The organism is Pontivivens nitratireducens (genome assembly GCF_011290545.1).
GTDB classification, from domain to species: Bacteria; Pseudomonadota; Alphaproteobacteria; order Rhodobacterales; family Rhodobacteraceae; genus Pontivivens; species Pontivivens nitratireducens.
Genome location: NZ_CP049811.1, coordinates 2,079,870 through 2,136,467 on the forward strand (window position 1 = coordinate 2,079,870; position 56,598 = coordinate 2,136,467).

53 protein-coding genes (2 of these 53 running past the window's edge) are annotated in these 56,598 nt (G+C 62.3%); 30 read left to right on the forward strand and 23 right to left on the reverse strand.

The genetic code is table 11. The annotated features are described in order from the left end of the window. Positions 1–829, reverse strand: the 5' portion of a protein-coding gene (gene eno / locus G8E03_RS10325; RefSeq protein WP_166191326.1) for a phosphopyruvate hydratase. 449 nt of this gene lie to the left of the window's left edge; only the first 829 of its 1,278 coding nucleotides appear in the window; its start codon is at positions 827–829; its stop codon lies off the left edge, out of view. 162 nt (positions 830–991) lie between these two features. Here eno and G8E03_RS10330 point away from each other — a divergent pair, with 162 nt between their 5' ends. Beyond that, complete coding sequence (locus tag G8E03_RS10330; RefSeq protein WP_166191328.1) at positions 992–1,234, forward strand: hypothetical protein; 243 nt, start codon at positions 992–994, stop codon at positions 1,232–1,234. A 458-nt stretch (positions 1,235–1,692) separates the two neighbouring features. Here the strand turns inward: G8E03_RS10330 and mazG are convergent, their stop codons facing one another. Next, a complete protein-coding gene (mazG, locus tag G8E03_RS10335; protein ID WP_166191330.1) occupies positions 1,693–2,538 on the reverse strand; it encodes a nucleoside triphosphate pyrophosphohydrolase in 846 nt (281 codons plus the stop codon). A gap of 97 nt (positions 2,539–2,635) precedes the next feature. On the opposite strand from mazG, the gene G8E03_RS10340 reads away from it, so the two are divergent. Together G8E03_RS10340 and G8E03_RS10345 are read left to right on the forward strand one after the other, a co-directional pair. Beyond that, positions 2,636–3,802 (forward strand): M20 aminoacylase family protein, encoded by a 1,167-nt coding sequence (locus tag G8E03_RS10340; protein ID WP_166191332.1) that lies wholly within the window; start codon positions 2,636–2,638, stop codon positions 3,800–3,802. Positions 3,803–3,851: 49 nt separating this feature from the next. Next, positions 3,852–4,871, forward strand: a complete 1,020-nt coding sequence (locus G8E03_RS10345; RefSeq protein WP_166191334.1) for a sensor histidine kinase — start codon at positions 3,852–3,854, stop codon at positions 4,869–4,871. 56 nt (positions 4,872–4,927) lie between these two features. Here the strand turns inward: G8E03_RS10345 and G8E03_RS10350 are convergent, their stop codons facing one another. Then, entirely contained in the window at positions 4,928–5,581 is a 654-nt protein-coding gene (locus tag G8E03_RS10350) for an alpha/beta hydrolase (RefSeq protein ID WP_166191336.1), read from the reverse strand. Between the two features lie 181 nt (positions 5,582–5,762). On the opposite strand from G8E03_RS10350, the gene G8E03_RS10355 reads away from it, so the two are divergent. The 10 genes from G8E03_RS10355 to G8E03_RS10400 all read left to right on the forward strand — a co-directional run bounded on the left by G8E03_RS10355 (position 5,763) and on the right by G8E03_RS10400 (position 14,429). Further along, positions 5,763–6,221, forward strand: coding sequence for an Rrf2 family transcriptional regulator (locus G8E03_RS10355; protein ID WP_166191338.1), 459 nt, complete (start codon positions 5,763–5,765; stop codon positions 6,219–6,221). After that, entirely contained in the window at positions 6,218–7,261 is a 1,044-nt protein-coding gene (locus G8E03_RS10360; RefSeq protein WP_166191340.1) for a cysteine desulfurase family protein, read from the forward strand. The genes G8E03_RS10355 and G8E03_RS10360 overlap by 4 nt, the downstream gene beginning before the upstream one ends. 64 nt (positions 7,262–7,325) lie before the next feature. Then, on the forward strand, positions 7,326–8,852 hold the full coding sequence (gene sufB / locus G8E03_RS10365) for a Fe-S cluster assembly protein SufB (protein ID WP_166191342.1): 1,527 nt from the start codon (positions 7,326–7,328) through the stop codon (positions 8,850–8,852). Between the two features lie 21 nt (positions 8,853–8,873). Further along, a complete protein-coding gene (locus G8E03_RS10370) occupies positions 8,874–9,131 on the forward strand; it encodes a hypothetical protein (protein ID WP_166191344.1) in 258 nt (85 codons plus the stop codon). Further along, positions 9,124–9,879 carry a Fe-S cluster assembly ATPase SufC gene (sufC, locus tag G8E03_RS10375; protein WP_166191346.1) on the forward strand — a complete coding sequence of 252 codons (756 nt, stop codon included), beginning with the start codon at positions 9,124–9,126 and terminating at the stop codon, positions 9,877–9,879. Before G8E03_RS10370 ends, sufC begins: the two co-directional genes overlap by 8 nt. A 41-nt stretch (positions 9,880–9,920) precedes the next feature. Next, positions 9,921–11,174 (forward strand): SufB/SufD family protein, encoded by a 1,254-nt coding sequence (locus tag G8E03_RS10380; RefSeq protein ID WP_166194111.1) that lies wholly within the window; start codon positions 9,921–9,923, stop codon positions 11,172–11,174. A 6-nt stretch (positions 11,175–11,180) separates the two neighbouring features. Further along, entirely contained in the window at positions 11,181–11,780 is a 600-nt protein-coding gene (locus G8E03_RS10385; RefSeq protein ID WP_166191348.1) for a YIP1 family protein, read from the forward strand. Positions 11,781–11,849: 69 nt separating this feature from the next. Further along, entirely contained in the window at positions 11,850–12,488 is a 639-nt protein-coding gene (locus tag G8E03_RS10390; RefSeq protein ID WP_166191350.1) for a hypothetical protein, read from the forward strand. 72 nt (positions 12,489–12,560) lie between these two features. Next, complete coding sequence (locus G8E03_RS10395; protein WP_166191352.1) at positions 12,561–13,781, forward strand: cysteine desulfurase; 1,221 nt, start codon at positions 12,561–12,563, stop codon at positions 13,779–13,781. A gap of 114 nt (positions 13,782–13,895) precedes the next feature. Further along, complete coding sequence (locus G8E03_RS10400) at positions 13,896–14,429, forward strand: ATP-dependent Clp protease proteolytic subunit (protein WP_240910329.1); 534 nt, start codon at positions 13,896–13,898, stop codon at positions 14,427–14,429. 56 nt (positions 14,430–14,485) lie between these two features. Here the strand turns inward: G8E03_RS10400 and G8E03_RS10405 are convergent, their stop codons facing one another. Next, the gene (locus G8E03_RS10405; protein WP_166191356.1) at positions 14,486–16,948 is read right to left on the reverse strand and encodes a penicillin acylase family protein; all 2,463 of its coding nucleotides are present in this window, start codon (positions 16,946–16,948) and stop codon (positions 14,486–14,488) included. Between the two features lie 114 nt (positions 16,949–17,062). On the opposite strand from G8E03_RS10405, the gene G8E03_RS10410 reads away from it, so the two are divergent. The 3 genes from G8E03_RS10410 to G8E03_RS10420 all read left to right on the forward strand — a co-directional run bounded on the left by G8E03_RS10410 (position 17,063) and on the right by G8E03_RS10420 (position 19,087). Further along, positions 17,063–17,941, forward strand: a complete 879-nt coding sequence (locus G8E03_RS10410; RefSeq protein ID WP_166191358.1) for an NAD(P)-dependent oxidoreductase — start codon at positions 17,063–17,065, stop codon at positions 17,939–17,941. Positions 17,942–18,014: 73 nt separating this feature from the next. Next, positions 18,015–18,716 carry a ribulose-phosphate 3-epimerase gene (gene rpe, locus G8E03_RS10415; RefSeq protein WP_166191360.1) on the forward strand — a complete coding sequence of 234 codons (702 nt, stop codon included), beginning with the start codon at positions 18,015–18,017 and terminating at the stop codon, positions 18,714–18,716. Further along, a complete protein-coding gene (locus G8E03_RS10420) occupies positions 18,716–19,087 on the forward strand; it encodes a DUF2237 family protein (protein WP_166191362.1) in 372 nt (123 codons plus the stop codon). Before rpe ends, G8E03_RS10420 begins: the two co-directional genes overlap by 1 nt. Positions 19,088–19,107: 20 nt before the next feature. Here the strand turns inward: G8E03_RS10420 and hemB are convergent, their stop codons facing one another. Further along, positions 19,108–20,115, reverse strand: coding sequence for a porphobilinogen synthase (gene hemB, locus G8E03_RS10425; RefSeq protein WP_166191364.1), 1,008 nt, complete (start codon positions 20,113–20,115; stop codon positions 19,108–19,110). 148 nt (positions 20,116–20,263) lie between these two features. Here hemB and G8E03_RS10430 point away from each other — a divergent pair, with 148 nt between their 5' ends. From G8E03_RS10430 to G8E03_RS10440, 3 genes are all read left to right on the forward strand, one after another. Beyond that, entirely contained in the window at positions 20,264–20,788 is a 525-nt protein-coding gene (locus tag G8E03_RS10430) for a hypothetical protein (protein WP_166191366.1), read from the forward strand. Between the two features lie 45 nt (positions 20,789–20,833). Beyond that, positions 20,834–24,286 carry a transcription-repair coupling factor gene (gene mfd, locus G8E03_RS10435; protein WP_166191368.1) on the forward strand — a complete coding sequence of 1,151 codons (3,453 nt, stop codon included), beginning with the start codon at positions 20,834–20,836 and terminating at the stop codon, positions 24,284–24,286. Positions 24,287–24,370: 84 nt separating this feature from the next. After that, positions 24,371–24,607: a hypothetical protein gene (locus tag G8E03_RS10440; protein WP_166191370.1), complete on the forward strand. Its 237-nt coding sequence runs from the start codon at positions 24,371–24,373 to the stop codon at positions 24,605–24,607. Positions 24,608–24,697: 90 nt separating this feature from the next. Here G8E03_RS10440 and G8E03_RS10445 read toward each other — a convergent pair whose 3' ends face one another. The 4 genes from G8E03_RS10445 to G8E03_RS10460 form a co-directional block, all read right to left on the reverse strand. After that, the gene (locus tag G8E03_RS10445; protein ID WP_166191372.1) at positions 24,698–25,339 is read right to left on the reverse strand and encodes a DsbA family oxidoreductase; all 642 of its coding nucleotides are present in this window, start codon (positions 25,337–25,339) and stop codon (positions 24,698–24,700) included. Then, the gene (locus tag G8E03_RS10450; RefSeq protein WP_166191374.1) at positions 25,336–26,838 is read right to left on the reverse strand and encodes a class I adenylate-forming enzyme family protein; all 1,503 of its coding nucleotides are present in this window, start codon (positions 26,836–26,838) and stop codon (positions 25,336–25,338) included. The genes G8E03_RS10445 and G8E03_RS10450 overlap by 4 nt, the downstream gene beginning before the upstream one ends. 88 nt (positions 26,839–26,926) lie before the next feature. Then, positions 26,927–27,949, reverse strand: coding sequence for a patatin-like phospholipase family protein (locus tag G8E03_RS10455; protein ID WP_166191376.1), 1,023 nt, complete (start codon positions 27,947–27,949; stop codon positions 26,927–26,929). A 69-nt stretch (positions 27,950–28,018) separates the two neighbouring features. Continuing rightward, a complete protein-coding gene (locus tag G8E03_RS10460) occupies positions 28,019–28,804 on the reverse strand; it encodes a 3-hydroxybutyrate dehydrogenase (RefSeq protein WP_166191379.1) in 786 nt (261 codons plus the stop codon). A 379-nt stretch (positions 28,805–29,183) separates the two neighbouring features. Between G8E03_RS10460 and G8E03_RS10465 the strand changes: the two genes are divergently transcribed. Further along, on the forward strand, positions 29,184–30,935 hold the full coding sequence (locus G8E03_RS10465; RefSeq protein WP_347340495.1) for an extracellular solute-binding protein: 1,752 nt from the start codon (positions 29,184–29,186) through the stop codon (positions 30,933–30,935). Positions 30,936–30,952: 17 nt separating this feature from the next. Here the strand turns inward: G8E03_RS10465 and G8E03_RS10470 are convergent, their stop codons facing one another. Then, positions 30,953–31,681, reverse strand: a complete 729-nt coding sequence (locus G8E03_RS10470; protein WP_430693108.1) for a DUF502 domain-containing protein — start codon at positions 31,679–31,681, stop codon at positions 30,953–30,955. A gap of 121 nt (positions 31,682–31,802) precedes the next feature. Between G8E03_RS10470 and G8E03_RS10475 the strand changes: the two genes are divergently transcribed. Next, a complete protein-coding gene (locus G8E03_RS10475) occupies positions 31,803–32,810 on the forward strand; it encodes an App1 family protein phosphatidate phosphatase (protein WP_166191385.1) in 1,008 nt (335 codons plus the stop codon). A gap of 87 nt (positions 32,811–32,897) precedes the next feature. On the opposite strand, the gene hflX is transcribed toward G8E03_RS10475, so the two are convergent. The 9 genes from hflX to dusB all read right to left on the reverse strand — a co-directional run bounded on the left by hflX (position 32,898) and on the right by dusB (position 44,783). Next, a complete protein-coding gene (gene hflX, locus G8E03_RS10480; protein ID WP_166191389.1) occupies positions 32,898–34,184 on the reverse strand; it encodes a GTPase HflX in 1,287 nt (428 codons plus the stop codon). Between the two features lie 3 nt (positions 34,185–34,187). Then, on the reverse strand, positions 34,188–34,424 hold the full coding sequence (hfq, locus tag G8E03_RS10485) for an RNA chaperone Hfq (RefSeq protein WP_166191392.1): 237 nt from the start codon (positions 34,422–34,424) through the stop codon (positions 34,188–34,190). A gap of 139 nt (positions 34,425–34,563) precedes the next feature. Beyond that, positions 34,564–36,075, reverse strand: coding sequence for a potassium transporter TrkG (locus G8E03_RS10490; protein ID WP_166191395.1), 1,512 nt, complete (start codon positions 36,073–36,075; stop codon positions 34,564–34,566). Positions 36,076–36,087: 12 nt separating this feature from the next. Further along, positions 36,088–37,467: a Trk system potassium transporter TrkA gene (gene trkA / locus G8E03_RS10495; protein ID WP_166191398.1), complete on the reverse strand. Its 1,380-nt coding sequence runs from the start codon at positions 37,465–37,467 to the stop codon at positions 36,088–36,090. 78 nt (positions 37,468–37,545) lie between these two features. Beyond that, complete coding sequence (ntrX, locus tag G8E03_RS10500) at positions 37,546–38,967, reverse strand: nitrogen assimilation response regulator NtrX (RefSeq protein WP_166191401.1); 1,422 nt, start codon at positions 38,965–38,967, stop codon at positions 37,546–37,548. Continuing rightward, positions 38,960–41,230, reverse strand: a complete 2,271-nt coding sequence (locus G8E03_RS10505) for a sensor histidine kinase NtrY-like (RefSeq protein ID WP_166191404.1) — start codon at positions 41,228–41,230, stop codon at positions 38,960–38,962. The genes ntrX and G8E03_RS10505 overlap by 8 nt, the downstream gene beginning before the upstream one ends. Positions 41,231–41,287: 57 nt before the next feature. Next, positions 41,288–42,736, reverse strand: coding sequence for a nitrogen regulation protein NR(I) (ntrC, locus tag G8E03_RS10510; RefSeq protein ID WP_240910330.1), 1,449 nt, complete (start codon positions 42,734–42,736; stop codon positions 41,288–41,290). Continuing rightward, positions 42,736–43,803 (reverse strand): two-component system sensor histidine kinase NtrB, encoded by a 1,068-nt coding sequence (locus tag G8E03_RS10515; RefSeq protein ID WP_166191407.1) that lies wholly within the window; start codon positions 43,801–43,803, stop codon positions 42,736–42,738. The genes ntrC and G8E03_RS10515 overlap by 1 nt, the downstream gene beginning before the upstream one ends. Further along, positions 43,800–44,783, reverse strand: a complete 984-nt coding sequence (gene dusB / locus G8E03_RS10520; RefSeq protein ID WP_166191410.1) for a tRNA dihydrouridine synthase DusB — start codon at positions 44,781–44,783, stop codon at positions 43,800–43,802. The genes G8E03_RS10515 and dusB overlap by 4 nt, the downstream gene beginning before the upstream one ends. A 123-nt stretch (positions 44,784–44,906) precedes the next feature. On the opposite strand from dusB, the gene G8E03_RS10525 reads away from it, so the two are divergent. The 3 genes from G8E03_RS10525 to G8E03_RS10535 are packed head-to-tail and all read left to right on the forward strand — an operon-like array spanning position 44,907 to position 46,992. Continuing rightward, positions 44,907–46,028, forward strand: a complete 1,122-nt coding sequence (locus tag G8E03_RS10525; RefSeq protein ID WP_166191413.1) for a bifunctional 2-C-methyl-D-erythritol 4-phosphate cytidylyltransferase/2-C-methyl-D-erythritol 2,4-cyclodiphosphate synthase — start codon at positions 44,907–44,909, stop codon at positions 46,026–46,028. Further along, positions 46,025–46,519 (forward strand): phosphatidylglycerophosphatase A family protein, encoded by a 495-nt coding sequence (locus tag G8E03_RS10530; RefSeq protein ID WP_166191416.1) that lies wholly within the window; start codon positions 46,025–46,027, stop codon positions 46,517–46,519. Before G8E03_RS10525 ends, G8E03_RS10530 begins: the two co-directional genes overlap by 4 nt. Next, on the forward strand, positions 46,516–46,992 hold the full coding sequence (locus G8E03_RS10535) for a CinA family protein (protein ID WP_166191419.1): 477 nt from the start codon (positions 46,516–46,518) through the stop codon (positions 46,990–46,992). The genes G8E03_RS10530 and G8E03_RS10535 overlap by 4 nt, the downstream gene beginning before the upstream one ends. Here the strand turns inward: G8E03_RS10535 and G8E03_RS17325 are convergent. After that, the gene (locus tag G8E03_RS17325) at positions 46,970–47,956 is read right to left on the reverse strand and encodes a DNA topoisomerase IB (protein ID WP_205793063.1); all 987 of its coding nucleotides are present in this window, start codon (positions 47,954–47,956) and stop codon (positions 46,970–46,972) included. The two genes, G8E03_RS10535 and G8E03_RS17325, sit on opposite strands and share 23 nt — an antisense overlap. A gap of 66 nt (positions 47,957–48,022) precedes the next feature. On the opposite strand from G8E03_RS17325, the gene G8E03_RS10540 reads away from it, so the two are divergent. Beyond that, entirely contained in the window at positions 48,023–48,571 is a 549-nt protein-coding gene (locus G8E03_RS10540; RefSeq protein ID WP_240910331.1) for an Isoquinoline 1-oxidoreductase subunit, read from the forward strand. 78 nt (positions 48,572–48,649) lie between these two features. Here the strand turns inward: G8E03_RS10540 and ndk are convergent, their stop codons facing one another. After that, the gene (ndk, locus tag G8E03_RS10545; RefSeq protein WP_166191421.1) at positions 48,650–49,072 is read right to left on the reverse strand and encodes a nucleoside-diphosphate kinase; all 423 of its coding nucleotides are present in this window, start codon (positions 49,070–49,072) and stop codon (positions 48,650–48,652) included. A 180-nt stretch (positions 49,073–49,252) separates the two neighbouring features. Between ndk and G8E03_RS10550 the strand changes: the two genes are divergently transcribed. From G8E03_RS10550 to G8E03_RS10560, 3 genes are read left to right on the forward strand one after another with little or no spacing between them, the layout of a single operon-like run. Next, positions 49,253–51,103, forward strand: a complete 1,851-nt coding sequence (locus tag G8E03_RS10550) for an ABC-F family ATP-binding cassette domain-containing protein (RefSeq protein WP_166191424.1) — start codon at positions 49,253–49,255, stop codon at positions 51,101–51,103. Further along, entirely contained in the window at positions 51,100–51,723 is a 624-nt protein-coding gene (locus tag G8E03_RS10555) for a MarC family protein (protein WP_166191427.1), read from the forward strand. Before G8E03_RS10550 ends, G8E03_RS10555 begins: the two co-directional genes overlap by 4 nt. Before the next feature lie 2 nt (positions 51,724–51,725). Then, entirely contained in the window at positions 51,726–52,307 is a 582-nt protein-coding gene (locus G8E03_RS10560) for a retropepsin-like aspartic protease family protein (protein ID WP_166191430.1), read from the forward strand. Here G8E03_RS10560 and G8E03_RS10565 read toward each other — a convergent pair. Both G8E03_RS10565 and G8E03_RS10570 read right to left on the reverse strand, forming a co-directional pair. Beyond that, on the reverse strand, positions 52,304–52,762 hold the full coding sequence (locus G8E03_RS10565) for a DNA polymerase III subunit chi (RefSeq protein ID WP_166191433.1): 459 nt from the start codon (positions 52,760–52,762) through the stop codon (positions 52,304–52,306). The two genes, G8E03_RS10560 and G8E03_RS10565, sit on opposite strands and share 4 nt — an antisense overlap. Next, complete coding sequence (locus tag G8E03_RS10570) at positions 52,763–54,271, reverse strand: leucyl aminopeptidase (RefSeq protein WP_166191436.1); 1,509 nt, start codon at positions 54,269–54,271, stop codon at positions 52,763–52,765. It lies immediately after the preceding gene. Positions 54,272–54,448: 177 nt separating this feature from the next. On the opposite strand from G8E03_RS10570, the gene lptF reads away from it, so the two are divergent. Together lptF and lptG are read left to right on the forward strand one after the other, a co-directional pair. Then, positions 54,449–55,564: an LPS export ABC transporter permease LptF gene (gene lptF, locus G8E03_RS10575; protein ID WP_166191439.1), complete on the forward strand. Its 1,116-nt coding sequence runs from the start codon at positions 54,449–54,451 to the stop codon at positions 55,562–55,564. After that, on the forward strand, positions 55,561–56,598 hold the 5' portion of the coding sequence (lptG, locus tag G8E03_RS10580) for an LPS export ABC transporter permease LptG (protein ID WP_166191441.1). 69 nt of this gene lie beyond the right edge of the window; 1,038 of the gene's 1,107 nt are visible here — the first part of the coding sequence; the start codon lies at positions 55,561–55,563; its stop codon lies off the right edge, out of view. The genes lptF and lptG overlap by 4 nt, the downstream gene beginning before the upstream one ends.

Below are 56,598 nucleotides of genomic sequence, written 5' to 3' on the forward strand. Positions count from 1 at the left end.
CCGCCAGATCGGAAAGGTATTGGGCGTTTTCCTGCGATGTCAGGGATTTGCCTTCGCCCTTCATCTCGTACTTGCCGCCCTCGTAATACTCGGTCGAGGCGCAGTCGAGCGCGAGATAGACATCCTCGCCCGCCTTGTAACCGGCCTTGTCGATGGAGGTCATGATGAAGTCGAGCGCCTCGCGGGTGGATGACAGGGCAGGGGCAAAGCCGCCCTCATCCCCGATGCCGGTATTGTGACCCGCCGCGCTCAGCTCCTTCTTGAGCGTATGGAAGATCTCGGAGCCGATCCGCACGGCATCGGCCAGATTTTCCGCACCCACCGGCATGATCATGAATTCCTGAATGTCGATCGGGTTGTCCGCATGTTCACCGCCATTGATGATGTTCATCATCGGCACGGGCAGAACGCGGGCCGAAGTGCCGCCAACGTAACGGTAGAGCGGCAGGCCGACGCTTTCCGCCGCCGCCTTGGCCACGGCCAGCGAAACGCCCAGGATCGCGTTCGCACCGATGCGCGATTTGTTTTCGGTCCCATCCAGTTGGCACAGCATGTCGTCGATCATCACCTGCTCGGTCGCATCGACGCCCAGCAGTTCCTGACAGATCTCGGTGTTAACGGCCTCCACAGCCTTGCGCACGCCCTTGCCCATATAGCGGGCCTTGTCGCCATCGCGCAGTTCGACGGCCTCATGCGCGCCGGTAGATGCGCCCGAGGGAACAGCCGCGCGCCCCATCGCACCGTCTTCCAGATAGACATCGACCTCGACGGTCGGATTTCCACGACTGTCGAGGATCTCGCGTGCGGTAATGTCGATGATGATGCTCATTTAAGCTCTCCTGAAGGAATTGGCCCGGTCGCGCTCTCCTACAACACGTCGCGCCTTGCGCAAAGCCTGTAAAGTCGCGGCTGAATTCATGCCTGATACACGCAAAGGTTGCATTGTGAAGACCTAGATGTATCATCGGATGTATTGAGGGAGGCTTTCACGATGGATCCGACCACTTTTGCATTGGCGTTCGCCACCCGACACCTTGATGCCGTGAGCACCTATTTCGGGCTGTCCAACGCCGATGTTCGTTTCGTTGCAACCACCATCGGAGCCCTGAGCCTGTGCGTCGCTTTCCTGCGTCTGCTTTCGGGACGTCATAAGCGGCAGGAAACGATTGCGGACCCATCAGCAAACGAGTCCTTGCGAAGCATCAGGCGCCAGAGAATGCCGCGCGATATATAGTAATTTTCTGAGCATTACTTTTCTCCTTTAAGTAGAGGATTTGAGAGAATTTAGGAAAACCCCCGAATACGTGCTAAGATAGCGCCCCATAGCGTTCTCGGAGAACGAAATGGCGGGTCGCGAAGATATCGAAACAGTTCGGATCAAGATCCCCACCACCGGCGACAGGAGCGGAACGGAAGTGTTCGGTTTCTCGCAGGATATGCACGGCTTCGGCTTTCTCGCACCCCTGCAAGAACTCAATATAACAGCTTCGGCTCTTCTGGTGTGTTCTCTCTTGGCGATACTTGCAGTCGTCTTTCTTTCTTTGCACATGCGTGCTCGAAAGGCTGGAACGCAAAAGGTCTTCACGACTTTTCAGGCGACTGGGCGCCGCAAAGTGGTTCGCAAGAACGACAGAGCGCGGACGGACTTTCGTGCCCTGCGCAAGAGCAGACGTGAGGTTTGCCGCCCCGATGCTACGATGGAGATTTACGTTCCTCAGCCTTCGCCAGGTTCCACAACGCATCCATCTGAGCCAGATCCGACTGGTTCACATGACTCCCTTCAGCCGCCAGAGCGTCCTCTATCCATCTGAAACGCCGCTCGAATTTGGCGTTCGCGCCGCGCAATGCCGCTTCGGGGTCGATCTTGAGGTGGCGGGCCAGATTGGCCATGACGAACATCAGGTCTCCGAACTCCTCAACCTGATCGTCATGGGTCAGGGTGTCACGCGCCTCTACCAGTTCGGCGCTTTCTTCTTGTAGTTTGTCGAGGACGTCACCGACCTCGGGCCAGTCGAATCCGACACGCGCGGCCCGGTTTTGCAATTTCACCGCGCGGGTCAGGGCGGGCAATCCCAGTGCCACGCCGTCCAGTGTGCGACGCTCCCCCTTATCCGAGGCGGCGCGCTCCTCGGCCTTGATCCGCTCCCAATCCACGGTCTGTTCGGTGGCATCGCGGCCCGGCGCGTCGGCAAAGACATGCGGGTGTCGCCGGACCATCTTGTCACAAATCGCGCGGATCACGTCGGGCAGGGCAAAGTGGCCTGATTCGTCTGCCATCTGCGCGTGGTAGACAACCTGAAGGAGAAGGTCCCCAAGTTCATCGCGCAAATCCGGCATGTCGTTTCGCGCAATGGCGTCGGCCACCTCTGCGGCTTCCTCCATCGTGTAGGGGGCGATCGAGGCGAAATCCTGTTCCCGATCCCACGGGCAGCCATCGGGCGCTCGGAGCCGGGCCATGATCTCGGTCAGACGTTCCATCCGGGCGTCGCCGTTCAGGACCAAAGTGTCGGAGGCGGTTCTGTCGTCGAGTGGTTTCATGGGTCAAAGGTCGCGCGCCGAGGCGGGCAGTGCAAGGCGCATCTTGACCCTGCCGCCACGCGCGACGAACGTACATGACAGCAAAAGGAGTCCCATCATGGCTGTCATCAATCGTATCGCGGAATTCCACGAGGACATGAAGGAATGGCGCCAGCACATCCACGCCAACCCCGAGCTTGGCTATGACTGCCATGAAACCGCCGCCTACGTTGTCGAGAAGCTCAAGAGCTTCGGCATCGAGCAGATCGAGACCGGCATCGCGCAGAGCGGCGTCGTTGCCCTGATCCACGGTCAGGGGGGCGACGGCCCGACGATCGGTTTGCGCGCCGATATGGACGCCCTGCCGATACAGGAAGTGCGCGATCTGCCCTATAAATCCACAAAGCAGGGAAAGATGCACGCTTGCGGCCACGACGGCCACACCACGATGCTGCTGGGTGCGGCCCGCTATCTGGCGGAAACCCGGAATTTCAAGGGCACCGTCGCGTTGATCTTCCAACCGGCGGAGGAAGGCGGCGGCGGCGGCCTGGCAATGTGTGAGGAAGGGGTGATGGATACCTACGACATCGCCCAAGTCTATGGCCTGCATAACCAACCGAGCGAAGCCTTCGGTACGTTTCTGACCCGTCCCGGACCCCTGATGGCCGCGGCGGATACGTTCAGCATCGACGTGGTGGGCGTGGGTGCCCATGCCGCCATGCCGCATCAGGGTATCGACAGCGTGCAGATCGCCTGCCAGATCGCGCAGGGGCTTCAGATGATCGCCGCGCGCAACACGGATCCGTTGAAAAGCTGTGTGCTGTCGATCACGACAATTCATGCAGGCTCCGCCGACAATGTCCTGCCCGCGACGGCGCAGATGGGCGGCACGGTCCGCACGCTGGACGAGGACGTGCGCGAGATGGTGATCGCGCGAATGCAGCAGGTGGCCGTCAATATCGCCGCCGCACATGGCGGGACCGCCAGCGTCACCTACAATCGCGGCTACCCCGTGACGGTCAACCACCCCGCACAAACGGAGCTGGCCGCAAGTGTCGCCCGGGCGGTCATGGGGGACGACAAGGTCACCACCGAAATGATCCCGATGATGGGCGCCGAGGACTTTTCCTACATGCTGGAACGTCGCCCCGGTGCCTATCTTTTCCTGGGAAGTAGCGGAGGTGCGGGGCTTCATCATCCTGAATTTGATTTTAACGATGAGATCAGCCCGATCGGGGCATCCTGGTTCGTTAAGATGGTGGAAACCGCTCAACCCGCAGGGTAGGAAACAACCTCACGCGATTTGCGTGGATACCTTGTGAAAGTTCAATAAAATGGCGGAATGGGAACTCCTTTCCACGCTTCAGGCCGAGGCGTGGAACCAACTTGGTGAGGGCATGATCATCACCGATCCCCAGGGTGTAATCCGGTTCGTCAATCGCGCGGCATCCGAAATGCACGGCGTCACCGAGTTGGGGGTTGAGACGGAAGGCTATTCCGAGGTCTATAACCTGCTGCGCACCGATGGCTCGCAATATCCGTCCTGCGAATTGCCTCTGGCCCGTGCCGTGCGCGACGGTGAGGTGGTCGAAAACGAAATGTGGCTGATCGACCGCCCCGACGGCACCCGCGTCTATGCTGAGGGGTCGGCACGTCGGGTCCATGATGAGCAGGGGAAGGTTCTGGGCGCGGTTCTGACGTTGCGCGACAGGACGATCCGCGAAAACGATATCATGCAGTTGCGACAGTCGCTGGAAACCCAACGGATGCTACTGGATGAGGTCAACCACCGGGTGGCAAACAATCTGGGCCTGCTGATTTCCCTCGTGCGCTATCAACGTCGGCAAACCACCTCGGACGAGGCGTTGGCCGTGCTGGACAAGGTTCAGGTCCGCTTGCAGGTTATGGCCTCGATCCACAGCGCGCTCTACCGCTCGGATGAGGCCGCATCGGTCGATGTCGGCAGCTATTTCGTGCAGATGATGCAGGACGTCGCGCAGGCCCTCGGCGGCGAAACGCCGGTGTCGGTGGAGTGCATGGCGCCCGAGGAAATGGCCCTGCCGGTCAATCAGGTGATTCCGCTGGCGCTGGCAATCAACGAGTTGATGACCAATTCCCTGAAATATGCGTTCATCGGCCGCGATAGCGGTGAGATCAGCCTGTTGATAGAAAGGGTCGATACCAAGCGGATCTTGACCTATCGCGACAATGGCGTCGGCTTGCCTGCCGGTTTCGATCTGGATGCGGCTGGCGGGTTGGGGATGACGATCATTCAGACCCTCGCCCGGCAATTGGCGGCTGAGATCAAGATCGTGCGCGATGCGCCGGGCACCTGCTTCGTGATTGCATTCTAGCGCGGACGTGTTCGCGTGCGGGGGGCCGTTCAGGCCGCCCGCCTTTTTTTAACCGCTTAACGGATACCCGGCTCACCCTGACGGCGGGTGACGTAGGATTTCACGTTGCCGATCATCTCATCCATACCGCTCTCGAAAAAGTGACCAGCGCCGGGAACGGTCTGGTGGGTGACGGTGATGCCCTTTTGCTGTTGCAGCTTTTCTGCCAGCGATGTCACGTCGGCGGGGGGCACCACGCGGTCCGCGTCGCCGTTTATAATCAGGCCCGAGGACGGGCAGGGCGCGAGGAACGTGAAGTCGTACATGTTCGCTGGTGGCGCCACGCTAATAAAGCCTGCCACCTCGGGCCGGCGCATCAGCAACTGCATTCCGATCCACGCCCCGAATGAAAAGCCCGCGACCCAGCACTGGCGCGAATTGGGTGCCTGCGCTTGCAGGTAATCCAGCGCCGATGCTGCGTCGGACAGCTCCCCGATACCTTGATCGTATTCGCCTTGCGAACGGCCCACGCCGCGGAAATTGAACCGCAGGACGGTGAAGCCCATTTCGTGAAAGGCATAATGCAGATTGTAGGTAACCTTGTTGTTCATCGTGCCGCCGAACTTGGGGTGCGGATGCAGGATGATCGCGATGGGGGCGTCCTTGGCCTTCTGTGGGTGATAGCGTCCTTCCAAACGTCCCTCGGGACCGGGGAAAATCACCTCTGGCATATGCCGTAACCTCTTCGTATGTCTGGCCGACGGGAAAGCTTGACTAACCCGGTCGGAAAACCTAGAACTATTCTAAATCGGTCTGCGAATGCAGCCCGTTGACTTGTCGCAGGTAAAGCCTGCTCGTGCGTGCGTCAATAGCCGGGTCCATGTCGGATGATCGGCGGCTGGGAGATAGTGTATGAAACTCAGCACCAAGGGGCGCTATGCCATGATCGCTTTGGCCGATCTCGCCGCCCAACCTGCCGATGACCTGATTACGCTGTCCGAGATTTCGGTGCGTCAGGATATCAGCCTCGCCTATCTGGAACAGCTGTTCGTAAAGCTGCGCCGTGCCGGTCTGGTCGAAAGCGTGCGCGGGCCGGGCGGCGGGTATCGCCTCGCCCTGGATGCGGAGAAGATCCGCGTCAGCGAGATTCTGGCCGCCGTGGATGAAACGATGAGCGCCCTGTCGCGCGGCGCGGGTGTTTCCGGCGCATCCGGCGACACACAGGCGCAAATCCTGACCGACAAGTTGTGGGAGCAGCTGTCCGCTCACGTCTATGTCTTCCTGCATCAGACCAGGTTGAGCGATATTACCTCCGACCAGATGGCACCGTGCCCCGCGGTGCCTGCCATTCTGCAATTGGTGGACGAATGAGCCGCGCCTATCTGGACTGGAACGCCACGGCCCCCCTGCGGGCTGAGGCCCGCGCCACGATGATCGCGGCGATGGATGCGGTGGGTAATCCGTCCTCCGTCCATGCGGAGGGGCGCGCGGCGAAGATGATTGTGGAAACCGCGCGCGCTCAGGTGGCGGCTGCGGTGGGGGCGATGGATGCCGACATCGTGTTCACCTCCGGCGCGACGGAGGCTGCGGCCCTGGCCCTGGCCGGGCGCGATCTGTCCGGCGCAGCGGTGGAGCATGATTGCGTCGGCGTTTGGACACGCGGCGATCTGCCGGTGGACGCCGAGGGTCGTGTTAGCACTCCCGATCCTGCAAGCAGTGCGATTCAGACGGCGAATTCCGAAACTGGCGTGATACAATCGCTGCCCGATGGCCTTGCCTTTACCGATGCGGTTCAGGCGGTCGGCAAGGTGCCATTCGCCTTTTCGTGGAGTGGGGCGCAGATGGCCGCGATCTCGGGCCACAAGTTCGGCGGGCCTAAGGGTGTGGGCGCGCTGATCCTGCGGCAAGGCCTCGATCTGCCCGCGCAGATGCGTGGCGGCGGGCAGGAAATGGGCCGCAGGGCAGGAACCGAGAATGTCATAGCTATCGCCGGAATGGGCGCGGCCATTACCGCCGCTCAGGCCGATCTGGATACAGGCGCGATGGACCGTGTTTCCGAGCTTAGAAATATCCTGGAAGGTGAGTTGAGGGCGGCGTGCCCCGACCTTATCTTGATGGGTGAGGGTGCCCCCCGCCTGCCCAACACAATGTGCATCGCGGTTCCGGGATGGCGCGGCGAAACGCAGGTGATGCAGATGGATCTGGCCGGCTACGCGATTTCCGCCGGGTCCGCATGTTCCAGCGGCAAGGTAAAGGCGTCGAAGGTGATCGGGGCCATGGGCCATGATGACCAGACCGCCTCCAGCACGATCCGCGTCTCGCTTGGGGCCGCCACCACCGAAGCTGAGATCATGGGCTTCGCCGCTGCATGGTCCCGCCAATATGAGAAATTTCGCGCCCGCGCGGCGTGACCCGAAACCACCGGCCCGGCATCGAGAGTGCTGGCCGATAGTACCGAGAATGAGGAAGACCGACATGACCGCATTGGATGAAGTCCAGCTGACCGCGAAAGAAGGCGTCGAGGAAGAGACCGTCGCCGCTGTCCAGTCCCTCGCCGGTAAGTACAAGTACGGCTGGGAAACCGATATCGAGATGGAATACGCCCCCAAGGGCCTGACCGAGGATATCGTCCGCCTGATCTCGGAAAAGAACAATGAGCCGGATTGGATGCTGGAATGGCGGCTGGACGCCTATCGCCGCTGGATCAAGCTGGAGGAGCCGGAATGGGCAATGGTCGATTACCCCAAGATCGACTTTCAGGACCAGTATTACTACGCCCGTCCCAAGAGCATGGCCGAAAAGCCCAAGAGCCTGGATGAGGTGGACCCCAAGCTTCTGGAAACCTACAAGAAACTGGGCATCCCGCTGAAGGAGCAGATGATCCTCGCCGGTGTCGAAGGGGCGGAGAACGTGGACACCGACCGCAAGGTCGCGGTGGACGCCGTGTTCGATTCCGTGTCCGTCGGCACGACCTTCAAGGATGAACTGGCCAAGGCCGGCGTGATCTTCTGCTCGATCTCCGAGGCCATTCGGGACCATCCCGAACTGGTGAAGAAATACCTCGGCTCGGTCATTCCTGCGTCGGACAACTACTATGCCACCCTGAACGCCGCCGTGTTTTCCGACGGATCGTTCGTCTACGTGCCCGAGGGGACCAAGTGCCCGATGGAGCTGTCCACATACTTCCGCATCAACGCGGAAAACACCGGCCAGTTCGAGCGGACGCTGATCATCGCGGAGAAGGACAGCTATGTCTCCTACCTCGAAGGCTGCACCGCGCCCCAGCGCGACATCGCGCAATTGCACGCGGCCTGCGTCGAGCTGGTGCTGCTTGAGGACGCGGAGATCAAGTATTCCACCGTTCAGAACTGGTTCCCCGGGGATGAGGACGGCAAGGGCGGCATCTACAATTTCGTGACCAAGCGCGCCGATTGCCGGGGCGATCGGTCCAAGGTGATGTGGACCCAGGTCGAAACCGGCTCCGCCGTCACGTGGAAATACCCGTCCTGCATCCTGCGCGGCGACGACAGCCAGGGTGAGTTCTACTCCATCGCCATCGCCAACAACTACCAGCAGGCCGATACCGGCACCAAGATGGTGCATCTGGGAAAGCGCACCAAGTCGCGCATCGTGTCCAAGGGCATCTCCGCCGGTCAGGCGCAGAACACCTATCGCGGGCTGGTGTCGATGCACCCCCGCGCCAAGGAATCGCGCAACTATACCCAGTGCGACAGCCTGCTGATTGGCGACAAGTGCGGCGCCCACACGGTGCCTTATATCGAGGTGAAGAACAATTCGAGCCGGGTGGAGCATGAGGCAACCACCTCCAAGGTGGACGACGACCAACTGTTCTACTGCCGTCAGCGCGGCATGGATGAGGAGGAGGCGGTGGCCCTCGTCGTCAACGGATTCTGCAAGGAGGTGCTCCAGGCACTGCCAATGGAATTCGCGATGGAAGCACAGGCGCTGGTTGCAATCTCGCTTGAGGGGTCGGTGGGCTAACGCCTCCGAAAGGGTTCGAACATGAAACATTACATCCCCGCCACGATCATCGCGGCGCTCGTCTATTTCTGCATGAGCTTCTTCTCGGACCTGTGGTTCGAGGAGACGATGCGCACGACGCTGGCTCTGGTCCTCTGGTCGCTGCTTAAGACGGCGATCTTCGCGGGCCTTTTCCACGTCATTCACGGCTTTCTGGGCAAGCTGTTCGGGTTCTACGATTACGACCCGGAGCTGGACGCCCCACGCAATACGACTTCTGAGGATAAGAATAATGCTTGAGATCAAGAACCTGCACGTCAAACTTGAAGAAGAGGACAAGGTAATCCTCAAAGGCGTGGACCTGACCGTCGAGGCGGGCAAGGTGCACGCGATCATGGGGCCGAACGGTTCGGGCAAATCGACGCTCAGCTACGTTCTGGCAGGCCGCGACGGCTATGAAGTCACGGACGGATCGGCCAGCCTGCTGGGGGCGGATATCCTCGACATGGAGCCGGAGGCGCGTGCGGCCGAGGGGCTGTTTCTCGCGTTTCAATACCCGGTCGAAATCCCCGGAGTGGGCAACATGACCTTCCTGCGCACTGCCGTGAACGCACAGCGCAAGGCGCGGGGCGAGGCGGAGCTGACCGCAGGGGAGTTCCTCAAGGTCGTGCGCGAGAAGGCGAAATCCCTCAAGATCGACGCCGAAATGCTCAAGCGGCCAGTCAATGTCGGTTTCTCGGGTGGTGAGAAGAAGCGCAACGAGATCCTGCAAATGGCGATGCTCGAACCGAAAATGTGCATCCTGGATGAGACGGATTCCGGTCTCGACGTGGATGCGATGAAACTGGTTTCCGACGGCGTGAACGCCCTGCGCGACGAGGGGCGGGCCTTCCTCGTCATCACGCACTATCAGCGCCTGCTCGATCACATCAAACCCGACGTGGTGCACATCATGGCCGATGGTCGCATCGTAAAGACCGGCGGGCCGGAACTGGCGATGGAAGTCGAGCAGAACGGCTACGCGGATATCCTGGCCGAGGTGGCGTAATGGTTTCGGTCAAGGCAAAGAAGCTCGCCCCGACCGACGGAATGCTGTCGCGTCATCCGGCGGCACCCGCGGCCACCGGCTGGGCCGACGCGGCCCGTGCCTCGGCGCGTGACCGGCTGGCGGCGGTCGGTGCGCCGCAGCGGCGCGACGAATACTGGTCGTTCACCAATCCCGCGCGTCTGGTCAGCGATCAGCCGATGGCGGCGAAGCCACTGGCGGCGCAGGATACACCTGTTTTCGGGGAAACCGATGCGCTGGTCCTGACTTTTGTCGACGGTGTTTTCGATCCGGCGCAATCGGACGATCTGGCGGGGGAGGGGCTGGAAATCCAAACCCTCTCCGACGCGCTCGGCACCGATATCCACTGGGCGAAGGATCTGTTCGGCGTGCTGGAGGAAAAGGGCCAGACCCCTGTTCCGCGCGAACTGGCGATGCTCAACACCGCCACGGCCACGCAGGGATTTGTGATACGCGCGACCAAGCCTGTCACCCGGCCGGTCCGCTTCGATTATGTCCAGACCTCCGATACCTCCGACGCGGTGATCCGCTCGCTGGTCAAGGTCGATGCCGGTGCCACGCTGACCCTGCTGGAAAGCGGCACGGTCGCCGCCCGGTGCAACACGGTGATGGAGATCGACATTGCCGATGGGGGCGAGCTGCATCACGTCCGCGTTCAGGGCCGCGCCCATGATCGTCAGGTCTTTACCGCCATGTTCGCACGGCTGGGTCGGGAAAGCGTCTATAAATCCTTCACGCTGGCGATGAACGGCGTGCTGTCGCGCAATGAGCAGGTGGTGGAATTCACCGGCGACGACGCGACCGCGCATGTGGCCGGAACTTGCGTGGGGCAGGGCGATTTTCACCACGACGACACGGTTTTCGTTACCCATGACGCGGTGAATTGCGAGAGCCGTCAAGTGTTCAAGAAGGTCCTGAAATCCGGCGCGACCGGTGTGTTTCAGGGCAAGATTCTCGTCAAGAAGGGCGCGCAGAAAACCGACGGCTATCAGATTTCGCAAGGTCTGCTGCTGGACGATGAGGTCAACTTCCTCGCCAAGCCTGAGTTGGAGATCTATGCCGATGACGTGATCTGCTCGCATGGCTCGACCAGCGGCGGTCTGGACGCGACGGGTCTGTTCTATCTGCTCAGCCGGGGTGTTCCGCGTGAAGCGGCGACCAACATGCTGGTCATCGCCTTCATGGATGAGGCCGTTCAGGAAATCGCGGATGAGAAGCTGGCGGATGAGATGCGCACACATATCGCGGGCTGGCTCGACCGGCACAGCGCGGGCTGAGGGCGGATGAGCACGACCGGCAAGATTTTCGCCGCGTGGGGCAACCCGCGTGGCGTGATGCGCGATCAGATGAATGCGGGCGACATCGACGGTCGCGCGCTGACCTTCATCCTGATCGCGGGCATCCTGCTGTCCATCGCCAACCTTCCCAATGCGATGTTGCAGGGGGGGCTGACGGATGATGCTGCCAGCGAACCTGCGGCCGCTCTGATCGCGGCGCGCTTCTTTCAGGTCGCGATCGGTGCGTTGGCGCTTGCCCTTGTCGGGCTGCTGGTGGCGCCGCTCAGCCATCTTGCCGCCCGCGCCTTCGGCGGTGTGGGCAGTTGGGCGACCACGCGACTGGCGCTTTCCTGGTCGCTGATGACGCTGGTGCCGCTGGCAATGCTCTCGGGCGTTCTGCTGGCGGTCGGCGTCGCCAGCGATACCACCTGGCTTGTCGAGGCGAGCTTTCTGGCCGGTCTGGCGGGGCAGTTGGTCCTGCTCTACGTCTGGTCCGGATCGCTGGCCGAGGCGGAAGGATTTTCCAGAACATGGCCCACGATGCTCGTCATGGCGGCGATCTTCATCGCGCTTTACGGGATTCTTACGTTGCGGATATTGGCGTGACAGTCGCGTTGCCTGATTTTCACCCCATTTCGGGTTTAGCCTGCGGCAAGACGATCAGGAGCAGCGCAATTGGCCCAGGAATTCGACATCACGCACGGTCATTTCGAGGAACGTCACGCCGGTATGGCATGGCGTATCGCGGATGCATGGCTTCACATGGGGACCTCGACCCGGCGATTGATCCGCGAACATCCGTCCGAGGGGCGTTTGCTGTTCTACGTTCTGATGGCCGATATCGTGGTGTTCCTGTCCTGGACACTGAAAACGGTCGTGGTGCCGCACCCCGATGCCCCCATTCCATTGCGGGTCAGCCTGTGGCTGGTGCTGATGCTGATGGGGCGCACTGCGATCATGTACGGGTTCGCGGCGGTGGCAGGGGCGGTGCTGAAATTGCTCGGCGGGCGCGGCAGCTGGCGCGACACCCGCGCGGGCGTGTTCTGGGGCGGGTTCGTCGCAGCGCCGTTCAGCCTGTTCGCGGCGCTGGTGACGGTTGCTCTGGCAGCTTCGTATGGGCCGGGTTCGGGTACGGGCAGCTGGTATGTCATCCCGCTTTACTGGGTCAGCCTGATTCCGTTCATCTGGTACATCGCCGGTGGATTGGCGGAGGCACAGCGGATGCGGTTCGCGCCGATCTTTCTGGGCTTGTCGGTCCTGACCGTTTGCGCGCTATTCGCCGCATTGGTCGCCAGCGCCCGCGGCATTATCTGAACCTGATAGATTTACCGGCCTTCCAAGGTCGACGTGACGTGCACATGAAGTCGCGCGTCGAGAGGGATTCCAATGTATGATGTTTTCAAGATCCGGTCCGATTTTCCGATCCTGTCGCGTGAGGTGAACGGCAAGCCTCTGGTCTATCTCGATAACGGGGCCAGCGCGCAAAAACCGCAGGTTGTGATCGACGCGATCAGCCGCGCCTACGGTCAGGAATATGCCAATGTCCACCGGGGTCTGCACACGCTGTCCACCATCGCCACGGAAAACTACGAGGCCGTGCGCGGCAAGGTCGCCCGTTTCCTAGGCGGCGTGCCGGAAGAGGAGATCATCTTCACCACCGGCGCGACCGAGGGGTTCAACCTGATCGCCTATGGCTGGGCGATGCAGAACCTGACCGCCGGGGATGAGATCGTGCTGAGCGTCATGGAGCATCACGCCAATATCGTACCGTGGCATTTCCTGCGCGAACGCATGGGCGTGAAACTGGTCTGGGTGGAGCCTGAGGTCGACGGCTCCTTCGATCCCGCCCGCGTGGCGGAGGTTCTGACGGACCGCACGAAGCTGGTGACGTTGACGCATATGTCCAACGTTCTGGGCACCGTGGTGGATATCGCGGCTGTGGCGGATATCCTGCGTCCGCGCAGCATTCCGCTGGCCGTCGATGGCTCGCAAGCGGCGGTGCATACACCGGTCGATCTGACGGTGCTGGGTGCCGATTTCTACTGCATCACGGGGCACAAGCTCTATGGTCCCTCCGCATCGGGTGCCGTCTGGATCAAGGCGGAGAGGATGGCCCAGATGCGGCCCTTCATGGGTGGCGGCGACATGATCCGCACCGTGACGCGCGACGACATCACCTATAATGACCCTCCGCATAAATTCGAGGCCGGTACGCCGGGTATCGTGCAGACAATCGGGCTGGGCGCGGCGCTGGACTACATGACCGCCGCCGGGATCGAGAACATAGCCGCCCATGAGGCGGACCTGCGCGACTACGCTCAGGATCGGTTCCGGTCGCTCAACTGGCTGCATTTGCAGGGGACTGCGGCGGGCAAGGGGGCGATCTTCTCGTTCACCATGGATGGTGGTGCGCATCCGCATGATATCTCCACCATTGTCGATCAAAAGGGCGTGGCCGTGCGCGCGGGGCATCATTGCTGCCAGCCATTGATGCAGCACATGGGCGTCAATGCCACTTGCCGCGCCAGCTTCGGCATGTACAACACCCGCGACGAAGTGGACACGTTGATTGACGCGCTGGAAACCTGCCACCGGTTGCTGGGCTGAAATCCACCCCCGGCCCCTTGCCATTCCGGCCGGGCTGCGCACCTATGAGCCACATCATTTCAGGAGGCCGCGATGAGCGAAGAGAATAAAGACGAAAAACCGACCGTTGACCCAATGAACGAACGCCTCCTCAAATCCCGTCAGATCATCATCTGCGAAGGGATCGACCAGAAACTGGCGATGCGTGTCAGCGCGCAATTGCTGGCCATGGCGGCGGAGAATGACGAACCGATCACCCTGTTCATCAACAGCCAGGGCGGCCATGTCGAGGCGGGCGATACCATCCACGACATGATCCGCTTCGTGAAGCCAAAGGTGCGGATCGTCGGAACCGGCTGGGTGGCCAGCGCGGGCACGACGATTTTCCTGGCCGCGGACAAGGAGGATCGCTTCTGCCTGCCCAACACGCGTTTCCTGATCCACCAACCCTCGGGCGGGGTCGGCGGACAGGTGACGGACATCACCATTCAGGCCGCGCAGATCGAGCGGATGCGCGAGCGTCTGGCCCACATGATCGCGGACGCGACGGGGCAGAGCTTCGAGCAGGTTATGAAGGATATCGACCGTGACCGTTGGATGACCACATCCGAGGCGGCGGAATACGGCATCCTGGGCACTGTCATCTCCTCCCAGTCCGAACTGGACTGAGGGAAACTGTTCCCGCCGGTGGCGATGCCTCCGGCGGGGATATTTGAACGACCAAGCTACTGTCCGCGCGGCACCAGCCTCGTCACTCCGATCGCATCGGCACGGGCGCGATCCTCGCTCAGGCTCATCGGAATGTATTCCCCGCGTCGCCACAGCACGGCCAGATCGTCGTAATGGCGTGACAGGACATGACCGGATTGACCGGTCGAGATGATGTAGCGCGAGTTTTCCGGGTCTCCGAAATCCACGACGAACCGCAGACCGGATGCGTGCACGTTCGCATATGGGTTGGGTTGCGCGCCTGACAGCCGCCCCCGCATCAGCGTATCGTCGCCACCGCCCGTCGGTTGCACGATGGAGGCGATCAGCGCGATGCCCGGAATGCGGCCCAGCACTTCATGCTCCTGCATCGCCAGATGCGCGTCGCCCCAGCGCCAGGCCTCGACCCGGGTGCCATAGGTGTCACGCAACTCGGCCAGTGCATCGTTCAATGCCCGGACCGTCATGTCTCCGCAGGTCTCCTCCACCTGCGAGGTGGAGATGTTGCACCACTCGGACGCGCCGTCCACATCTCGGAACACACGCTCGATAAACAGCGGTTGCAGCCGGGTCATGCGGTCGGCCATCGCGCCGCCAAGCTCGTCGCGTACCAGATGCCGTTGCAGATTGCGCACCCAGGCCGCGTAAATCAGCGGCTCGGGGCCGTGCTCGCTCATCTCGCCGTTCCATTCGGCCAAACGCTCTAGCGCGACCTGCCGCAGTGGTGCGAGGGCGTCATCCTCCACCGGGGAACCGGTCCACCATAGATCGCGTCCGATCAGGGGCAGCAGGATGCGGGCGGTCTGGCTGACGATATCCGTTTGCGCCTCGACGAAGCTGTCCACGGTGTGAAACTCCCGCTCCGCCAATAGCCTGCGCGCGCGCTGGATGCGCTGGGTGTCGCCCCACACATGGCTGAGGTGATAGGGAAACGCCCGGTCGGTGGTCCGGTTGTTTGTGTTGAGGACGAGGCCCGAGCGCGGGTCGATATCGGCCGGCATCTGATCGCGTGTAACGTAGCCCTGCCAATCGTTTTGCGCGACCCAGCCGGGCACCGGAATGCGCCCCATGCCCTGATGCGAGTCCTGTCGCAACGGCGCAAGTCCGCCCACTACCATCGCGACGGTGTTTGCGTCGGCCATGGTGAAATTCTGGCTGGGCGCGATCATGCCGCGCAGGGCGCGACGCCCCTCGTCGATATTCCGCGCATGCTGCATCTCGATCAGCGTGTCCATCGAGCGATCTGTCGGGTCCAGCGCTGTCCAGGCCAGCGCCGCGACATGGCCGGGAGGGGTGATCCTGCCCGCACCGAAGGCATCCCCCGGCAGCACCGGCCCATGGCGGGTCCGGCGCAGGGTGACGGTGCGTGCGGGCGCGTCACCCACACCGATCAGAACCTCGCGCGAGGTCAGCGCAGCGTAGCCGTCGGGCGTCAGGTATTCACTTGGATCGTCGGGGTTCAGCTTCTCGATATACAGGTCCTGATCGTCGGTATAGGCCGTGGTCAGTCCCCAGGCGAAGCTCTCATTACGCCCGGCGATGATGCCCGGCATTCCGGGGATCGTGCCGCCGATGGCCCCGCCGCCGGGGAATTCCAGCCGGGCCAGCATCCAGATGGTGGGCGCGCTCAGCCCCAGATGCGGATCGTTCGCCAGCAAGCTGCTGTCCGAGGCCGACCGGCTCGCATCCACTGCCCATGCATTCGACGCACCCGCCATGCCGAACTCCGCCACCGGGTCCAGCGCTTGCCGCAGGGGCAGGGGGGTGTTCGCGGGCTGCATGTCAAACAGATCCGCGAATTCAGGTTGTGCGAGGGATGACAGGCGCGGGGCCTCGGGCATGATGTCCAGCAGTCGGTCCGGCGGCAACAGCAGGGACAATTCGGCGCGCCGCACCTCCGACACCGCATGGCCGGACAGCTGCAACGCCATGAGGCGGTTCACCGCGACGGAATCCGCCGGGGTCCATGGTGAGATTTCACGCGAAAACAGGAAGAATTCCGGTGAGCCGCGGCCCAGAGCTTCCTCGCGCACTTGCGTCAGACGCGCGTTCACTCCGGCGGAATAGGCACGCAACGCGGCCTGGGTGTCGGGGCTTTGATGCTCCACCATCTGCCGGGCGACGCCATATATATCCAATGTGCGCAACAGAACGTCTGTGTCGAAGGTCGCCTCACCGAAAATCTCGCTCAGCCGTCCCTGCGCGGTGCGGCGCAAGACGGTCATCTGCCACAGCCGGTCCTGCGCGTGGGCATAGCCCAGACCGAAATACACGTCCTCATCCGTTTCGGCGAAAATATGCGGAACTGCGTTGTGGTCACGCACGATCTCGACGGTGCTGCCCAGACCCGTCACCTCGACCCGGTTATCGTATTGCGGCAGCGATCCGGAGGCCAGATACCAGACCAGCGCCAGAACCAGCAATCCCAGCACGATCAGCCCGACGAAGGCACGGACCAGCCATTTGAAGAGTGTCGCCACGTGGATGCTCCGTTCCGGTTGGGGGCAGTTGCAGGCCAAAGCAGTAGCAGCGGCCTTGACTTGGTTCAATGCGGGCCGGAAACCTGTGCGCGCACATCATCGGGAGGATAAGACATGGCACGTTGCGCATTTATCGGATTGGGGGTCATGGGCTATCCCATGGCGGGGCATCTGCGCGCGGCGGGGCATGACGTCACCGTCTACAACCGCACTGCGACAAAGGCGGAGGCCTGGGTGCAGCAGCATGGCGGGCAATCCGCCCCGACCCCGGCGCAGGCCGCGCAGGATGCGGAATTCGTGTTCTGTTGCGTCGGCAACGATGCCGATCTGCGATCCGTCACGACGGGGCCGCAGGGCGCCTTTGGCACGATGTCGCCCGATGCGGTCTTTGTCGATCATACGACCGCTTCCGCCGATGTGGCGCGCGAACTCGCTGCGGCTGCTGGGGAGGCCGGGTTTCACTTTATCGACGCACCGGTCAGCGGCGGTCAGGCCGGGGCCGAAAACGGCGTGCTGACGGTGATGTGCGGCGGCGAGGAGCCGGTTTACAAACGCGCCGAACCGATCATCGCCGCCTTCGCCAAATCGTGCCGCCTGATGGGGGAGGCGGGCGCGGGCCAGATCACCAAGATGGTCAACCAGATCTGCATCGCGGGGCTGGTGCAGGCATTGAGCGAGGGGATCAACTTCGCACAGAAGGCGGGCCTCGATGGTCACGCGGTCGTCGATGTGATCTCCAAGGGCGCGGCGGGCAGCTGGCAGATGGAAAACCGAGGCGGCACCATGCTGGAAGGCACCTTCGATTTCGGTTTCGCCGTGGACTGGATGCGAAAGGATCTGGGCATCGTTCTGGACGAGGCGCGCAATATCGGCGCCTCCGTTCCCGTGACAGCCACGGTCGATCAGTTCTATCAGGACGTTCAGAACATGGGCGGCGGGCGCTGGGACACCTCCAGCCTCATCACCCGGTTGCGCCGGATGGATGGCGAATAGCGCGGGGCGTTCGAAAAGCACCGTTGAACCGGGGCGGGCGGCTCGCTAGGTACGGGGCAGCAGGAGGATATTCATGACTTTCGACCGTTCCATCAAGATCGCACCGTCGATCCTCGCCGCCGACTTCGCCAATTTTGGGGCGGAATGCGCCGCGGTGGAAAAGCAGGGGGCCGACTGGGTCCATGTGGATGTGATGGACGGGCATTTCGTGCCGAACATCACCTTCGGCCCCGCCACCTGCGCCGCGATCAGACCGCATATCGCGGGCGTTATGGATGTACATCTGATGATTGCCCCCGCCGATCCGTATCTGGAGGGATTTGCCAAGGCCGGAGCCGATATCCTGACCGTCCATGCCGAGGCTGGTCCCCACTTGCACCGCTCGCTGCAGATGGTGCGCAATCTGGGGTGCCGCGCCGGTGTGGCCCTGAACCCCGCCACGCCTGCAAGTGCCGTGGAATACGTGCTCGACCGGATCGACCTGATTTGCGTCATGACTGTGAACCCCGGCTTCGGTGGGCAGAGCTTCATCGACAGTCAGATCGAAAAGGTCCGCCAATTGCGCGCCATGATCGGTGACCGCCCCATTCATATCGAGATCGACGGCGGCATGACGCCCGAGACCGCGCCGTTGATGGCGGCTGCCGGAGCAGATGTGCTCGTCGCGGGCTCCGCCGTGTTCAAGGGCGGTTCGGTTACCAACCCCGCCCCCTATGGTGAAAATATTCGCGCCATCCGCGTCGCCGCTGAAAAAGCGACCGGAGTCCTCGTTTGATGGATGAGAGCTTGAACGTCTTCGGCCAGCGGCTGTTGGCGTGTGGTGGGGGTGATCGCGTCACGGGCTGGTTTCGCAACGGGGCCTGTGACACCTGCGCAGAGGATACCGGCTCCCACACGGTTTGCGCGATCATGGATGATGAGTTTCTGGCCTTTTCGAAATATGTCGGCAATGACCTCAGCACGGACCGGCCGGAATACGGTTTTGCCGGATTGAAGGCGGGCGATGCGTGGTGCCTGTGCGCCTCACGCTGGGCACAGGCCGCGGATGAGGGCTGCGCCCCGAAGGTCGTGCTGCAAGCCACGCATCAAAAGGCCCTCGCGGTCTGCGATTTCGAGACGCTCAAACGTCACGCGGTCGATCTGTAGGCGGAACGCCTACGCTGGAGTCAGAGGCCTTCCTCAGCGATCAGCGTCGCCACGTCCTTCGCGAAATAGGTCAGGATGCCGTCGCAACCCGCACGCTTGAAGGCGGAAAGGCTCTCCAGCATTGCGGCCCGTCCGTCGATCCAGCCGTTCTGGGCGGCGGCCTGTATCATCGCGTATTCGCCGGACACCTGATAGGCATAGGTCGGCACGCTGAATTCCCGCTTAACCCGGGTGCAGATGTCCAGATAGGGCATTCCCGGTTTGACCATCACCATGTCGGCACCCTCGCTCAGGTCGATGGCGACCTCGCGCAGGGCCTCGTCGGAATTGCCGGGGTCCATTTGATAGGTCTTCTTGTCGCCCTTCAAGGCGCCGGTGGCGCCCACCGCATCGCGGAACGGGCCGTAGAAGGCGCTGGCATATTTCGCGGCATAGCTCAGGATCGTCACGTCGGGAAAGTCGTTCTGCTCCAGCGCTTGCCGGATGATCGCGATGCGCCCGTCCATCATGTCGGACGGGCCGAGGATATCCGCCCCCGCCTCCGCATGGGCCAGCGCCTGCTGTTGCAGGGCCATCAGGCTCTCGTCATTCACGACCACGCCGTCGCGCACGATGCCGTCATGCCCGTCGGAGTTATAGGGGTCCAGCGCCACGTCCAGCATGACGCCGATATCGGGAACCTGCTTCTTGATCTCGCGCGTAGCGCGGTTCACCAGGTTTTCGGGGTTCCACGCTTCCTCCGCGCCCGGCGTCTTCACGTCCGGATCGGTATAGGGAAACAGCGCGATGCACGGGATGCCCAAACCGGCGGCCTCATTCGCCTTTTCCGCCACCAGATCGACGCTGACACGTTCCACCCCCGGCATGGAGGCGACAGGCTGACGCTGATCCACGCCATCCGTCACGAAGATCGGCCAGATCAGGTCGTCCACGCCCAGCGTGGTTTCGCGGACCAGACGGCGCATCCAGTCAGCCTGACGCAGGCGGCGCGGGCGGGTCATGGGAAAGGGGGCGGTGGGATGTGGCATGGGGTTCTCCTGTCTCGAAGGTTGTTTCGCACGGGGCCGCGACATGGCTCAAGCGAAAACCCGCTTGTCGTCACCTGCACGCGGGCTATGCTTCGGTTTCCCCGCACGAAGGCCATGCACTGCTGGCCCCGACAGGAAAGACTGCCTCTTGCTCTCGCTCATCAGCGAATTTCTGGATTTTTCGACGTTCTTTTCGGTCTGGTACTGGGTCTTCCTTGCGCTTGCATGGTCGTCGCGGACCCACTGGACGCTGGGCGCGCCGTTCGATTCTGTTGTCCGGGCGGAAAAGCGCGGCGGCAGGTGGGAGGATGACCTGGATGCCATCGTGCACGCCATGGCCGCCCGTTTTGCCATGTTCATGCAGCATGGCGGGCCGTGGGTCGTGGGCATCGCGATGTTCCTGCTGGCAGGTCTGGTCACAGCCAGCGTTGTCACGCAGAACGAGATGGTGCGCGGAATTACCGCATTCGCAGTACCAATGATGATCGCGGAGTTCGGAGACATACGGCTGGCCCTTCGGATCGAGCGGACGGGGCTGCGCGGTTACGATCTGCGCCGCGCCCTGGTCTGGCGGCGGTTTCTCAATCAGGTGACGGGTCTGTTCTCGCTGATCCTCGCGGCCACGCTGGCGGTGATCACGCTGGTGCAGGCGCAGCAGTTTGCGCCGTGGTGATCCGCCCTCTTGCAGTACTGCGGTTCGCAGGCTAGTTCGCCTGTGATGAAGGATGGCGGACCCCTCAAGAGCGGGGCCGTGCTGGTCGGTGGCGCCCCCGAGGGCCACGACGCGCGGCTGATCGCGGATTACGTGCGACGCGAGGGTGGCCCCCTCATCCATGTCGCGCGCGACGATGTGCGCATGGCGGCGGTGCAGGCCTCACTGAAATTCGTAGCACCCGATGTGCCGGTGTTGAGCTTTCCGGCATGGGATTGCCTGCCTTACGACCGGATCTCACCGGCGGCGGAGATTTCGGCCAAGCGTATGGCGACGCTTGCCACGCTGGCTGACGGGTTCACCCGGCCTGCCATTATCGTAACCACGCTGAACGCCGCGACGCAACGTCTGCCCGCACGTTCGCTTGTCGCGGATGCCTCGTTCACCGCGACGACCGGATCGCGACTGGATGAGGCGAAGTTGCGCGCCTGGCTGGTGCGCATGGGCTTTTCGCAAACCTCTACGGTGACGGAGCCGGGGGACTACGCCATTCGCGGCGGCCTGATCGACATCTATCCGCCGGGTCCGATGGGGCCGGTGCGGCTGGATTTGTTCGGGGACGTGCTCGATTCCGTGCGCCGGTTCCGCGCCGACACGCAGCGCACGACGGAAACGATCGACCGGATCGAGCTTGCGCCGGTGTCCGAGGTTGTCCTCGACACACCTGCAATTGAGCGGTTCCGCAAGAGCTATCGTGAGACATTCGGCCAGCCGGGGCCGGAGGATGCGCTCTATGAAAGCGTCAGCGCCGGGCGAAAGCATCAGGGCTATGAACACTGGGCGCCGCTGTTTCATGAGACGATGCAGACCCTGTTCGACTATCTGCCCGATGCGCCCGTCACGCTGGACGATCAGGTCGATGCCGCGCGCAGCGCGCGCTGGGACACCATCGAGGATCATTACCGCGCCCGGCGCGAGGTGTTGGGGGAGAAGAAGGGCCGGCGCGATGCCGCCTACAAACCCTTGCCGCCCAAGGCGCTGTACCTGGACGATGCCGACTGGGACGCGGCGATGCATGCCCGCGCCGTGCGCAAATTCTCCCCCAATCCTACGCCCTCCGGCCCCGGCGTCATCGACGCGGGCGCGCGCACCGGGCGCAGCTTCGCGCCGGAGCGTCAGGCCGAAAACCTCAGCCTGTTCGGCGCGTTGGCCAAGCATGTGGCCGAGCGGCGCAAATCCTCGGGCGTGGTCATCGCGTCCTATTCCGTCGGCGCGCGCGAGCGGATGGGAACGCTGCTGGCCGATTCCGGGATCGGGGACGCGACCTTTATCGACCGGCTGACCGATGCGGGCGGCAAGGGCAGCCTGAGCCTGGCCGTATGGGGGCTGGATTCCGGGTTCGAGGCACCGGACCTGACCGTCATAGCCGAGCAGGACGTGCTGGGCGACCGCCTGGTCCGCCGGGGTCGGCGCAAGCGGCGGGCGGAGAATTTCCTGACCGAGGCGACATCCCTGACCCCCGGCGATCTGGTGGTGCATGTCGAACACGGCGTGGGCCGCTATCACGGGTTGGAGACGATCACCGTCACCGGCGCGCCGCACGAATGTCTGGCGCTGGAATATGCCGACAACGCGCGCCTGTACCTGCCGGTCGAAAATATCGAACTGCTGACCAGATTTGGCCATGAGGAAGGCCTTCTCGACAAGCTGGGCGGTGGCGCATGGCAGGCCAAGAAGGCCCGGCTGAAGGAGCGGATCAAGCTCGCCGCCGAACGCCTGATCGCTGTGGCCGCCGAACGCGCGCTGCGCACCGCGCCGGTCCTGACGCCCCCTGACGGATTGTGGGATGAGTTCTGCGCCCGCTTCCCCTATCAGGAAACCGACGATCAGCTGTCCGCCATCGACGACGTGCTTGAGGATATGTCCTCGGGCAAGCCGATGGACCGTTTGATCTGCGGCGATGTGGGCTTCGGTAAGACGGAGGTCGCCCTGCGCGCCGCTTTTGTCGCCGCGATGTCCGGCACGCAGGTCGCGGTGATCGCGCCGACGACCCTGCTTGCCCGACAGCACTACAAGGCCTTTGCCGAACGGTTTCGCGGCCTGCCGGTCAAGGTTCGCCAGATGTCGCGCTTCGTCTCGACCAAGGAGATGGCCGCTACGCGCGACGGTCTGGCCCGCAATGAGATCGAGATCGTCGTCGGCACCCATGCGGTGCTGGCCAAGAACATGAAGTTCGCCAATCTGGGCCTGCTCATCATTGATGAGGAGCAGCATTTCGGCGTGCAGCACAAGGAGCGGCTCAAGGAGCTGCGCTCCGACATCCATGTTCTGACCATGACCGCAACGCCGATCCCGCGCACCTTGCAGCTCAGCCTGTCGGGGGTGCGTGAGCTGAGCATCATCGGCACGCCGCCGGTCGATCGTCTGGCGATCCGAACCTATATCTCCGACTTCGACGCGCTAACCGTGCGCGAGGCGCTGCTGCGTGAGAAATATCGCGGCGGGCAGGCGTTCTACGTGGTGCCCCGCGTCACTGATCTGAAGGAGATCGAAGATTTCCTGCGTGAGGAGGTGCCGGAGGTATCCTTCATCACCGCGCACGGGCAGCTTGCCGCGGGCGATCTGGATGACCGGATGAATGCATTTTACGACGGGCAATATGACGTTCTGCTGGCCACGACCATCGTGGAATCCGGCATCGACATCCCGGCGGCGAACACGTTGATCGTGCACCGGGCCGATATGTTTGGCCTGTCGCAACTCTACCAGATCCGGGGCCGTGTCGGGCGCTCGAAAATCCGTGCCTACGCATACCTGACCACCAAGAAGCGCAAGAAGCTGACCCCCGCCGCGCAAAAGCGTCTGCGCGTGCTCGGCTCACTCGACAGTCTGGGGGCGGGTTTCGCGCTGGCCTCACAGGATCTGGACATTCGCGGAGCGGGCAACCTGCTGGGTGAGGAACAGTCGGGGCAGATCAGGGAAGTCGGTTACGCCCTGTATCAGGACATGTTGGAGGAGGCGATCAACAAGCTGCGCTCCGGCAAGGGGGAAGGGCTGACCCCTGACGGCCAGTGGTCACCTCAGATCAATCTGGGCGTGCCCGTGCTGATCCCCGAGGCTTACGTGCCCGACCTAGATGTTCGGCTCGGTCTGTATCGCCGCCTGTCGTCGCTGGATCGCAAGGTGGAACTGGAAGGTTTCGCCGCCGAACTGATCGACCGTTTCGGCACGCTGCCGCCCGAGGTGGACACCTTGCTGAAGGTCGTGCGGATCAAGGCGATGTGCCGCAAGGCCAATATCGGCCGGCTCGACAGCGGCCCCAAGGGCGCGACCGTGCAGTTCCATGAAAACCGCTACGCCAGACCCGAGGGGTTGATCCAGTTCATTCAGGATCAGAACGGCCGGGCCAAGATCAAGGACAACAAGGTCGTCGTCGCCCGCAACTGGCCGGACGAGGCGACGCGGATCAACGGCTCGTTCGCGATTGCACGCGATCTGGCACGGCTGGCAAAAAAATAATTCCGGTAAATCCGTGGGAACTAATTCCGCCTCGTGGTGTTGGTCGGGCATGCAACACACGAATTTAACGGACGGAGTAATATCATGAAAGTCGCGATCGGAATTATCGTCGCCGTACTTGTCGTACTGGGATTGTTCTTCTTCTTCGACCTGAATCAGACTCAGGACGGCGAGCTTCCCAATGTCGAAGTTACGGGCGGCGAAATGCCTGAATACGACGTCGATGCGGGCGATGTCGATGTTGGCACGACTGAGCGGACTGTCACCGTTCCTACCGTCGACCTCGAGTCGCCTGAGGAAGAAGCCATCGAAGGCCAGTGATAGAGTTTATCCTATAGACAGGGTTTATCCCATAGATGGAGGGCGTCCTTGCGGGCGCCCTTTTTCGTTTATTCGCCCATCTGGTTTCGTTTATTCGCCCATCTGGGCGGCGGCGGCAGTCAGATCCGCGATGATCTTCTCCCACGTGGCGGTATCCTGCGCGCCCTGAACCACATATGTGCCGCCGATCAGGAATGTCGGCACACCGCTGACGCCCATTTCGCGCGCCTCACGATCCTCACGCAGTACTTCATTACGGTCCGCGTCGCCCTGAAGCAAGCGCGCCACGACGTCGCCGTCCATGCCAACCTGGCGCGCCGCGTCCACCAATACGGCGTGATCGGAAATATCCTCGCCCAGCTTGAAGTATCGCTCAAACAGAGCAGAAACCAGATCGCCCTGATGGTCCGACGTCTTGGCCCAACGGATCACCCGGTGCGCGTCCACGGTGTTCGGCGTGCGTTTCATCCGGCTGAAATCGACCTCCAGCCCGGCATCCGTGGCAGCCTTCTCGATCTGTGCATAGACATCCGTCGCACGATCCTTGCCGAACTTGCTTTCCAGATAGGTGCGGCGATCCATGCCTTCGGGCGGCATGTCGGGGTTCAACTGGAATGGTCGCCACGTGATGTCGAAGGGGTTTCCGGCGCTGGCCAGCGCCTTTTCCAGCTTGGATTTACCGATATAGCACCAGGGGCAGATCGGGTCTGAGATGATTTCGAGACGGGTCATGAACGCTCCTCGGCGATGTAGAGGTCGGGCAGGGCGGATCTCTTGACCTTGCCCGTGGGGCCGCGCGGCAGGTCGGGAATAGGCTGGATATGTTTCGGCATCTTGTACGTTGCAAGGGATCCGGCCAATTCAGCCATCACCTCTGCCGGGTCGGCAGACCCGGTATAGAAGGCCGCAATGATCCGCACCCCCGGCTTGGGAGAGACTTCGCAAACGCCGACCTCACGCACGCCGGTGCAGGTGAGCATTGCGGCCTCCACCTCCAACGGTGAGACACGATAGCCGTTCGCCGTCATCAGATCGTCGAGCCGACCCAGATACCGCACAGCGCCGGACTCCTCCATCACCACCTGATCGCCGGTGCGGAACCATTCTGGCAGAGGCTCCCCGTTCAGATAGCCCAACATCAGGCCGGGTTCACTGCGGTGCACCGACAATTCCCCCGGCGTGCCGCGCGGCACGGGCTGATCCGCACCCAAAACCGCGACCTGCCGGCCGTCTTGCACCCAACCTATCGTGCCCACCGGCGCGGGGCGAGAAGGAGAGGACGAGATAAAGGTCGAGATTTCCGACATTCCGAACGCCTCGTGAAGCTCCGTTCCGGTGCGGTCCCGCCACTCCGCTCGCAGGGACGCAGGCAAAGTCTCACCGGCGCACAGGGCATGGCGCAGGCCCTGAAAGGCTGACTTCAGATCGGCATCCGATTTCAGAATACGACGGAAGATGCCCGGAACGGCGGCAAAGAGTGTGGGCCGGTGTGCGGCGATCAGCGCGCGATGCGTGTCCGGCCCGGCCTCTCCGACATGGATCAGGGCCTGTGCACCGGCTGCCCACGGGTCCGTCAATCCGGTGCCGAGGGTAAAGGTCCAGTTGAATGCGCCGGCGTGCAGCACCCTGTCCGTGGGCTCCAACTCATACCAACCGGGCCACATCATCTGCCGGGCATGTGCCGCACGATGTGCATGAATCACCGCCTTTGCCGTGCCGGAGGAGCCAGAGGTGAACACGATATAGGCGGGATCGTCCGCTGCCGTATCGAACAGGGGGGCGGGCGCGTGATCGCGCAATGCCGCCAGATCGTCCACCACGACCGCATCCGTCTGCGGCAGGTCCAGTGCGGGATCGCGAACGATCATGTCGGGGCGGGTCAGAGCGAGCAGAGGCCCCAGTTCCTTCACGCCAAGCTGGGAGGAGATCGCGATCGGCACCGCTCCCAACCGCTGCGCTCCGAAGAAGACCAGCGGGAAATCCATCGTATTGCCCAGCCGCAGCCCGACCCGCTGCCCCGGTTGCAACCCCTGTGCGACCAACCCTCCCGCCACGGCGGCGATGGTCGCATCGAGTTGCGCGAAGCTCCACCGTTCCAGCACCTCACCGGGGGATCCGATCACCTCCAGTGCGGTGCGCTGCGGGGTGGAGCGACCTGCCTGCATGACGTATTCAGCCATGTTGAACCGGTCGGGGCAGGGGGGCGGGGTGTCTTGGTGGATCGAGAGCATGTCACCTCATCCCATGTCACGCCCGGCCCGTCCATCGCCTTTCGCGCGATACGCCGACGATGGCACGGCAAGCCTACGACTCACCCGATCATTCGAACATGGCGCGCAGATCGACACTGGACCGTTCGCCCAGATTGCCCCAGTTTTCCTGAAGGAACGTATCCGCAGCGGCATAGCCCTTGTCGTGCAGGTTTTGCAGAACACGCATACTGGGTTGCAGCTTCGACGCGATGCCCATGTCGGACATGGTGTCGTCATCGCGGATCGAATGGATCAGAAGGTCCTTGTACCGCGTTCCTGTCAGGGTTCCGCCCTCGATCAACCTCTTGATCAACTCGATATTGCGCAGTTCCCGCAGCAATGAGGAATTGAACGAGATCTCGTTGATCCGGTTCAGAATGTCGGAGGCCCGCACCGGCACCTCCTCTCGCTCGATCGGGTTGATATGAACGATGACGATATCGCGCGAATTCGTCTCGTAAAACAGTGGGAACAGCGCCGGATTTCCAGTATAACCGCCGTCCCAATAGGCCTCACCGTCGATTTCGATCGCCTGAAACAACGTTGGCAGACAGGCGGAGGCGAGGATGGCATCGGTCGTGATCTCCTCCTTCTCAAACACCTTGATCTTGCCGCTGCGCACATTGGTGGCGCAGATGAACAGCTTCGGCCCCACCGGTTCATCCATCGTGGCAAAGTCCAGATCCCCTATCAGATCGCGCAAGGGGTGGTAGTTCAGCGGATTGAAATCATACGGGGAAAAGATCCGGGTCATCGTCTCACCCGCGAAATATCCAGGCCCGGATTCGAATGCGGTCAACGCCATGCCCAGAGCCGGGTTCACGACCTGCAACCACTTGTTTATGGGGTGGGAGGAGGGGCTGCGTTTCGCAACCGCATTCCAGAACGTCGACAGATGCTTGCGCGCGCCATCGCGTCCATCCTCGACCCAGCCGCATTTCAGCGCTGCCGCGTTCATCGCCCCGGCGGAGGTCGCGGTGATGCCCTCGATCTCCAACCGCTCTTCTTCTAGCAGGCGGTCCAGAACGCCCCATGTCAGCGCGCCGTGGGCCCCGCCACCCTGCAAGGCCATGTTGATTGTCTTGACCATCGCGGCCCGCTTTCTGCTGTCTTCAAATATCCCCGCCGGAGGCCGCTGCCTCCGGCGATGTCTTAGTGGTCAAAGCGCGGTCCAGCCACCATCGACGCTGATCGTGGTGCCGGTGATCTGCTCCGCCGCGTCCGAGCACAGGAACGCGACCGTCCCGCCGATCTGGCCGACGGTGGCGAACTCCTTGGACGGCTGGCGGTCCAGCAGAACCTCCTTGATCGCGGTATCGCGGTCCATGCCGTATTTCTCCATCGTCTCGGGGATCTGCTTTTCGACCAGCGGCGTCATGACATAGCCGGGACAAATGGCATTCGCGGTGATCGGCTCCTGCGCGGTTTCGAGTGCCGTGACCTTGGTCAAGCCGACGACACCGTGCTTTGCCGCCACATAGGCGGACTTGTAGGGCGAGGCGGTCAGACCGTGCGCCGATGCGATATTGACCACGCGGCCCCATCCCTGCTTTCGCATCAATGGCAACGCGGCCGCGGTCGTGTGGAACGAGCTGGACAGGTTGATCGCAATGATCGCGTCCCATTTCGCCACGGGAAATTCGTCGATGCCCGCGACGTGCTGAATGCCGGCATTGTTGACCAGGATGTCCACATGACCGAAATGCTCGGCGGCTTTCTCAACCAGACTACGGCAGGCTTCTCCATCCGACATATCGGCGGAAATGTAGATCACGTCGGTGCCGTGCTCCGCACCGATCCTCTCGGCTAGGGCGTGATCTTCCTCACTGTCGGTAAAGGAGTTAAGGACAACACGCGCGCCCAGACGGGCCAGTTCCTCCGCGACGCCCAATCCAATGCCGGAATTGGAGCCGGTGACGATAGCGACTTTGTCTTTGACGGACATGGGCTGGTTCCTCTGAAATGAATGCTGCTTCTTTATGTATATGCTGCAAACGCGAAGACCACCTTACGACGGTGATTTTGCGCTTGGGCCTGAGACACGCCCGCTGCCAAATCGAACGCGAATGTGGGAATAAGCTGTCCCGGACCGCCGGACCAAAAAAACCCCCTCGCAAGCGAGGGGGCAAGTGTTGAGGCAGGTTTCATACAGGCAAGAAACCTATCGAGCAGTGCCCTTAATATAGGGATCCCGAACGTCCATGACAAAGATAATTTTTTGCGGGGTGGTATCTAGCCGGTTAGAATGATCTGAATTAACCCATAAGAAACAGGTAAATGGTGCAGATATGTCACGTTTAAGTTCAGTTGTCGCAGGCGTCCTTTTGACCGCGACCACAGCCATGGCCGAGCCTCAACACGGCATCGCTATGTACGGTGAGCCTGCTCTGCCACCAGATTTTGCGCATTTGCCCTATGTGAACCCCGAAGCACCGCATGGTGGAATCATCGTCGAGGGGGCCAGGGGATCCTTCGACAGCCTCAACCCCTTCATCCAGAAAGGCAGCGCGCCTTATGGGGCCCGCGCCCACGTGGCGGAATCGCTTTTGGGTAGAAGTTATGACGAGCCATTCACCCTATACGGGTTGCTGGCCGAATCGGTTGAGGTAGCGGAGGACCGCACATGGGTCGAATTCCACCTCAATCCCGCAGCCCGATTCTCGGACGGAACGCCAGTCACGGTTGAGGATGTCCTTTGGTCGTTCGAGATCATGGGCGAGCAGGGGCATGCCCGCTACCGCGCGGCTTGGGACGGCGTCGTCAGTTCCGAACAGACCGGCGAACGCTCCGTCCGGTTCAACCTGACCGGGGACAGCCGCGAGCTGCCCCTGATCCTGGGCCTGCGTCCCGTGCTGAAGAAGGCGGATTGGGACGGGTTGGATTTCACCGAAAGCTCCCTGCGCCCGTTCATCGGGTCCGGTCCCTACACGATCGGCGAATTCGACACCGGTCGTTTCATCCAGTTTGATCGGGACCCCGATTATTGGGGCGCCGATCTGGGTTTCAACGTGGGGCGCCATAATCTGGACGCGATCCGCTATGAGTTCTTCGGCGATGGGGAGGCCGTCTGGCAGGCATTCACCTCTGGCGAAACCTCGTATTACGTCGAATATGATGAGGCGAAGTGGGTCGAGCAATACGATTTCCCGGCGGTGGAGCGGGGCGAGATCGTGCAATCCGAGATCACCCACGAACGCCCCGCAGGCATGTCCGGTCTGGTCCTCAACACCCGATCGCCTTTCTTTTCCGACATCCGCGTGCGCGATGCCTTGCTGCACGCGTTCAATTTCGAGTTCATCAACCAGCGTCTGAACGCGGGTGTGCCGGGGCGTATCCAAAGCTATTTCGACAACTCCCTTTTGGGGTTCGAGGGGGAGGCCGGCCCGCGTGAAGTCGCACTTCTGACGCCGTTCCTAGACGACTTGCCCCCGGACGTGCTGAGCGATTACAGCCTGCCCGTGGGGACAGACGATCTGCGCAACCGGCGCAATCTGCGGACCGCGCAAAACCTGCTTGAGCAGGCCGGCTGGACGCTGCAGGACGGCATTCTGCGCAATGCGGAGGGTCAGCCCTTCGTGTTCGAGATGCTGCTGTCCTCCTCCGCCAACGAGGCTGTTACCGGCATCTTTGCCGAGGCGCTGCAGCGTCTAGGCATCACGATGGAGCTGTCCCTAGTGGATGCCGCGCAATATACGGAGCGGCTCAACACCTACGATTATGACATGATCGCCCATACCTGGGGTCTGTCCCTGTCGCCGGGAACCGAGCAGTTCAATTATTGGGGCTCGGACGGGTTGCGCGAGGAGGGGACGCGCAATTATGCCGGGATCGACAGCCCGGCCGTGGATGCGATGATCGACGCGATCCTGGCATCCGACGGGCGTGAGGATTTCGTGTCCGCAGTGCGGGCGCTCGACCGGGTGCTAACAACGGGGCGCTACGCGATCCCGTTCTGGTATTCGCCGCTGGTGCGCGTCGCCCACAAGGCGGAGCTGCACTATCCTGCGGACAACCTGCCGATCTATGGCTACTGGATCGGCTTCATGCCGGATGTCTGGTGGTCCGAGGCGGAGTGACGCCGACGATAGCCCGGTCAGGCCATCCGCCTGGCCGGCTCACCCTTGCGATTGGCGATCCGCACACCAGCTGCCTTTTCCGCTGCGGTAGGCGGCGTGACCAACCCGGCGGAGATGATCAGCTTCGCCGCATCCTCAACATCCATATCCAACACCACCATCTCCTTGCGGGGCACGAACAACAGGAAACCGCTGGTCGGGTTCGGTGTGGTGGGCAGGAAGACCGAGATCAACGCTTCGTCGGGCAGGCGTTCCATGACCTCGCCCTTGGTCTCAGTCGAGACGAAGGCCACGGCCCAGATCCCCTTGCGCGGATATTCGATCAGACAGGCTTGCTTGAATGAGTTGCCAGACTGGCTCAGGATCGTCTCCGCGATTTGCTTGATACCATTGTAGATGCCGCCGACGACGGGCATCCGCTCCACCAGATTTTCCCCCCAACGCAGCACGGATCGCCCGACCAGACCCTTTGTCAGATAGCCGATGACTGCGGTGAACAGCAAAAAGATGATGACACCGAAACCCGGCACGTCGTTGCCCAGGTAAGTCGCGGGGTTGTACATCCCCGGCACCAGCGGCACGACCTTTGCGTCGATGAAGGTGATGACCGTCCAGATCAACCAGATCGTCAGGGCGATCGGCGCCACGATCACCAAGCCGGTCAGGAAGTTGCCGCGCCAGCGTTGAGCGAAGCTGGGGCGGGGCCGTGTACGGCGACGGGGGCGGGGCGCTCTTGCCATCTTCATGAACCAGTTCTGGAATGTTGCATTGCAATCTAGGACAGTATCGCTGCCAAAGTAAGAGCAATGCTGCAAAACACACCATCACGGTGGTGACGAAATAATCCGAAACGAACGGAGGCGAAATTTGAAACGCGCGCTGCACCGTCTGGCCATATGGGCGGAAAAGGTCACACATCCCCTTACGTCCACATCGGAAAAACCGCCGTTGATCGAGCCTTACCTTGGCTTCGCCACCTCGACGGGGGTCGTGGTGCGTGGACGGGTTCTGACGGGGCTGCGGCGCACGACGCCTGATCCCCGGCACGGACGGTTCACCAATTTTCGCCAGATGGTCGGATTGTTCCTGACCGATGAGGTCGCGGGCGTCCGGGTGCGTGCCATTTCCGAGGATCGCAGTGTCCGCACGGATGAGGAGGGGTACTTTCGCCTCGATCTGCCACGCGCTGCGTTGCAGCCGGGATGGCATACCATCGCGCTCGACATTCCGGGGCAAGCGGACAGCGCGGTGATGGCGGACACGATGTTTACCGATCCTGATGCCCGTTACGGAGTGATCTCGGATATCGATGACACCTTGATGCAAACCGGAGCCTATTCCGTGCTGCGCAATCTGTGGACCTCACTGACCGGATCGGCACTGACCAGGCAGGTCTTTGCCGATGCGGTCGATCTGATCGACCGTCTGCACGATGGACGCAATCCGGTTTACTACGTCTCGTCCAGCCCATGGAACCTGCACGCGTTTCTGGACAATGTGCTGTTCACACGGGCAGGGCTGGTGCGCGGGCCGCTTTTTCTGCGCGATCTAGGCATCTCACCAACGCAGTTTGTCAGCAGTACCCATGGCGAGCATAAGGGCGCGCAGATCGACATCCTGTTCGAGGCGCACCCGCATTTACGCTTCGTTCTGATCGGAGACAGCGGCCAGCACGATGCCGAAGTCTACCGCGATGCGGCCAGCAGATGGCCGGGCCGCATCGCTCAGGTTGTCCTGCGCAAGGCGAACCCGCGTCCTGACGCCGCCGTCGATCTGGCACTGGAGGATTTGCGCGCGATGGGAATACCCGTCTGGACAGGTGAGGATTACACCACCGTCGAACTCTCAAATCTGCAAGGTGCGTCGAAGGCCTGAATGATGTGACTGATCGCGTCAGATGAGGCGCGCGTATGGGAAGGTGCAAATCGCAGGAATTATACGCATAATGATAATTATGTTAAATTAACCTGTCCGCTCAAGTGCAGCCCTGTGCAATTTGAAGAACTGCTCTTTCTGCTTATGCGTCCACTCAACACTAAGATGATTTCGCAAATCCTTGATATCGCTGGATATGACCAGCTTTCGAGCATAGAGCCACGCCGTTGCCTCACCCGCGCTTATCGGCAGGTTGAGCGTCTCATGCAGGATCGGATCGCGAACGGTTTCGTCGATCAGTTCGCAAAGCTTGTCCAGATTCCGACCCGTGGTCGCGGAGATCGCAAGATGTCGGGCATGGCGCCCGGCCACACGCTCGGCCGCGGAGACGGCCTCATCGTCCAGCAGATCGACCTTGTTCCATAGCTCGATCATATCGTCGCGTTGTGCCTGTGAAACGCCGAGGCTCTCCAGAATGTCGCGAACGTCCTGCGCCTGCGCCTCACTCTCGGGATGAGAGATGTCGCGAACGTGCAGGATCAGATCGGCATCCAGCACTTCCTCCAGCGTGGCGCGAAACGCCGCGACCAATTGCGGCGGCAAGTCCGAGATGAACCCCACGGTGTCCGACAGGATGATCTGCTGGCCCGACGGCAACTCGATGGAGCGCATGGTTGGATCGAGCGTGGCGAACAGCATGTCCTTTGCCATCACGTCCGCTCCGCTCAGCGTATTAAAGAGCGTGGATTTTCCGGCATTGGTATATCCGACCAGAGCGACGATCGGATATGGAACCTTGGCGCGTGCCTTGCGGTGCAGACCTCGGGTTTTTACGACCTTCTCCAGCGCGCGCCGGATCTGGTTGATGCGTTCGTCCAGGGCCCGGCGATCCGCCTCGATCTGGGTTTCACCCGGTCCGCCGACAAAGCCCAAGCCACCGCGCTGACGCTCAAGGTGGGTCCAGGATCGCACGAGACGTGTGCGTTGATAGCCGAGCGCGGCCAGATCGACCTGCAAGACACCCTCACGGGTTTGCGCCCGATCCGCGAAGATTTCGAGGATCAGGCCGGTGCGGTCCAACAGCTTGCATTTGAACGCCTTTTCAAGGTTGCGCTGCTGCACGGGCGTCACAGGTCCGTCGATGACGACCAGCTCGATCTCCTCCGCCGCGATCCACTGGGCCAGCTCCTCCGTCTTGCCCGAACCGAACAGGAAACCGGCGCGCGGTTTGGGCACCGGAACGACCTTGCCCTCGACCACTTCGAGGCCGGCAAGTGCGTTGGCAAGCGACACGGCCTCGGCCAGTGCGTTTTCCGGCGCACGACGTTCGGCCCCCTTGCGCAGATCGGGGTGCAGTACAGCGGTACGTGTCATGGATCAGTCGGTTTCCGGCTCATAAAGGTTGACCGGCTGCGAGGGCATGATGGTCGAGATAGCATGTTTGTAGACCAGTTGGCTCTGCCCATCACGGCGCAGCAAGACGCAGAAATTGTCGAACCACGTGATGACGCCCTGCAACTTCACACCGTTGACTAGGAAGATCGTCACCGGAATTTTCGACTTGCGTACATTGTTGAGGAAGGCATCTTGCAGGTTCTGCTTGTCGTTGGCCATGGTCACACACTCCAAGTTGGCCGGGAAATTACGATGTCCCGGCAGTTCGTTTTTTGTTTCACCTGTGGATATTGGTCCGCTTCGGGATCGTTTTCCAGTGCCGCAGTGAAATAATCACCAGACACTGATTATCTGCGGCTTATTTGCGCCAGAAATTCGGGTTGAACAACGCAACGAGTGCCAGTGTTTCCAGTCGTCCGATCACCATCGCGGCGGTCAGGGTCATGTGTACGGCCGGCCCGAAATCGGCATAACGTCGCGGTGTTTCATGCAGTACGAGGTAGCCCGGACCGGTATTGGTCAGCGCTGCGATTCCGGCGCGCAGGGCTTCCTCGAACGGCAGGCCCAGACCGGTCAGAACCAGCAAAATCACCGACAACGCCATCAAAAACAGCATCAGGAAAATCCAGGCGATGAATGCACCTTGTGTCCGGATGCGCCGGGCGGTCTGACCCGAGCCTCCCACGGAATGCGGTAGGGAAAGGCGGCGAAGCTCACGCGTGCCATGCTTGTACAGCGCGTAGATGCGCAGCAGCTTCACACCGCCGGTCGTGGTCGCCACGCCGCCGCCCAGCATTGCCAAACCCATCAGCAACAGGCCCGGGGTCGGCAATCCCGACCAGCCCTGCGCATCGTCCCAATAGGCGCTTTCGAGGCCAAAGGTCGTCACGAAGGACAAAACCGTAAAGAACGCCCCCCACAGGGCATGCAGCGCGAGGGTAAAGCCGCCCTGCCCTCCGTCCAGTTCCAGCGCGCCGATCCAGTGTCGCAAAAACAATGCGCCGGGCAGGCCGACACAGATCACGACGAGGAGCCGCAATTCGGGATCCTTGCCGATCAGACGCATGTCGCGCCGCCTTTGCGGATCGTACACCATCGCCGTCGCACTGAGGATGAGGAAAACCGCAACGACGACCTCGGACAACAGACCACCGCCTGCGGTCGACAGGCTGGTTGTCGGCAGAATGCCAGAGGTCGATACAGTCGCCATCGCGGTAATCACGGCAGTGACCAAGGGTTGCCCGGTCAACAACAGCAGCGCGACCAGCGCTGCGGTCAACGAAATGTAGACAGGCAAGATAACCTCGGCACACCGGATCAGGCGGGACGATGCCTCCGCCGCAGCGATCGGGGTTCCGCTGCCGTGACGGGTGCCCAGCACGACGGATCTGATCTCGAACCCGCCGATATTCATCGGTGCCATGATGCCCATGGCCGCCAGCAGGATCAGAAACCCGCCGGACCACGCGACCAGCGCGCGATAGAAATGCACGGTCAGGCTGATCTTTTCAGGCAGATCGAACACCGTGGCCCCGGTCGTTGTCAGCGCCGAGACCATCTCGAAATAGCCGACCACCGGCGTCAGTGTCGGGACCACGGCGATCAGCGGCACCGACAACCAGACCGGCAACAGGATATAGGTGCCCATCAGCGTCAGCAGGTGCGAGCGGGCCGTTATTCGGGGCCTGCGGTTCATCAGCGCCAATGCGAACAGCGTCGCCATCAGCATGGTCATCACGAAGCTGTAGAAGAACGGACGGGCGACATCATGGTTGTCACGCAGATAGGCGAACAGGCTGGACGCCAGCATCAGGATCCCCGACGCGCCGAGGAAGTAGACAAACAGGGGCAGCCGCCGCCATGGCATCATGGGCCAGTCATCCTAGAAGAAATCGACCGAGACGCGGAACAGCCGCTCCACCTGCGGCACCTGTTCCGCCATGGAGAATATCGTGACGCTGTCCCCTTCGGAAATGACGGTCTCGGCCCGGGGTATGACAAGCTCCCGCCCCTTCTGGATCGCCCCGATGATCGCCCCCTCGGGCAGGTGCGTGTCGCGAACCCGCTTGCCCGCAATGGCGGAGGTGCCCAGCACCTGCGCCTCGATTACCTCTGCCTCGGCATCGCCGACGGAATAGACGGCGCGAATCCGGCCATGGCGCACGTGCCGCAGGATCGAACTGACCGTGGTGCCACGTGGGTTGATATAGGCGTCGATGCCCAGCGGGCGCATCAGCGGCGCCAGCGACGGATCGTTGATAAGGCAAACCGTCAGCTTCGCGCCCAGCGATTTCGCGCGGGCGCAGGACAGCAGGTTCGTCTTGTCATCATCTGTCACGGCGAGGAAGCTGCCGACCGCGTCGATGCCGGCTTCCTCCAGAATATCCTTGTTCAAACCGTCCCCGTGCAGAACGATCGTCCGCTCCAGACTGTCGGCAGCGAATTCCGCGCGGGCGCGGTCACGTTCGATCACCTTGAGCCGGGTGCGCTTGCCCTGGGATTCCAGAACCTTGGCAACGGCGAGCCCGACATTGCCCGCGCCCAGGATCAAGGCCCGGTTGCCAGCGGAGGCCTGCTTGCCAAAGATTTGCAGTGTCCTGTCCACATCCTCCTTCGCCGCGAACAGATAGATCTGATCGCCCGCAAACAGTTGATCGTCGCTGTCCGCGATGCGCAGTTTCTGGCTTTCGCTGCGAATGGCGACGACATAGGCGCGCAAAGTCGAGAACAGTTCGGTCAACTGGCGCAGGGGCGTGTTCAAAACCGGGCAATCCGCGCCCAGAGTCAGGCCCAGCAATTGCACGCTGTCATCCAGAAAGCCGTTGATCTCGAACGCGGCGGGCGCGGACAGGCGGCGCAAGGCTGCCTCCGCGACTTCTTTCTCAGGCGAGATTATCACGTCGATCGGCATGTGATCCTGCCGGTAGATGTCGGACCATTCCGGGTCGAGATAGCTTTGCGCCCGAACCCGCGCGATCTTTCGCGGAACGGTGAAGACGGAATGGGCGACCTGGCAGGCGATCATATTCACCTCATCCGAAAACGTCGCGGCGATGATCATGTCCGCATCGCGCGCGCCGGCACGCTCCAGCACATCGGGATGTGAGGCAAAGCCGGTGATCCCACCGACATCCAGCGAATCAGTGATGCGCCGCACCAGCGCGGCGTTGTTGTCCACGACGGTCACGTCATTGTTTTCCGAGGCCAGATGGCGTGCAATCTGCCATCCCACCTGACCGGCACCGCATACGATGACCTTCATGGGCGATATCCTCGCGTCGTGATCTGTTTGCGAAGGCGCGTTTGGGAAACGCCATGTCGTATGAAGGGGATCTGCGGATCAGTCATCCTCGACCTCATCAATCGAGGCCATGCGCGTACCGCCGCGCGACGTGGTAACGATGTTCAGCGACTTGAGCTTGCGGTGCAACGCCGAACGCTCCATCCCCACGAAATTCGCGGTGCGAGAGATATTGCCCGAGAACCGGTTGATCTGGGCGATCAGGTATTCACGCTCAAAGACTTCCCGCGCCTCGCGCAGGGGCAACCCGGCCAGTGCGGCGCTGAGCGCGTCGCGTCCCTCCGCCTCACCACCATCGGTGTCCTGCGGCAATTCGGCGGATGTGATGTCGCCGTGGTCGGGGCCGAGGATCAGGATGCGTTCGATCAGATTGCGCAACTGACGCACATGGCCGGGCCATGACAGCGTTTGCAGCATCGCCGCCGCGTCGTCGGACAGTTTTCGCAGCGGCAGCCCCTGCTCGATGTTCAGTTGCGAGACGAAATGCTCCACCAGAACCGGAATGTCCTCGCGCCGACTGTCGAGTCCGGGGACCTCCAGCGGTACGACGTTCAGGCGGTGGAACAGATCCTGCCGGAACCGGCCATTCTCAATCTCCACCGAGAGGTTCTTGTTGGTGGCGGACAGGACGCGCACATCCACGCGCACGGTTTCGGAGCCGTTGATCCGCGTGAACGCCTGTTCGACCAGCACCCGCAGGATCTTGGATTGCGTGCCAAGCGGCATGTCGGCCACCTCGTCGAAGAACAGCGTGCCCCCATGCGCCCGCTCGAACAGACCTGGATCGTGCGCCCTGCCCTCATGCTGGACACCGAACAGAACTTCCTCCATCCGGTCCGGTTCTATCGTGGCGGAGGAGACGGTCACGAAGGGCCGGTCCGCCCGTTCGGATTGCGCGTGCAGATAGCGTGCGGCCACGTCCTTGCCCGATCCCGGAGGGCCGGAGAGCAGCACGCGCCCGTTCGAACGGGCCACCCGGTCGAGCTGTTGTTTCAGCGTGCGAATTGCGGTCCCGCAGCCGAGCAGTTCCGACGCCTGAACGCCCTGCCCGCGCAGCTTGGCATTTTCGCGGCGCAGTCGAGAGGTCTCCAACGCCCGGTTCACGGTCATCAGCAGTTTGTCGATATTGAACGGCTTCTCGATGAAATCATAGGCGCCCTGCTTGACGGCGGCGACGGCGATCTCGACGTTGCCATGGCCCGAGATGATGATGACCGGCACGCCGGGATTGTCGCGCTTGACCGTCTTGAGGATCTCGATCCCGTCCATCCGACTGTCCTTGAGCCAGATATCCAGGATCATCAGATCGGGCGCTTTGGTGTTCATATGCTCCATCGCGCTGTCGGCATCGTGGCCGGTGCGGGTGCCGTGCCCCTCATCCTCCAGAATGTCGGCGATCAGCTCACGAATATCCGCCTCGTCATCTACGATCAGAATATCGGATTTTGCACTCTCAGACATATTCACTCTCATTGGATTGGTCAGGCTCAGTCGGTTGATCGGGCGAGGTTGCATCCACCTCACGCAGCGGAAGGGTCATGACAGCGCGTGCGCCCTGTTGGGGTTCTGGCGCGGTATCGTTCGCGCGGTGCAGGGTCAACATGCCGCCATGCTCCTCGATGATCTTCTTGACGATCGGCAGGCCCAGACCTGTGCCCTTGTCCCGATGCGTCACATATGGCTCGAAAAGGCGGTCCGTCTTGCCCTCGGGCAAGCCGTTGCCGTTGTCCTCAATCGTCAGGGTGGCTGTCGTGGGGGACTTGTCAAGGGTGACGCGCAGCAGTCCAGGGCCGGTGTATCCGGCGATTTCTCGTCTGGTATCAATCGCTTCGACAGCGTTCTTAAGAAGATTGTTGAGCGCCTGCCCGATCAGGGTTTCATCCGCGAACACGATAACCGGCTCCTGCGGGGCGATGACCTCGATTTCGACATGCGAGGCATCGCTGCGGCGCAGCAGCACGGCATCGTGCATCAGCTTGCTCAGATCACACGGCGCGCGGCGCGGCTCGGGCATTCTGGCGAACTGGCTGAATTCATCCACGATCCGGCGCAGGTCGCCGGTCTGGCGGATGATGACATCGGAATACTGGGCCAGCCCGTCCGCGTCATCGGCATCCAGCTTCTTGCTGTACTTGCGCTTCATCCGCTCCGCGGCCAACTGGATCGGCGTGAGGGGGTTCTTGATCTCATGGGCGATCCGGCGGGCGACATCGCCCCAGGCGGCCATGCGCTGGGCACTCAGCAGATCGGTGATGGCGTCGAAGGTGACGACGAAACCGTCCTGATCGTCCTCGATCCTGTGGCGCGCGATACGGACGAGCAGCTCTTCCTCACGCTTGGGTGTTTGCAGATGCAGTTGGGTCTGCACGCTTTCGCGCTCCTCACGAAACAGCTTGTCCAAGGGGCGCGCGAATTCCGGCACCAGATCGGACAGCATCTTGCCCCGCATGGTTTGGCCGTCGATGCCCAGAATCTCGCTGGCGGCGGTGTTGACGACCTCGATCCGGCCAGAGGGGTCCAGACCCATGACGCCGGCGCTGACACCCGACAGAACCGTCTCGAACAAGCGCCGTGCCTGCTCGCTCTCGGCTCCGGCTTCCAGCAGAGCGTCGCGCTGGCGTTTGACCTGTGCGGTCATGCGGTTGAAGGCGCGGCCGAGCATGGCAATCTCATCCTCGCCCGGCTCCTCCTTGACGCGCATGTCGAAATTACCTGACCCGACCTGAGCCGCCGCCCCCGCCAGTCGGGCCACCGGGCGCGACAGCCGGTCCGCAAACCAGAAGGCCAGCCAGACAGCGGCCAGCACCACGATCAGGGCGAATCCCACATAGATCAGCGCGAATTCAAACAGCAATTCACCCCGGTCCTGCTCCAATTGACGATAGAGCATGACGGTGGATTGAGTCTCATCCAGCAGTTCCAGAATCTGGCCGTCCACGCTGCGCGTAACGTAGAGATAACGATCCGCAAAGGCGGGCAGATGCACGAGCGCACGGAACTCGGACGCCTCCCAATCCTCGACGATGACAGGCTCCCCGGTCGTCCGGGCCCGATCTATCAGAACAGGCGACGGGGGTTCATAGCCGAAGAGGTAGGACAGGTTTCCGCGTGCCTGCAACTTGGACGCGCCGTCGATCACGTAGGCCTCACTAAGCTCCCGCTGCATCTGCGCCTGCCCCGCGGACAGCAATTCGCGCAACTCCGATGGTGTTATCAACGGATATCGCGCCTTGTTGCGGTTGAGGTAGGACGCCAGCAATTCGGCATCGGCGGCCAGATTGCTGCGATGCTCCGTCTCATAGGCTTGGGCTGCGGCAAAGCTGTTGCCGACCACCCGCTGAACCCGCTCGGAAAACCAGCCCTCCAGTCCGAAATTCACCGTGATCGCGGCGAAGATCGCCACCAGGATCGTCGGGCCAAGGGCCACGATGGAAAACACTGTGGTCAGGCGCGAATGCAGCTGCGAGCCCGCCGATTTCGCGCGCCGTGCGGCAACCATCCGGGCGATGCGCTGCGCCACCAGACCGGCGACCACGATGACGTAAATCAGATCGAGCGTCAGAACGAACCGGAGCAGATCGGAGGTGTTGGAACCGATACCACCGAACGCGGCCCAGGTTGCGAAGGCCAGGATCGGTCCGATCAGAACGATTGCAAAGGTCACGCCACCGCGCCACGCCCGGTTGCGTGTCATCGCGTCGAGACGCGCAATCCCCTTGAGCATTAAGCGACGGTTACCTGTATTCAAAACCCCGGTGCCAAGTGGCCCCCTGTTGCAAAACTACACCAACTTCTTTCCCCGTGTGACCGGGATGTCAAGCTCACGTATCTTCTTGCGCAGGGTGTTGCGGTTTATGCCCAGCAGTTCCGCCGTGCGGACCTGATTGCCGCGCGTCGCGGACAGGGCCAGCGCGATCAGAGGCATCTCCACTTCACGCAGGATCCGGTCGTAGAGACCGGCTGGGGGCAGATCTTCGCCATGCAGGGCGAAATACCGTTCCAGATGGTTTTCAATCGCCTGCCCCAGACGCTCCCCATCTCCACCTGAGTGGGAATGGGCGGAGCTGGGCCGGGCCGTCAGTTCCTCATGCACCGCCGCTTCGGAGATGACATCATCCGGGCACAGAACCGCCAGCCGCCGCATCAGGTTTTCCAGTTCGCGGACATTGCCCGTCCAGCTTTGCTGCTTGAGGGCATCCAGCGCGGTGGAGGAGATGGACTTGCGCGGCAGGCCCTCCGCCTCCGCCCGCTTCAGAAAAGCGCGTGCCAGGTCGGGAATATCCTCCAGCCGCTCACGCAGCGGTGGCAGGCGCACCGGCACCACGTTGAGGCGATAGAACAGGTCCTCGCGAAAACGGCCCTCGTTGATCAGCGCGCGCAGATCCTGATGGGTGGCAGCGATGATACGGACGTTGGCAGGGATGATCTCCCGCCCGCCGATGCGGGTGAACTCCCCCTCCTGCAACACGCGCAGCAGGCGGGTTTGCGCGTCGGATGGCATGTCTCCGATCTCATCGAGAAACAGCGTTCCGCCCGCGGCCGCCTCGAACCGCCCCGTGTGACGCTCCGCCGCGCCGGTAAAGGCCCCCTTTTCGTGACCGAACAGCTCGCTCTCGATCAGCTCACGCGGGATTGCGGCCATGTTCAGCGCAACGAACGGGCCGCTTTTCCTGGCGCCGAAATTGTGCAGGGCGCGCGCGACCAGTTCCTTGCCGGTGCCGCTTTCCCCGTTGATCATCACGCTGAGGTTGGTGTTCATCAGCCGCGCCATGATGCGGTACACCTCCTGCATCGCCGGACTGCGCCCGATCAACGGCAGGTTGTCCTGCACGGGATCGCCTGCGGCGGGGCGTTCTTCGGGGCGGTCGCGCTGACCCAGCCCCTTGCGCACCTGTTCCAGCACTTCCTTGAGGTCGAAGGGTTTGGGCAGATATTCATAGGCCCCCGCCTCCGCCGCGCGAATGGCGGTCATGACGGTGTTTTGCGCGCTCATCACGATCACGGGCAAATCGGGGCGTTTGCGCCGGATGGCAGGCAGCAGGTCCAGCCCGTCGCCGTCGGGCATCATCACGTCGGTGACGACAACGTCGCCCTCGCCCTCCTCGATCCAGCGCCACAACGTATTGACGGAGCCGGTGGCCCGCACACGACACCCCGCACGTGTCAGCGCCTGACTGAGGACCGTACGGATTGCGCGGTCATCATCTGCAAGCAGGATCGTTCCGTCCATCAGCGCGTCTCCTTCCACACCGGCAATAGCAGACGGAAGGCCGTCCAGCCGGGTTCACTCTCACATTCCACGACACCGCCATGCTGGTCCACGATCTTGGACACCAGTGCAAGGCCGAGACCGGAGCCAGCCGCCTTCGTGCTGACAAAGGGCTCGAAAAGGTGGTTCTTGATGTCGATCGGAACGCCGCTGCCATTGTCGATGATGCTGATTTCCAGTGGCAGGCTCTGCCGCCCGCCGCCGGGCAGCGACAGCATGACGCCCGCGCGATATGCGGTGCGCAGGGTTATCATTCCGCCGATCCGGGGAACGGCCTCGGCAGCATTCTTGATCAGGTTCAGCGCCACCTGCATCAGTTGATCGGCATCGCCGGGCGTCGGCGGCAGCGAGGGGTCGTAATCTTCGACGAAGCGGACCTTCTGGGCGAAACCGGACTGGGCCGACAGCTTTGCCCGGTTCAGGATGTCGTGGATATTGACCGGATCGCGTGAGACGGGGCGCAGGTCGCCGAACTGTTCGACACGGCTCAACAGCTTACCGATCCGCTCCACCTCCTCACGGATCAGCGAGGTCAGTTCCTGATCCTCATCCGTCAGGTTCATCGCCAGCAATTGCGCCGCACCCGAGATCCCGGCGAGCGGGTTCTTGATCTCATGCGCCAGCATCGCGGCCATTCCCGTGACTGACCGCGCGGCGGAGCGGGAGGACAGCGAACGGTCCATCTTCTCCGCTATGCTGCGGGGCTGCAATTGCAGCAGCACCAGTTGCCCATCGACCGGCGCGACCTGAATGTTGGCCATTCTCGGCTTCTGATCCGCCCAGAACAGCTCGATATCGTGCTGCGCGTAGGAGACGCCGTGTTGCCGCACCTGCTGAACCATCGAGCCGACCAGCGCCCCCTCGCCCGTGAAGCGTGCCAGATCGCAACCGCTCATCTGACGCTCCGACAGGCCCAGATAAACCTCGGCGGCGGAGTTTGCGCGGGCAATCCTGTCCTGCGCGTCGATTATCAGTGAGGGATGCGGCTGCGCGTTCCAGGCGGACTCATATATCGCTGTGGCGCTCATGCTGCGGCCCTTCTGTGGGGGGTGTTCGCGTCCTCGATCAGGTCGTGGATCTGCGCCGGATCGCGGCTGGTCAGAAGGGCGCGACGCAGGTCCGCCCCGACATTCAGATCATCCAGATACCAGCCCAGATGCTTGCGCGCGCATTTCAGACCCATCTCCTGCCCATAGAAATCGAGCATTTCGGTGTGATGCCGGATCATCAGCTGGGCGCGCGTCGGGCCAAAGGGGATCGCCGGACCCGACTCGCCGGTCAGGCCTGCGTGAACATGCGCCAACTGCCACGGGCGCCCCTGCGCGCCGCGCCCGATCATCACACCGGCAGCACCCGAAAGATCCAGCGCGGTGCGGGCCGTCGCGGTATCCACGATATCGCCGTTCGCGATGACCGGAATATCGACCGCATCCACAACCTTGCGAATGGCCCGCCAGTCGGCGCTGCCCTTGTAGAACTGGCAGCGTGTGCGCCCGTGAATGGTGATCATCTGAACGCCCGCATCCTGTGCCGCGCGGGCAATCTGTGGTGCGTTGTGACTGTCATCGTCCCAACCCAGCCGCATTTTCAGCGTGACGGGCACGTCCACTGCCGCGACAACCGCCTCGATCAGCGACAGCGCATGATCGGGCTGGCGCATCAGGGCCGACCCGGAATAGCCGTTCGTCACCTTCTTGGCTGGACAGCCCATGTTGATATCGACGATCTGCGCCCCGCGATCCGCGACCATACGGGCGCATTCGGCCATCCAGTGGCCCTCACGCCCGGCGATCTGAACCGAGGCGATGCCCAGATCGCCGTGCACCTCCGCCCGGGCGCGGGCCGAGGGGCGGGCCTGAACCATTTCCTGCGAGGCGACCATCTCGGACACGACCAGACCCGCACCGAAGCTGCGCACCAACCGCCGAAACGGCAGGTCGGTGATCCCCGCGAGCGGTGCGAGCAGAACGTTGCTGTCCAGTATATGCGGTCCGATCTGTAGCGTCATTGCTGCATCCTTGTGCAAACCCCGGCGATAGCGCAAAAACCGGGCAGGATCAATCTGCACCCGCTGCATTGCCCCTATCCGGTTTTTGCCACATGGTCTGCCCGCATCATGCAGGAGAACCCCATGACAATCGTCGCACTTATCGTCGCTGCCGGTCGCGGGACACGTCTGGGCGGTGAGGTCGCGAAGCAATATCTCAAATTGCAGGGCGAGGCTATTCTGACTCACACCGTGCGCGCGATTCTGCCTCATGTCGATGCGGTTCGCGTCGTGATCCGACCGCAGGACATGGCCCTCTACCGCGCGGCGACGTGCGGTTTCGACCTTGGCGATCCGATTATCGGGGGAGATACCCGCAGCGCCAGCGTGCGCGCCGGGCTGGAGGCGTTGGAGCCGCTTGCCCCCACGCATGTGTTGATCCACGACGCCGCCCGCCCGTTCGTTACGCCGGAAATCATTGGCGGTGTAATCGCCGGGTTGCAAACCTCCACCGGCGCGTGCCCCTGCCTGCCGGTCGTGGACGCGCTTTGGAGCGATGGTTTCTCAGGATCGGTCCCTCGGGAGGGGCTTCTGCGCGCCCAGACGCCCCAGGGTTTCTCGTTCCCGGCCATTCTCAAGGCGCACCGGGAAAACACCGCCGATCTGGCCGATGATGTGGCTGTAGCCCGTGCCGCGGGACTGGATGTGCTTGCCACGCAGGGCGATGAGGATAACTTCAAGATCACGACACCCGCCGATCTGGCGCGTGCTGAAGGGAAAACAGGTATGGACCCGCGCAACGGAACCGGCTTCGACGTTCACAGACTGGTCGAGGGGGATCACGTAACCCTTTGTGGAATCGATATTCCACACGACAAAGGCCTGTCCGGGCATTCCGATGCGGATGTGGCGATGCACGCATTGACCGATGCAATTTTCGGTGCCTTGGCCGAGGGCGATATCGGCCAGTGGTTCCCCCCCTCGGATGACCGGTGGAAGGGTGCCGCGAGCCACATATTCCTAGAAAAAGCAGTGGAGCGCGTTGCCGCGCGAGGAGGCAGGATGACCCATCTGGACTGCACGATCATTTGCGAGATGCCCAAGATCGGACCGCACGCGCAAGCAATGCGCGCCAGAATCGCGGAGATTTGCGACCTCGACATCGGTCGGGTCAGCATCAAGGCGACCACATCGGAACGGCTCGGTTTTCCGGGGCGCGGTGAGGGCATTGCCGTCATGGCCTCCGCCACGGTGATGTTGCCATGATCGCGCGTCACGTCGCCTCCGTCGCCGGCATCGGGTTCCTGCCCAAGGCTCCGGGCACGTGGGGCAGTCTGGTCGCCCTGCCCGCGTTCTATGTCCTGCACGGTGTGGGCCAGTTTCCGCTGGTTTTGATCGCGACCGTCGCAGTCTTCCTTCTGGGCTGGTGGGCGACACGAGAGGTCACGGCGGCGCAGGCCGATCACGATCCCGGCTGGATCGTGGTGGATGAGGTCGTGGGCCAGTGGATCGCGCTGTTCTCACTCTCGTTCGGTCTGTGGTGGATGGGCTTTGACAGCTGGGGCTTTCCATGGCCGGGCTACGTGCTGGGCTTCGCTCTGTTCCGGCTTTTCGACATCACGAAACCCTGGCTGGTGGGCTGGGCGGACCGGCGGGGCGATCCGCTGGGCGTCATGCTGGATGACGTGTTTGCGGGCATCATGGCGGGTCTGACCGTCGCTTTGCTGGGCGCACTGGCCCATGTGGTGTTCGTATGAGCGATCTGGCGAAACAGGTGCTCGACGCGGCGCAGGCATGTGGATGGCAAATCGCGACGGCGGAAAGCTGTACCGGCGGGCTGGTCGCGGCCGCACTGACCGACATCCCCGGATCCTCCGCCGTGGTGGATCGCGGCTTCGTGACGTATTCCTACCCGTCCAAGGTGGCGATGCTGGGGGTTTCGCAGGCCAGTCTGGATGCGCATGGCGCGGTCTCGGATGTCGTGGCGCGTGAAATGGCACGGGGCGCGCTGCGCATGTCCAAAGCCGATATTGCGGTCGCCATCACCGGCGTCGCGGGGCCCGGCGGTTCCGAGGAAAAGCCCGAAGGACTGGTGCATTTTGCGGTGGCGACCCACGGTTCGGTAACGGCGCACCATATCGAGTTCGGCGCCCTCGGGCGTGCGCAGGTTCGCGCTGCGAGTGTGGAGCATGCGCTGGAAATGTTGCTTAGCGCGATTGCGCATCGTTGAGCAATTTGACCACGGCCCGTTCCGTCCTGCTTAATCGCGCCCGTCCGATCGGATCGCGCGACAGATGGCGACGACCGGGCCAGCGTCCTTCCTCGTATGCGATGATGATCTCGGGGTGGATATAGCTGCGTCGCGCCACGGCCCGGGTGTTGCCCAAGGCGGCCGCCGTCGAGTCCACGGCCTCGATCACGGCTTTTTCGCCCTCCAGATCGCTCCTCGCCAATGCGTCGGCGCAGATCATCGTACCGGCCCAGGTTCGGAATATCTTGGCTGTCCATTCCGATCCGGTCGTCTGGCGCAGCCAGTCGTTGACGTGATCGGAACGGACCTCGTGCAAGCCGTCCTCATCCTGCCACTGGAACAGCATCTGACCGGGCAGGTCAGACAGCTTTCTCACTGTGGTCGCCATGTATCTGTCACGCAGGCTCAACCGGCGACGTTTGGAGGATTTGCCGATGAAGTCGAATTGCAGTCGCTCACCACTGATCTCGACATGTTCATCGCGCAGGGTGGTCAAGCCGACAGTGCCGTTATCATGCGTATAGGCGCGATTGCCGATGCGGATATGGCTCTTGTCCAACAGATGAACAACCGTTGCCAGAACGCGATCACGGCCCAAGGTCCGCTTGCGCATGTCACTGCCCACCCGGCTGCGCAAATTCGGCAGGTCCTTGGCGAAATCGGTCAGATCCGCGAATTTGTCCGCGTCGCGTGCCGTGGTCCAGTCGGGATGGTATCGGTATTGCTTGCGCGCCCGCGCATCACGCCCAGTGGCCTGAAGATGGCCGTTTTCCCACCGACAGATCCACACGTCGTCATATGCAGGCGGAATGGCCAGAGCGGCAAATCGCTGCTTTTCAACACGGTCGCGGATCAGTTGCCCACCATCATAATACGCAAAGCCCCTGCCCGCGCGTTTGCGCGTAATTCCCGGTTCCCGATCAGATACATATTGCAGTTCCATGTGGGATAGACGCGCCGGACATCCGGTGCGTTCCGATCGGGACTTGTTACACTCGTTATCCTGACCTTGATCGCCACGCCCCTGAATGCGCAGAACCTGCGTGCGCCAGCCGACTTCGCGGATATAGCCGATCCGGCGAGCCGTTCCACCGCGATGTTTGAGGAGGCGGCCCGCGTCTTCCAGCATCCGCGCTGCGCAAACTGCCATCCTGTCGATGCGCGTCCCTTTCAGGGCAACGATCCCTACCCCCACGAACCGCGGGTCGTGCGAGGAGAAAACGGAATGGGCGCGGCGGGCGCGCAGAAGTGCTGGGCCTGCCATACCAGTGCGAATTACGAGGCGTCGGGCGTTCCGGGCGATCCCGCGTGGCATCTGGCCCCGGCGGAGATGGCGTGGCACGGAAAATCAGTAGCCGAAATCTGCGCGCAGCTGTCCGACCCCGAACGCACCGGCGGGCGGGACCTGATGGGCGTGATTGAGCATGTAGAGGAAGACAGCCTGGTCGGCTGGGGCTGGCGTCCGGCCGCGGACCGTGAACCGGCCCCCGGCAGCGCGGAGGAGTTGGGCAACCTGATGCGCGCCTGGGTTGAGACCGGGGCGGTTTGCCCATCTTGATAACACATGAGGAAGGCTGGATATAAAAAAGGCCGGGGCAAACCCCGGCCTTTCCATGCTGGCGATATCCCGAAAGGATCAGCCGACCAGTTCGAGGCCGGAGAAGAAATACGCGATCTCCTGCGCGGCAGTTTCCGGCGCGTCGGAACCGTGGACCGAGTTCTCACCGATGGACAGGGCGAATTCCTTGCGGATCGTGCCTTCGTCAGCATCGGCGGGGTTGGTCGCGCCCATGACTTCGCGGTTCTTCAGAACGGCATCCTCGCCCTCCAGAACCTGAACGACGATCGGGGCGGAGGACATGAACTCACACAGTTCATCATAGAACGGACGCTCGGCGTGCACACCGTAGAAGACGCCAGCCTGCGCCTTGGTCAGGTGAATCCGCTTCTGCGCGACGATGCGCAGGCCGGCGGCCTCCAGCTTGGCATTGATCGCGCCGGTCAGGTTGCGATTGGTTGCGTCGGGTTTGATGATCGAGAAAGTGCGTTGCACGGCCATGGGAGCCTCCTGGGCGTTATGATTGCGCGGCCTCTAGCACGGCGATAGCGGCGGATAAAGGGGGCGTACACCGCTTCGTCACGTAGCATCGCTTCACAATTCGCGGGCGTCGCACCGTTCAACGGGCAATTCACACGCCCCGCATTGACATGGCGCGGGCACTGGTCCATCGCTCCGCCCATGCTGACGATCAAAGATATAACCTTCACGCTGGAAGGCCGCCGTCTGTTCGACGGGGCCACCGCAACGATTCCCGCCGGTCACAAGGTGGGCGTCGTCGGGCGAAACGGCACCGGCAAGACGACCCTGTTCCGGTTGATCCGGGGCGAATGGGCGCTGGACGGAGGGGAGATCGAGATCCCCCGACAGGCCCGCATCGGCGGCGTCGCGCAGGAGGCACCGGCCTCTGACGCCACGCTGCTCGATACCGTTCTGGCCGCCGACACCGAACGCGCCGCCCTGCTGGCGGAGGCGGAGACCGCGACGGATGCGACGCGCATCGCGGATATCCACACCCGGCTGGCCGATATCGAATCCCATTCGGCCGAGGCGCGCGCCGCCTCGATCCTGACGGGTCTGGGCTTCGACGCGGAGGCGCAGCAGCGCCCCTGCAAGGATTTCTCGGGCGGATGGCGAATGCGCGTGGCGCTGGCCGCCGTTCTGTTCAGCCAGCCCGACGTGCTGCTGCTCGACGAACCTACCAACTATCTGGATCTGGAGGGAACGGTCTGGCTGGAAACCTTCCTTGCCCGCTATCCCCATACGGCGCTGGTGATTTCGCACGACCGGGGGCTGCTGAACCGCTCCGTCGGGGGCATCCTGCATCTGGATGCGCAGAAGCTGACCTTTTATCAGGGCAATTACGATCAGTTCGACCGGATGCGCCGCGCGAATCTGGAACAGCAGATGTCCGCGAAAAAGAAGCAGGATGCGCAGCGCGCCCACCTGCAAAGCTTCGTCGATCGGTTCAAGGCCAAGGCGTCCAAGGCCAAGCAGGCGCAGAGCCGCGTCAAGATGCTGGAGAAGATGCAGCCCATCGCGGGCGTTGTTGAGACCAGCGTTGCCGCGTTTTCGTTCCCCGCGCCCGAGGAACTGTCGCCGCCTATCGTCAATATGCGTGACGCCTCCGTCGGTTATGGCGGGCCGTTGATCCTGCGCAAGCTGGACCTGCGCATTGACCAGGACGACCGCATCGCGTTGCTTGGCTCGAACGGTCAGGGTAAATCCACGCTGTCAAAGCTGATCGCCGGGCGCCTGCAATCCACGGATGGCGATGTCGTCACCTCGAACAAACTGCGCATCGGCTATTTCGCGCAACACCAGCTCGACGAACTGTTTCCGAACGAAACCCCGTTGGAGCATGTGCGCAGCCTGCGCCCGGATGAGGGCGCGGCCAAGCAACGCGCGCGTCTGGCGGCGGGTGGCATCGGCGCCGATATCGCGGATGTGGAGGTCAAGCGCCTGTCAGGCGGGCAAAAGGCGCGGCTGGCCATGCTGCTGTGTACCATCGACGCACCGCATCTGCTGATCCTGGATGAGCCGACCAACCACCTCGACATCGAAAGTCGTGAGGCGTTGGTGATGGCCCTGACCGAATATGAGGGCGCGGTGATCCTCGTCAGTCACGACCCGCATCTGGTTGAGGCCGTGGCCGACAGGCTGTGGCTGGTCAAGGATGGCGGGGTTCACGCCTTCGACGGTGACATGGACGAATATCGCCGGATGTTGCTGAGCGAGCGCGGCGGCAAACCCGCGAAGGAGAAGGCCGAGAAGCCGAAGGCGAAACCGGCCGCCCGCGCCACCACCTCCCCCTTGCGGGCTGAACTGGTCAAGGCCGAGGGCCGCGTGGCCAAGCTGGAGGAGATGCGCGACAAGATCGACGAGGGCCTCGCCGATCCGCGCCTGTATGAGCGCGGCGATACCGAACGCCAAAATATGCTGCGAAAGAAGCGTGCCGAAGTTATGAAGGGTCTGGAGCGGGCAGAATCCATCTGGCTCGACATATCCTCCAAGCTGGAAAACGCCGGATGACCGAAATCGCGATCACTGCCTTCGTCACCCTCTTCGTGATCATCGACCCGATCGGGCTGACCCCGATCTTCGTCGCACTGACCCCGAACATGGGCAGGGTCGAGCGCAGCAAGATCGCGGTACAGGCTGTGGTGATCGCTTTTCTGATCCTGTGCTCCTTCGCCTTTTTCGGAGAAGCCCTGCTGGATGCCATCGGCATCGGAATGCCGGCCTTCAGGATTTCCGGCGGCGTGCTGCTGTTCCTGATCGCGGTCGAAATGCTGTTTGAAAAGCGCAACCCGCGCAGGTCGAGCCAGGCCAACGATCCTGAGCCGGAGCGTGACCCCTCGGTCTTCCCCCTCGCCCTGCCGCTGCTGGCCGGTCCGGGTGCGATGGCGACGATGGTTTTGCTGATGGGCCAGGCCGAGGACAGCCTGACCGCCCAGTTCATGCTGGTCGGGGTGATGGCGGGGGTTCTGCTGATCGCGCTCGTTCTGTTCCTGATCTCAGGCTTCATGGAACGTCTGATGGGGCGCACCGGCGTCAACGTCATCACGCGGATCCTCGGTGTGCTGTTGTCGGCGTTGTCGGTCCAGTTCATCCTGGACGGTTTGCGGGCGAGCGGTCTGATCGGCGTCTGATCTTGACCAGCGACAACATTTTCCAGCTTTTCTATTTCGTGATCCTGTTGCTGGCGATAGGCGGATCCGTGGTCACGCTGTATCGCGGTCAGTTCGGGCGGATGGTTCGGCAGTTCCTGGCCTGGGTCGCGATCTGCGCGGCGCTGGTCATCGGGTACGAGAACAAACATATTTTCGAGGGCTGGCTGATCCCAGCGCAACAAAGCGTGGACCCTGCGGGCAACGTCACCCTATTACGCGACACCAACGGTTATTTCCGGGTCAGTGCGATGGTCAATGAAGTGCCGGTGGATTTCCTGGTGGACACGGGCGCCAGCCTGATCGTTCTGAGCCAGGCCGATGCCCGCCGCGCCGGCATCGCGGTGGACGATCTTCGGTATAATGGTGTTGCCAGCACTGCGAACGGCGAGGTTCGGTTCGCGCAGGTTCTGCTGGACAGTTTCGCCATCGGGGATGCGGTGGAACGGGGCGTTGTCGCCAGCGTGAACGCCGGCGTTCTGGACACGTCCCTGCTGGGGCTGTCCTATCTGAACCGGTTCAGCCGCATCGTGATCGAGAAAGACCGGATGATTCTGGAGCGTTAGGAACTGCGCGCCTTCTCGACCCAGCGTCCGCCCTCCTCGGCCCAGAAAACGGCGGTATGGTCCGTCTGCATGACCTGTCGCCAATCGTCCCGGGCCAGGGCGGTCGCCTCCTCATCGCTGCCGTCGAAGATCAGGGCCACCCGCTCGAACTGAGGCATTTCCGAGGGGTCGAACCGTGCGCCATCCACCAACAGCAGCGTTTTCGCCGCGTTGGGCGTTTCGGTGGAGGTGGTCAGCAGGACCGGCTGATCGGCATCGTGGTCGCCGCCCGCCTGCGCATGGGGCAGGAAGGCATCGTCGCGATAGGTCCACAGATGCGCGTCCAGCATATCCAGCCGGGCGGCGCCGGTGCCGCGCACGACAACCCTGCCCCCCCTCGCCAAGGTCCGCTCGGCGAAGGTGGTGACGGTCGCCTCCAGCGTCGATCCGTCCAGCCTGTAGAACAGGATATCCATCTATCCCGCGTCAGGAGTTGCTGGCTCCACCGGCTCCGGCTTTTGCTCGTACTCACTGCGGATCAGCCGGTCGAGCGCGCGCACCCCCCATCCCGTCGCACCGGCTGGCGCGAAGGTGGTCGCCGATTTGGTCGAGGCAGTGCCCGCGATATCCAGGTGAATCCACGGCATATCGTCCTTGACGAACCGCTTGAGGAACTGCGCCGCCGTGATGGAGCCGCCCTCTCGCCCGCCGCCGACATTGCGGATATCCGCGACGCGCGACTTCAGCTTCTTGTCGTAGGCATCGCCCATCGGCAGTTGCCATGCGCCCTCATCTTCATCCCGCGCGGCCTTCAGGAACCGGCTTGCGAACGCATCGTCGTTCGAGAATACGCCCGCGTTCTCATGCCCCAGGGCCACGATGATGGCCCCCGTCAGGGTGGCAAGGTCGATCACGGCCGAGGGCGCGAAGCGTTCCTGCGCGTACCACAGCACATCGGCCAGAACCAACCGGCCCTCGGCATCGGTGTTGATGACCTCAACCGTATCGCCCTTCATGGATTTGACCACATCACCGGGGCGTTGCGCCCGCGCCGAGGGCATGTTTTCGACCAGACCGACCAGTCCGACCACATTCGCCTTGGCATTGCGCAGGGCGAGCGCACGCATGACTCCGGCGACCGTGCCAGCACCGCCCATGTCCATCGTCATGTCCTCCATCCCGCCGGCGGGCTTGAGGCTGATGCCGCCGGTGTCGAAGGTCACGCCCTTGCCCACCAAGGCTAGCGGCTGTTCGTCACCGCCGCCGCGCCAGTTCATCACGACCACTTTCGAGGGCATGTCGGAGCCCATCCCGACCGCCAGCAGGGTGCGCATGCCCAGCTTTTTCAGCTCGTCCTCCTCCAGGATCTCGACCTCCAGCCCCAATTCGCCCATAGCGGCCAGGCGCGCGGCAAAATCCTCGGTGGTCAGCACGTTCGCGGGCTCGTTGATCAGATCGCGGGTGAAGAACACCCCCTCGACCAACGCGGCCATGTCGCGGCTCTCGGCGGAGACCTTCTCAGGCTTCGTGACGATCAGAGCGACCTTCGCGGGGGCGGTGTCATCCTTAGTCTTGTGCGCGGTGAAATCATATGCGCTGAGTGCGAGGCCATATCCGATTTCCGCCGCCTTGGCGTAGGAGGCCAGCAGCACATGCAGATCGCCGCTGCCACGCTGGCCGTTGATGGCCGCGCCCGCCTTTCGCGCCAAGGTCGGGGTGGCCTGACGATCCAGCTTCAGCACCACAACCGCCTCCGCCGCCATGCCGCCCGGCATGGGGATCGTGAGGGCGGTTGCAGTCTCCATCTTCTCCCAGCGTTCGCTTTGGGAAAGACGCTCCAACACTCCGCGCGTCAGACGGTTTACGCGGCGGGCCAGCTTGTCCATCTTGCCATCCGTCCCGACCAGAACGACAACACGTCCCTGCATCGTGGCGATCGCGTCAATATCGGGTTCGGCAAAGCTGATTTCGAGTGGAGCGGTCATGTGGCAATCCCTTCGTAAAACTGTCGAGACAAGACGTATCAGCCCCCGCCGGTCAAGGGCAAGGCGGCGAACCCGATCACGTTTGCGCCAGTGTGCCGTGCTTGACCCGCGACCCGGCGTTGCCTAGTCAGGCGGATACGAGAAGCCCGCGTGGCCTGAGAAGGATGTCCGCCCCGAATGCGTCAGATCGACCGATATATTCTGGGTCAGCTCCTCGCACCGATGGGGTTCTTCGCCCTGGTCTTCACCGGCGTGATCTGGCTGACGCAAAGTCTGCGTATCGTCGATACCGTGGTGAACAACAATCAGTCGGCGGCGGTGTTTCTGGAATTGTCCACATTGTTGCTTCCCAGTGTGATGATGATGGTGCTGCCGATCGCAGCCTTGTCCGCGACGTTGTTCACGATCAACCGGCTTTATACCGAATCCGAACTCACAGTATTAATGGCCGCGGGGCAAAGCTCGGCTGCCCTGTTGCGGCCCGCCATCTATCTGGGCCTGTTCGCGACGGCGCTGACGGCGGCGCTGACGGTCTATCTGGTGCCGCGCGCCGCGACCGAATTGAGCACACGCACCTCCGAAATGCGGGCCGAGTTCGCGAACTCCCTGCTGCGCGAAGGCCAGTTCAACCATCCCCTTCCCGGCGTCACCGTCTATTTGCGGCAGGCCAATTCCGAAGGTCAGATGCTGGATATCTTCATCCACGACGCGCGCAGCGGTGGCCAGTCGATCACGTATACAGCCACCCAGGCGCGTCTGGTCAAGTCAGAGGACAGGTTGCAACTGGTTCTGTTCGACGGGGCCGCACAGCAATTCGAGGACGCGGGCAATTCGTTGAGCATCCTGGATTTCGACAGGTTTGCCTACGATCTGGGCCCGATGGTGGCGGCAGATGTGCAGCGCAATCGCAAGCCAGCGGAATACGGCATTGGCGAATTGCTGAACCCGCCCGCCGCCCTGTGGAATGAAGACGAGGCGTTGCGTGCGCGCCTGATGGCGGAGGGGCATGACAAGCTGTCATCGCCGCTTTACGCGCTGGCATTCCCCATGCTCGCTTTGGCGGCCATAGTTGGCGGGGCATTCAGGCGTGGCGGCGCCGGTGTGCGGATCGCGGTTGCGGTCAGTGTCGCCGTTGTGGTGCGTTCCGCAGGGATCGCGGCCAAATCTGCGGTCGAGGGAAATGTACAGCTCTGGCCGGTGCTCTATCTTCTCCCCGTATTGTTGATGATCGGTTCGTATCTGTACGTTACGCGCGGCGCACGACCCCTGCGGCGCAGGCAGGTGGCTGCATGACCCGAGTGTTGAACTTCTATATTCTGCGACGCCACATTGCCGGGCTGCTGATGGCGCTCAGCGCGGCCTTGATACTGGTGCTCGTCAGTGACCTGGTGGATCTGTCGGGGCGGATCGCTGACGGGGTGCAGTCGGCGCCACCGGTCTTGGTCATGGCCTTGCTTCATGCGCCGTCGATCCTGTCGGAGACATTGCCCTTCATCGTCCTGCTGGGATCGCTCGCCGCGTTTCTGCGACTGGCGCGCACGTCCGAACTGGTCGTGATCCGTGCGGCCGGGTTATCCGTGTGGCGAATCCTTCAGATGCCAGTGCTGGGCGCGCTGGTGCTGGGCTGTCTGGCCTTCGCTGTCTGGAACCCCATCGCCGCGAGCACCTTGTCGCGTTACGAAGTTCTTAAAAGCCGCCATTTCGACGGACAGGAAAGCCAGCTTTCGATCTCCGCCGAGGGGCTGTGGCTGCGGCAAGCCGATGCGGACGGGCAGACGGTCATCAATGCGAGCCGTGCGTCACCCTACGGGGATGAGCTGATCGGCGTGCTGATTTTTGAATTCGACACGGATGGCGTGCTGGATCGGCGAATATCTGCCCGCCGGGCCGTCCTGACACCGGGCGCATGGCAGGTCGAACAGGCTCGTATCTGGCAGATGGACAGCGCCGGGGCGTTCGCGATGGTGCATGGCGTCGATCGCGAGACGGTCATTGTTCCCACCGACCTGACTACCAGCCGCATTCTGGAGAGTTTCGCCGATCCGCAGGAGCTCAGCTTTTGGAATTTGCAGGAGTTCATCGAGACGCTGGAATCGTCCGGTTTCTCCTCCACCCGCCATCGGCTTTATATGCAGACAGAGCTGGCGCAACCGTTGATGTTTGTCGCGATGGTGTTGATCGCTGCCGGGTTTTCCATGCGTCACGTGCGTTTCGGATCCGTCGGCGTGCGGATTCTGCTCTGCGTCATCGCCGGTTTCGGTATCTTTTTCCTGTCGGATTTCACGAAGGCTCTCGGCTCCGCCGGAACCATACCCGTCATCGTCGCC

Excerpts from the sequence above, each read along its gene's own strand:
- G8E03_RS10330 (WP_166191328.1), top strand. The coding sequence starts at position 992 with ATGGATCCGACCACTTTTGCATTGGCGTTCGCCACCCGACACCTTGAT.
- mazG (WP_166191330.1), bottom strand. The coding sequence starts at position 2,538 with ATGAAACCACTCGACGACAGAACCGCCTCCGACACTTTGGTCCTGAAC.
- G8E03_RS10340 (WP_166191332.1), top strand. The coding sequence starts at position 2,636 with ATGGCTGTCATCAATCGTATCGCGGAATTCCACGAGGACATGAAGGAA.
- G8E03_RS10345 (WP_166191334.1), top strand. The coding sequence starts at position 3,852 with ATGGCGGAATGGGAACTCCTTTCCACGCTTCAGGCCGAGGCGTGGAAC.
- G8E03_RS10350 (WP_166191336.1), bottom strand. The coding sequence starts at position 5,581 with ATGCCAGAGGTGATTTTCCCCGGTCCCGAGGGACGTTTGGAAGGACGC.
- G8E03_RS10355 (WP_166191338.1), top strand. The coding sequence starts at position 5,763 with ATGAAACTCAGCACCAAGGGGCGCTATGCCATGATCGCTTTGGCCGAT.
- G8E03_RS10360 (WP_166191340.1), top strand. The coding sequence starts at position 6,218 with ATGAGCCGCGCCTATCTGGACTGGAACGCCACGGCCCCCCTGCGGGCT.
- sufB (WP_166191342.1), top strand. The coding sequence starts at position 7,326 with ATGACCGCATTGGATGAAGTCCAGCTGACCGCGAAAGAAGGCGTCGAG.
- G8E03_RS10370 (WP_166191344.1), top strand. The coding sequence starts at position 8,874 with ATGAAACATTACATCCCCGCCACGATCATCGCGGCGCTCGTCTATTTC.
- sufC (WP_166191346.1), top strand. The coding sequence starts at position 9,124 with ATGCTTGAGATCAAGAACCTGCACGTCAAACTTGAAGAAGAGGACAAG.
- G8E03_RS10380 (WP_166194111.1), top strand. The coding sequence starts at position 9,921 with ATGCTGTCGCGTCATCCGGCGGCACCCGCGGCCACCGGCTGGGCCGAC.
- G8E03_RS10385 (WP_166191348.1), top strand. The coding sequence starts at position 11,181 with ATGAGCACGACCGGCAAGATTTTCGCCGCGTGGGGCAACCCGCGTGGC.
- G8E03_RS10395 (WP_166191352.1), top strand. The coding sequence starts at position 12,561 with ATGTATGATGTTTTCAAGATCCGGTCCGATTTTCCGATCCTGTCGCGT.
- G8E03_RS10400 (WP_240910329.1), top strand. The coding sequence starts at position 13,896 with ATGAACGAACGCCTCCTCAAATCCCGTCAGATCATCATCTGCGAAGGG.
- G8E03_RS10410 (WP_166191358.1), top strand. The coding sequence starts at position 17,063 with ATGGCACGTTGCGCATTTATCGGATTGGGGGTCATGGGCTATCCCATG.
- rpe (WP_166191360.1), top strand. The coding sequence starts at position 18,015 with ATGACTTTCGACCGTTCCATCAAGATCGCACCGTCGATCCTCGCCGCC.
- G8E03_RS10420 (WP_166191362.1), top strand. The coding sequence starts at position 18,716 with ATGGATGAGAGCTTGAACGTCTTCGGCCAGCGGCTGTTGGCGTGTGGT.
- hemB (WP_166191364.1), bottom strand. The coding sequence starts at position 20,115 with ATGCCACATCCCACCGCCCCCTTTCCCATGACCCGCCCGCGCCGCCTG.
- mfd (WP_166191368.1), top strand. The coding sequence starts at position 20,834 with ATGAAGGATGGCGGACCCCTCAAGAGCGGGGCCGTGCTGGTCGGTGGC.
- G8E03_RS10440 (WP_166191370.1), top strand. The coding sequence starts at position 24,371 with ATGAAAGTCGCGATCGGAATTATCGTCGCCGTACTTGTCGTACTGGGA.
- G8E03_RS10445 (WP_166191372.1), bottom strand. The coding sequence starts at position 25,339 with ATGACCCGTCTCGAAATCATCTCAGACCCGATCTGCCCCTGGTGCTAT.
- G8E03_RS10450 (WP_166191374.1), bottom strand. The coding sequence starts at position 26,838 with ATGCTCTCGATCCACCAAGACACCCCGCCCCCCTGCCCCGACCGGTTC.
- G8E03_RS10455 (WP_166191376.1), bottom strand. The coding sequence starts at position 27,949 with ATGGTCAAGACAATCAACATGGCCTTGCAGGGTGGCGGGGCCCACGGC.
- G8E03_RS10460 (WP_166191379.1), bottom strand. The coding sequence starts at position 28,804 with ATGTCCGTCAAAGACAAAGTCGCTATCGTCACCGGCTCCAATTCCGGC.
- G8E03_RS10470 (WP_430693108.1), bottom strand. The coding sequence starts at position 31,681 with ATGAAGATGGCAAGAGCGCCCCGCCCCCGTCGCCGTACACGGCCCCGC.
- hflX (WP_166191389.1), bottom strand. The coding sequence starts at position 34,184 with ATGACACGTACCGCTGTACTGCACCCCGATCTGCGCAAGGGGGCCGAA.
- hfq (WP_166191392.1), bottom strand. The coding sequence starts at position 34,424 with ATGGCCAACGACAAGCAGAACCTGCAAGATGCCTTCCTCAACAATGTA.
- G8E03_RS10490 (WP_166191395.1), bottom strand. The coding sequence starts at position 36,075 with ATGATGCCATGGCGGCGGCTGCCCCTGTTTGTCTACTTCCTCGGCGCG.
- trkA (WP_166191398.1), bottom strand. The coding sequence starts at position 37,467 with ATGAAGGTCATCGTATGCGGTGCCGGTCAGGTGGGATGGCAGATTGCA.
- ntrX (WP_166191401.1), bottom strand. The coding sequence starts at position 38,967 with ATGTCTGAGAGTGCAAAATCCGATATTCTGATCGTAGATGACGAGGCG.
- G8E03_RS10505 (WP_166191404.1), bottom strand. The coding sequence starts at position 41,230 with ATGCTCAAGGGGATTGCGCGTCTCGACGCGATGACACGCAACCGGGCG.
- ntrC (WP_240910330.1), bottom strand. The coding sequence starts at position 42,736 with ATGGACGGAACGATCCTGCTTGCAGATGATGACCGCGCAATCCGTACG.
- G8E03_RS10515 (WP_166191407.1), bottom strand. The coding sequence starts at position 43,803 with ATGAGCGCCACAGCGATATATGAGTCCGCCTGGAACGCGCAGCCGCAT.
- dusB (WP_166191410.1), bottom strand. The coding sequence starts at position 44,783 with ATGACGCTACAGATCGGACCGCATATACTGGACAGCAACGTTCTGCTC.
- G8E03_RS10525 (WP_166191413.1), top strand. The coding sequence starts at position 44,907 with ATGACAATCGTCGCACTTATCGTCGCTGCCGGTCGCGGGACACGTCTG.
- G8E03_RS10530 (WP_166191416.1), top strand. The coding sequence starts at position 46,025 with ATGATCGCGCGTCACGTCGCCTCCGTCGCCGGCATCGGGTTCCTGCCC.
- G8E03_RS10535 (WP_166191419.1), top strand. The coding sequence starts at position 46,516 with ATGAGCGATCTGGCGAAACAGGTGCTCGACGCGGCGCAGGCATGTGGA.
- G8E03_RS17325 (WP_205793063.1), bottom strand. The coding sequence starts at position 47,956 with ATGGAACTGCAATATGTATCTGATCGGGAACCGGGAATTACGCGCAAA.
- ndk (WP_166191421.1), bottom strand. The coding sequence starts at position 49,072 with ATGGCCGTGCAACGCACTTTCTCGATCATCAAACCCGACGCAACCAAT.
- G8E03_RS10550 (WP_166191424.1), top strand. The coding sequence starts at position 49,253 with ATGCTGACGATCAAAGATATAACCTTCACGCTGGAAGGCCGCCGTCTG.
- G8E03_RS10555 (WP_166191427.1), top strand. The coding sequence starts at position 51,100 with ATGACCGAAATCGCGATCACTGCCTTCGTCACCCTCTTCGTGATCATC.
- G8E03_RS10565 (WP_166191433.1), bottom strand. The coding sequence starts at position 52,762 with ATGGATATCCTGTTCTACAGGCTGGACGGATCGACGCTGGAGGCGACC.
- G8E03_RS10570 (WP_166191436.1), bottom strand. The coding sequence starts at position 54,271 with ATGACCGCTCCACTCGAAATCAGCTTTGCCGAACCCGATATTGACGCG.
- lptF (WP_166191439.1), top strand. The coding sequence starts at position 54,449 with ATGCGTCAGATCGACCGATATATTCTGGGTCAGCTCCTCGCACCGATG.